Here is a 57,671-nt window from a genome sequence, read left to right as displayed (position 1 = left end):
TCATAGTTCTATTTTGTAATGTTAAAGGAAGTTCTAAATTATCTTTAACGGTACCATTAATCATTGTTGCTTCTTGTGAGACAAGTTGCACTTTTCTTCTTAGTTTAATAGCTTCATATTCATTAATTAAATGCCCATCAATAAAAATATCTCCCTCTGTTGGAGAGTTTAAAGCATTAATAAATGATAATAAAGTAGACTTTCCAGCGCCTGATGGCCCTATAATTGTAGTAATCTTACCTTGATATATTTTACCGTTCACTTTATTTAAAATTTTACTACCTTCTATTTCATAGCCTATATTTTTAAATTCTACATCTACTTGTTCAGACAATCTAATACCCCCTTATATAAAGCTGCATATATGACAATTTTGATTTTAAACTTTTATTTAAATATATCAATAAAAATTTTTACTTTTAACAATATTACACTTAAAAATTAAAAAACTCTTCATTAGATTTTTTATCACTAATGAAGAGTTTTTTATATCGTACTCAAAATTATTTAGTTAATTTTAATATAAATCTGTTCGTAAACTATTAAAAATAGGAATAGATTCTCTAATTTGGCTTTGGGCATTTAAATCTAAATTAACAACTAATGTGCCTTCACCTTCATACAAACAGTCGATAAGTGCACCGTCTGGGCTATATGCTAAACTATGCCCTCCAAATTCGTTATCATCACATTTACCTACAGTATTACATGCTACTACGTAAATCTGGTTTTCAATTGCTCTTGCTTGTAATAATGCTTTCCAATGATCAATACGTGATTTTGGCCATTCAGCAGGTACAAAAATGACTTTAGCATCTTCTAATGTTAATGAACGTGATAATTCAGGAAATCTTAAGTCATAACAGATAATAGAACCCATCTCAATTTCATCTATATGAAATACAGTTGGCTTTTTTTCTCCAGAAGTTAAAAAATGATGCTCGTTTAACATTGGAACGAGATGTGCTTTATCGTAAGTATTAATGAGTTTCCCTTCTTTATTTACAATAAGCGCTCTATTATAAATGTCTTCACCTTTTTTATAAGCAATAGAACCTGCAATAATATGTTTCTTAACCTCTTTTGCTTTGTTTTTTAAAAAAGGTATTATCACTTCCCCATCAACATCAGCAATGTTCTCTAATTCATTTAATCGATATGATGTGTTCCACATTTCAGGTAACACAGCTATATCTATATCTGTAGCTAAACTATCTAACCATTGACTAACTTTTTCTATATTTTCATCAGGTTTACCTGGTATTACATGCATTTGATATAAAGCTATTTTCATTCTATTCACCTTCAATCAGATAAATTGAACACATACACCTTCAGCGGCTTTTTGTTCATTTTCTATTTCTGTTAATTTACCAGTTTCTTTATTTCTACTGAATAACACTAAATTATAAGAATGTTCATGTGCTACAACTAAGAATGAATCACTTGGAGTAATATTAAAGTCTCTTGGCCAAGTACCTCCACTTGAAACAATTTCAACTAATTCAAGATTCGCACCATCACCTAGTATTTTAAATACAGCAATACTATTATGACCACGATTTGACGCATATACGAATCTACCATCATGACTTAATCTAACTGCAGCTATTTGTGAATTTAATTCAAAATCATCAGGAATAGTCATTTGTGGTTCAGTAACCGGGCTAAACACACCATTTTCATATGATAATACAATTATAGTATTGCTTAATTCTGTAACTAAATAAGCATATTTGCCACTAGGATGGAATGCTAAATGTCTCGGTCCACTTCCAGCTTGGAATTTCGTCGTTTCATATAGTTCTAATCCGCCTAAAGAGTATTTAAACGTTCTTATTACATCTGCCCCTAAATCAACTGTAACAATATAGTCTAAATCTGGTGTTTGCATTGCATAATGAATATGGCTACCATCTTGTCTTTCTTTATTAGGTCCATTACCATCACCATGATATGAATCGATTAATCTAAGGACTTCCCCATTTTCAGGATTAAGTTCATATAATCTTACTATGCCTGCACCGTATACTGCTTCAAATAAAAATTTACCATCTTCAGATATTGAAATATGACAACCTGTACCTTCTGTTGAAGCTAAGCAATCATTTATAAATGTTAAACTTTTATCTTCATTAATTAGAAAACTTGCGACACCACAATCATCGCCTTGTTTTTTAACTGCGTATAAATATTTACCATGTTGCATAATATATGTAGAAGCTTCTACTTCATAGCCTACTTCTACTTTTTCTATAGTTTGATCATTTTCATCAACATCAAATCTATAAATACCCTTTCCATCCTTTTTTGTATAACTACCAATATAACCTTGTGTTTTCATAAAATATAATTCCTCCCTAAATTATCTCTTTGTCTTCATTCTACATGAAATTACTGAATAACTATAATAAAAAACGTATACCAAAAGGCATACGCTCTAATAACTTATATAATCATAACATTTTAACAAATGAAAATTAACCAAATAAATCACTAAAAAACGCCACAAACCACTTAAAAATACTACTGATAGCGTTCACTATGTCACCTGCCATAAAGGAACCCCCTTTATTCACCTTATTACTTAGTCATTATCATTTTATAATATTATAATTAATATAATTAAAGTTTTCCCTAAGTCGTAATATTTCGTGCTTAACTGCAATAAAAATATGTTAATATATAAATATAAATAAAAACTCAAACAGTTGGGCATTGAAATAATACAGTTAGGCAAAAGAAGTAAAATGTAAACCATTATGATTTATAATTAAGTGTGAGGAGGGGCGCTATGTATCAACCAGTACAAACCCAAATTGATAAAATTGCTACAAGTCTTCAAAATTCAAATAATTTAGACCATGTAAGCTATTTAAAGGTAAAGTATGGACTAGAAGTATTTGTAGGGAATATTATGAAGACTGTTGTTATATATGGTGCTGCCCTTCTAAGCCATATATTCTTCTATACACTTATTGTTCACCTTAGTTATTTTGCTATAAGATATTTTGCATTTGGTGCGCATGCAAAATCTACTTTTTTATGTACCATTCAAAGCCTAATAATGTTTGTGATTACACCGCTAATTGTCATCAATATAAACGTACCGTATTGGATATTTTTGACATTAGCGCTCATAGGGTACATAATCATTATGAAATATGCACCTATGGAAACTAAAAAACATCCACTATTAGGTAAGTGGAAAAAGGGTTTAAAACTTAGGTCAATCATTGCAGCTACAATTTTGATAATCATTTCTTTATTCGTTAAAGAACCCTATCAACAATTAATCTGTTTGGGATTGATCTTCGAATCTGTATCACTATTACCTATATTTTATAAAAAGGAGGAAACAATATCATGAATTTATTAGCAGGATTATTTTCAAAAACAATTTCTAACGTTTTATCAGCAATCGGTGAGAAAGCAGTAATCAGAGGGTGTACAGCATTTTTAGATGAAACTGAAGTACCAGCTGAATTATTAAAAGAAAAACAATAAGTTGTCAATAAGGAAGTGTAATATATGGACTCGCTTTCTAATATAGAATCTTTACCTTTTGGTTTATTACAGGTCGTACTATTTACAATTTTATTAGCTATCACACAGAATTATCGATATAACAAAAGGGATTATGTAATCTTATTTATAGGGTTCATAATCCCTTCACTTTCTTTTTATTATCTGTTTGGCATGGGGGCTATAATATACGTATGCCTTTTTAATTTTGTATTTTTTTATAATAAATTTAAATTATTCGGCATTATAAATACTTTAATCGTTATTATTATTTCAGTAGTTTCTGACTATTTATCAATTTTAACTACTAGATATATTATAGATATTGTTGATAGTATGACTTATTATTTCATTTGTTATACTATTATCCATTCATTTATAACTATCTCTATTGCAGTTTTAATTAGGATGTTAATGAACAAACTTAAATTAAGTTATTTATATAATAACCGTATTTATTTACTGTTGTTAGCTGCGTTCCTTGCTCTATCATTTTTTGTGTTCTATATTTATATGCCTGAGAACTATGATACTGAAAAAGAGTTTGAGTTCCAAACTTTATTTTATGTTATTTATGTTTGTGTGGCGGCAATTTTTGTCATTTTAATTTCTTTTACGGTCATCAGAGAAATGGCTTTACAGCGTACTAAAAAGGAGATTAATCATTATTATAAATATACCTTACAAATTGAACAAATTAATAATGAAATGAGAAAGTTTCGTCATGATTATATCAATATTCTTGCTACTTTGTCTGAGTATATTAGACAAGAAGATATGGATGGTTTAAGCAAATATTTTGATGAAAATATTGCGCATTTACATGATGATATGAAGTTAAATACGATTAAAATAAATGGCTTACAGAACTTGCATGTAAGAGAGATTAAAGGTTTGCTAACAACTAAAATTATTCAATCCCAAGAGCAAAATATTAATATTAGTGTTGAAGTTACTGAACAAATTGATCATATCAATATGAATATTGTTGAGTTGAGTAGATGTATAGGTATCATAATGGATAATGCTATTGAAGCATCTGAGTTTGTTGATGCACCTACTATTCAAATTGCTTTTATTAAAAATGAAGAATCTGTGCTACTCGTATTTATGAATAAATGTTCTAAAGATACACCAAAAGTACATAAGTTATTTGAAGACCAATTTTCTACAAAAGGTCGTAAACGAGGTATTGGTTTAACAACATTAAAAGAAGTAACTGAAAAGACTGAGAATGTTTTTTTAGATACGTATATTAATGATCAATTCTTTATTCAAAAGCTCGAGATTTTAAATGATCATAATGAGGAAGTGATACGATGAAAATTATCATTTGCGAAGATGACCCAAAACAATTAGAACGAATGCAAACAATCATTAATAATTATATTATGATTGAAGAAAAAGAAATGTCTATTGAGCTTGCGACTAATGATCCTTATGAGTTACTAGAACATGTAAAGACTTCTAATGATATCGGTTGTTATTTCTTAGATATCCAACTAGATGCTGATATAAATGGAATTACTTTAGCGAGCGAGATTAGAAAACATGACCCTATTGGTAATATAATCTTTGTTACAAGTCATAGTGAATTAACTTATTTAACGTTTGTTTATAAAGTTGCTGCTATGGATTTTATATTTAAAGATGACCCTGATCAGCTCAAGACACGAGTTATTGATTGTTTAGACACTGCTTATATCCGTTTAGGCATGTTATCTAAAAATACTAATGTTGAAAAATTAGAATTAACGCGTGGTAGTAATTCAGTATATGTCCAATATGATGATGTCATGTTTTTTGAATCATCAACTAAATCTCATCGATTAATAGCTCATCTTGATAATAGACAAATCGAATTTTACGGCAGTCTAAAAGAACTAACAAATCTAGACGACAGATTTTTTAGATGTCATAACAGCTTTGTTATAAACCGTCGAAATGTTGATAGAATTGATACAAAAGATCGCACTGTTTACTTTAATAATGGTGAACATTGTTATGCGTCTGTAAGAAATATAAAAAAGATTTAACTTTCATTTTATACATAAAGGGGTAAGCCATTATATTTATGGTTTACCCCTTTAATTATTACTATTCATTTTTTAATGATTCTTTAAATGATTCGATGTCTTCTATGTAGTATTTTACTTCACCGCACGATAAACAAACAGCAGCTTTAGGTACAGCAATCGCTTTTTTCAAGACGTCATCCGTTTCTTCTTCTTTAACTAACCTTACATCAACTAGAGTACCTGGTACGTTAATACGAAGTTCGTCAACCATTTCTTGATTACAGCTTTTACATATCATACAAGAACATCTCCCCTTTATTTATCTAAATCTTTTTGTTTATTTTACTCCTATATGCTCTTTGATGCAAAACTGAAGCATCTTACTTTTAGTGAATATTATAATTTATTATAACTCAATATTTCTTGATTTTATATAAGTTAAAAATTCTATGTAAATTTTATAAAATAATCCTAGCATATCCAGATTGTTTATGGCATAATAAAAATATCACCGGTGATATTAATTATAAAGGAGGTTGTGTATGAAGATATTTCTTCTCTTCATAAGTTTTACAACTACTTTCTTAATTTGTATAACATTAAATTCATCCAATATAACCTATGCAGAAACAAGTGAAACACCCATTGCTTTTCAATTTCTCACTTCCACTAATCAACCCATTCCTAATGAAACATTTCAACTTCAATTAGATAATGAAACGAAGTCTTTAACAACTAAATCTGATGGACTCGCTATTATACAAATCCCCAATGCATCTTTAAAGAAAAGCTACGTACTTACTACTTCTAATCAACAAACATTTACGGTTGAACCTAATAAACTCTATAGATTAACATCATCTCATAATACTATTTCTACTCCTTCTAATATAAATAGCCAAAACATTAGCATTAATGTTATATCAAATACTTACCAACAATTAAATAATATAGAAGTTAAATTGATAGGTAACAATCAAGAATTTACAGGTAAAACTAATCAAAATGGTCAAGTAGTAATTGAAATACCTGCGAACATCCAAAGAGACACTCTATTTAATGTACAAATTCAAGGTGTAGACACTAAGTCCACAATCAAAATTGGTGAAGATAAATATTACACATATAGTAGTAATAACAAGCAAGCTTCACTCCATATTACAAATAATACTAGCCCTCAAGCCATAGTTACTAATAACAATCCAAATGATACTAATCATTTCCCTAACCAAACTGATTCATTAAACAATTCGCAATCAAACACTCAGAACACAAATCATAATTATCAAATTTCTATAGTTAAAGACAATTTAACTTCAAATAATTCTAAAACCACTGAGACAGAACAAAAAGATACAAATAAAAAAGCCTTGTCCGAAAAGAAAACACTTCCTGATACAGGACAAAACAATCATATAATTAAATATATTTTTAGCACACTTTTTATAGCTATAGCTACTACTATATTCTTTATATTAAAGCGTAAAAGAACTCAAAAACAAAATTAGATCATATTAAAATTACACCCCCTCCTAAATATTCAATTATAATTTTAAATATTCTTTAAATCACTTTATTCATATACCTTTACCCCTATTATTTTTAAAAGTGTAATTTTAATTAATATTCTTTAACGCATTAAAATAAAATTTGGTAGTTAAATAAAAAAGAGCAATCACTTATACTAAGTGATTGCTCTCCTCATTTTTAATTATTAGATTCAATTTCTGAAACTATCTCTTTAGTTTTTTGTTCTAGATCTTCAAAATCCTTTTTAAATACAAATGCTAAGACAGCTACACCTGCACCAACAGCTACTGTTGTAATTGCAATTAAGATGAAAAAGAATTTGAAAATTCCTTTAATACAGTTCATTGAAGTCACCTCTATCATCATTTTCTACCATTTACATCATAACATAATAAGCATTATACATAAAAGATATACTCTCATTATACATCTAATTCATAGAATACGATTTAATTCTTGTATAAAATGTAACATTTATTGTATCGATTTTCATTTGATTTTTATTTTTAAATATTTCTTCTAATATACCATTGAAATAACTTCTGATTATTGGTAATATTCAGATTATTATTATAATTTGGAAGGTGTTCATTATGAGTAATTTAAAGAAATTTAGTCAGTTTATTAATAAAACTTTTGTCGTTTGGATGTTAATAGCTGCTATTTTAGGTTTTAGTTTTCCAGGTACCATCGCTCAAATAGCACCTTATATCCCTTATTTATTGGGTATAGTGATGTTTGGCATGGGTATGACCATTTCAACGAATGATTTTAAAGAAGTATTTAAATCACCTAAGAGTGTAATTATCGGCGTTATATTACAGTATACTGTAATGCCTGTCACTGCTTATTTAATTGCTAAAGGTTTAAATCTTAGTCCAGATATAGCTTTAGGTGTGATATTAGTAGGTTGTTGTCCTGGTGGCACAGCATCTAATGTAATTAGTTATTTAGCTAAAGCAAATACCGCTTTATCAGTTTCAATTACTACATTATCAACATTACTTGCACCAATTGTAACACCTTCTCTCATTTTCTTATTTGCTAGAGAATGGTTGCAAGTATCATTTATGGAAATGTTCATTTCAGTAGTTCAAGTAGTGTTAATCCCTATTATTTTAGGTGTAATTGTACAGAAATTCTTTAGACCGGTAGCAGAGAAATCTGTCGATATTTTACCTATTATTTCAGTTATTGCAATTTCATTGATCTTATCAAGTGTGGTTGCAGGTAATAAGACACAAATTATCGCAACTGGTTTATTATTGTTTGGTGTCGTTTTATTACATAATGTTTGTGGCCTCACTATTGGCTATCTTTTAGCCAAAGCATTAGGTTTAGGACGACCTGATAAACGAGCAATTTCTATTGAAGTTGGTATGCAAAATTCTGGCTTAGCTGTTTCATTAGCTACAGCTCACTTTAATCCACTATCAGCAGTACCAGGCGCAATATTTAGTTTCATACACTTATTAACAGGGCCTAGTATTGCAATATTTTGGTCAAACCAAACAAAGCGTGATCAAAAACAGGTTGAATCTGCACCTGTTACAGATAACTTGTAATAATTTAATATTATTAACTCAAAAACACACATTCGTTTTATTAGTTAAACGAATGTGTGTTTTTCTGATAATAGATATTTTCAATTTTTCTTTTTATGTTTAAAATACTTATCTTGTTGTATTTTAGTTGAATTAAATTGTTAACCTCTGTACCATTCTTTCCATTTCTTTTTTGTATAGATATATATTTGATTCCACATCATACATACCTCCTAAATAACTTAATGATATGTGATAAATTAAATATAACATGGTAAAAAATTACATAGGTTAAGACATTATTACAATCTCTTTAATTAATTATGACCAATATTAAGGTTTATAACTTATTTGCGTGACAAATGAAATATTTTCTAGCAAAATGAATAAGAATAGGAGTGATGATTTTGCAACAAGTAAGTATGCAAACATTTGAATTTAGAGGAAACCACTACGATTATGGAGTTGCGCAAGCTAAGTGGTTACAATCTACTAAAATGCTCGAAAACAGAGAAAAAGAATGGCGAGTTAGAAGACCTAGATTTGATATAAATATAAATGAAACGAAAAAAATATATCAGCAATTCGCCCCGCAAATATGGGAGGAACTGATGGGCATACAAGATACTCTAAAAATGCCTTTAGAGCAAGTCCTTCTTAATTACGGTCATTATAGAGTTTATGCTAAAGATAGTGGTTGTTCTGTATTTTTAGGTAAAAACTTTATGGTTCGAAACTATGATTACAATCCTGCTACTTATGATGGACGTTTCAGCTTATTCCAACCTACTGATGGTGGTTACGCACAAATTGGCCCAACATCTCGAGTAACTGGAAGAATGGACGGAATGAATGAACATGGTTTATCGATGGGTTATAATTTTATGCATCGTAAAAAGCCAGGTGATGGATTTGTATGTTATATGATCGGTCGTCTTATTTTAGAATGTTGTAAAAATATTGATGACGCTGTTTCGTTGTTGAAAGAAATCCCACATAGAAGTTCATTTAGTTACATTTTGATGGATGCATCTAACAACAGCATTATTGTAGAAGCTACACCAAGATCAGTAGTAACTAAAGAGAACATTCTTTGTACGAATCATTTTGAAGTATTAACACATGAAAATAGAAATTATATAAAAGAATCAGTAGAGCGATATAATAGAATTGAAAATATAACTAACGAAAATTTATCTTTAGAAACTGCTTTTGAATACTTTAATAACCCTGATTATGAAATTTATAGCAAACTTTTTAGAAGTTGGTCAGGTACGATACACACATCTGCTTATATTCCTGAACAACTAGAAGTTAAATTTGCATTAGGTGAAAATGGTTATATACACACTTTTAAATTTAATGATTGGTTACAAGGCAAACCTTTAGAATCACTAAATGTTTCAGGAGAACTAGATTCAGATATAATATTTGCAAGTGAATAAATGCATCAATTAAATAACCTCTAATCCATAAATTAAATTTAACGGATTAGAGGTTATATTTTATATAGCCTATTATTTAATTTTAATATCACCGTTATCAGTATAACTTTCAATAACATTTTTACCATTACCAACCTTTTCCCCGTGAAAAGCACTGTTTTCTATTTTTGTGCTACCTGAATCAGCATGTAATTGAAGTAATGTATCTTGTGGTTTATGTTTATAATCTATAAGTATATTTCCGTCTTCAGTAGATGCTTTAATATCACATTCATTTTTCAAATCTATTATTTTGATATTACCTATTGAAGTTATCATTTCATTATTTTTTAACACTGAGTTATCTACTGTGATATTACCTGTATCCAATTCTCCATTAAATTCATATAATTTGGAGTTTTTAATACCAATACTCCCAACATCGGCCATAGCTTTAACATGTTGAAAATCTACTTGATCAAACGTTATATTACCTGTCCCAGTAATAATATTACTATTTTTACTCTTAACATTTTCTATATTGATATTACCTGTATTAGTAGTGATATTAAATGCATTATAATTTTTTTCAGGAAGCGTTATCGTAAGATGATTATTAACTTTTCTAAAAGGAATAAAGTTAGCGTTAAATGTAAGCTTTTTATCTTGCTCAGAAAAATGTAGTAAATTGTTTTCTATATTTGCGTTAACTTTATGTTTTCCATCATAATTAATTTCTAAATAACGCCCCTTTTTTACATCTACATCTGTATTTTGAGCATTAATTATAATTTGATTCGTTTCATTGTTTTTAAATACTTTTTTGTATGTTTCTTGTTTTTCATACTGTTTGTTTACTGAAAACCATAGAAAAGTACCAAGTAATCCAAAAACTACAAAAATACTTAAACCTACAAAAAATAGTTTTTTCATTACTCCGCACTCCTCTTAATGATTTTTATACACCATCTTAAATATTTTAATATGCCTTTGTAACTTACTTCAATAAGTTTTAATCCAGTAATTAAGAGCATCAATCCGAGTCCTAAGAATGAAATAGCAAACATAATGTTCGTTACATCTATCCAATGGAATCCATTAATAAAGATGTTCACAACACTTACAATAGGTCCTAACATCATAACTGCTCCTATTAAGACTACTATTAATAGAATAAATGTTATAAAAAGAAATGGTGTAATGATAATTAAAATGTTGAAGAAACTTAGTCCTAGAGTTGCCATAATAGCATGAAAAACATTTTTAAAATTCGGAGCCATTTCTGCATCAGTTATAGCAGTATTGGCATATACTTTTTTTGCAATTGCTTTAGGGTTGCCAAGTTCATGGATAAGTTCTTCTTCATTTTGAGCCTCAAAAAACTTAGTCTCATATTCATACATAATTTTGTCTCTTTCCGCCTTCGGTAAACGAGACAATTCATCCTCTAAATAATTGAGGAACGTGATTTTATCCATATTCTGTTTCCCCTTTATTATTATCTCAAGTTTTCAATTTAATTTTAACACTTTTCCTACAAACAACATCATATTATCATCTGAAAAATTTGATTTCAAGTTATATCAGTGTGATATACTATGCACAACAAATAAATAAGGGGGTTTTGATATGAGTAAACTTATCAAGCCAAATAAGCTTTCTAAAGGTGACACAGTAGCGATTGTTTCTTTGTCTTCTGGTTTAGCTGGTGAAGAAGATATGATGTGGAGAACTAATGTTGGTATTGAAAGATTAAAAGATGTATTCGGATTGAAAGTAAAGGTAATGCCAAATGCGCTTAAAGGTTCAGATTTTACATACAACCATCCTGAAAAAAGAGCAGAAGATTTACATCAAGCACTCAGAGATCCTGAAGTTAAAGCAATTATCTGTTCTCTAGGTGGAGATGACTCTGTTCGTTTATGGCCTTATATAGATTTAGAGTTAATAAAAAATAATCCTAAAATATTTAGTGGGTATTCTGATACAACTGCGTTACATTTTATGTTTTATCAAGCTGGCGTTTCCAGTTTTTACGGTCCTTTGCTACTCACTGACTTCGCTGAAAATGTTGCAATGGATGATTATACTGTTCATTCAATTAAACAAACTTGGTTCCAAAACGAGCCAGTTGGTGATGTACCTACATCACCCCAAATTAGAAAATACGGTTTAAAATGGGATGAAAGCAACAAAGATATCAATAGAGAATCTTTCGATAATAACGGGTATGAAATTTTAAATGGAAAAGGAAAAGCAACTGGACGTTTAATTGGAGGTTGCATGGAATTATTCCATTCTTTAAAAGCAACAGATGTATTTCCAAATAAAGATGCTTTTGATGATGCTATATTGTTCATTGAGACAGCAGAAGTCCACGCTCCACCTTGGTTAATGGAAGATTACGTGCGTGCATTTGGTTCAATGGGAATTTTCGAAAGAATAAATGGCGTAATTATTGGTCGTCCTCAAGATGATGTTTATTATGAAGAATATAAAGAAGTTTGGACTAAAATGTTAAAAGAATGGAATCAAGAAGATATGCCAGTATTCTACAATGCAAGTTTTGGTCATAATGAACCGAAATGCATTATCCCATACGGGGCATTGGCTGAACTAAATGTAGATAAAGGTACTTTCTCAATTCTTGAAAATGCTGTAGAGTAATTAATCTTCAGTTATTCTGCTTTGCGATTTATTTCAGAATTGTTATAATATTTAGTATATAAAAAGGGGGATAATTAAAATGACAAAACTAGTTACATATTATGAACAATCACAACCTATTAAAGAATATTTAAACGATATGACTACCAATAAAGAAGAACTCATTGAAATTTATAAATCTTTTCAATTACCTAAAAATGATGAACGTTTAGATAAAATAAAAGATAAAAATTATAAAGTTCTCGTCATCACTGAAGATTGGTGTGGGGATGCTATGATGAATATCCCAGTACTATTGAACATTGCAGACTACACTAATATGGAAGTTAAAGTATTTCATAGAGATGAAGATACAAATTTAATTGATCAATACTTAACAAATGGTACTGCAAGATCTATACCAATTTTTGTATTTTTAAATGAAAAACATGAACAAGAACATGTATGGGGTCCTAGAGCCATTACAGTTCAAAAATTCGTTGAAGAAACAAGAAAAGACTTACCATCGAAAGAAGATTCTTCTTTCCCTGAAAAAGAAAAAGAAGTACATCATAAAATCCATGATGAATATAAAAAGAATACACAATTCTGGGATGATGTATACGAATCAATCGTAAGCATCTTAAGATAAATCGGATTGGAACAGAAATCCCGCCCGGCAAGAGTGACTATGAGTGAAAATCTTGATATAAGTGTATTTTCATTCCAGTCAACTACTGCCAATATCACGATAGAGGCTGAGACAAATAATTGTCTCAGCCTCGTTTTATGTAAATTACCCCTATATGTATCTCTCCATCCCCATGGTTCGATATAAACAGTTTACTTTATCTACAAAATAAATAAAAATATATGTCAGTAAAGTTAACATTTGAAATTTCGCAAGTGAAAAGCGCTCGTCCGGGAATTAACGAGCGCTTTTCGGGGAAGGGTTATTAATTAAGGAAACATTTATTTTTATAAAGCCGGGAAACTTTATAAAAATAAGTTGAATCATTTTATGATCCATTTCAACGTTACAATTACAGATAACTATCTAAACACGTTCTACACAAAGTCATTCACTATCATGAAAAAACATATACGAAATATTTTTAAGGAATTGAATGTATTGTGGTTCGTGTTGTGTTATCTATGACTAAAGTATATCAAGTCTTTTTCTAAATTTGTTGAATCGTTCTTAACTCTAAATTTTTGTTTCTTAAGTGTTCTAAAAGTTTAGTACTTTAACAGTTAGGAATGCCTAACTGTTAAAGTAACTGATAAATCAGGCTTGAATAATTCTTATTAAAATACTAAGTTTATACAATTTTAGTCTTTTTATACGAATAAACTTATAAATAGTATAAATATAATACCAGATACAGAAATGACGGTTTCTAATAATGTCCATGTTAAAAATGTCTCTTTCATTGTTAATCCGAAATATTCTTTAAACATCCAAAATCCTGCGTCATTCACGTGTGAAGCAATAACACTACCTGCACCAGTTGCTAATACGACTAGAGCAAGATTCGCATCAGAAGCTTCTAATAACGGCGCTACGATACCTACTGTAGATATTGCTGCGACTGTAGCTGATCCTAAAGCGATTCTAAGAACAGAAGCTACTATCCATGCAAGTAAAATTGGACTCATTGCTGTGCCAGTAAATAATTCTTCAACAGTTTTTCCGACGCCACCATCAATCAATACTTGTTTAAAAGCACCGCCACCACCAATAATTAATAACATCATTCCAATTGGATATATAGCGTTTGTTAATGTATCCATAACTTCTGTAATTTTTTTACCTCTTTTTAGTCCCATAGTGAATATAGCAAACAATACTGAAATCAGCATAGCTGTTGCCGCTTCACCTATAAAACTGATAAACCCTAGTACACCTTGAGGATTCTCAGGTGAACCAGTAAGTAAATCAACAATTGTTGAAATTAACATAATAAATACTGGTAATAGTGCTGTTAAAGCTGAAATACCAAATCCTGGCGTTTCTTCAATTTTAAATGTTTTTTGCTTACCTAGTGAATTTAAATCACCAGACTTAGTGAATCCTTCTGGAACTACTTTTTTGGCAAACATCGTAAATAATGGTCCAGCAATAATTGTAACTGGAATCGCAACAATTAAACCAAATACAAGCACTTCACCTATTTCTGCACCAAATTCTTTTGCAATCATGACTGGTCCTGGATGAGGAGGTAAAAAGCCATGTGTAACAGATAATGCTGCTGTCATTGGTATACCTAAATAAAGTGTTGAAACTTTAGATTCTTTTGCAATCATAAATACAATTGGGATTAATAATACGAGCCCTACTTCAAAGAATAAAGCGATACCGATTATAAATGATGCTACCACTACTGCCCATTGGATGCGATTTTGACCAAATTTATTAATTAGCGTATGTGCAATTCTCGTTGCACCGCCTCCATCAGCTAATAACTTACCAAGCATTGCACCTAATCCGAATATCAATGCGATGTGGCCTAGTGTAGACCCCATACCAGATTCGACCGTTGAAATGATTTTATTTAATGGCATGCCAAGCATTACACCTGTAATCATTGCTGTAATTATTAATGAAACGAATGTGTTAAGCTTTAACCACATAATTAATGCTAATAGTAAACCAACTGCTACAATAACGACTAGTAGTGGTGTAATTTCTGAAATCATATTAATCTCTCCTTATGAATGCATTTCTTGGAATTCTGCTATTGAGTTATATTCTTCTGTTAACTTACGACTTAAATTAATGAAAATTGGTATTAAAGATTGATAAATATCAACATTTTCTTCTATTGGCTGGTGTTGGTATGTTTTGCCTACCATATTATTCAACACTTCAAAATCATCTATTTCACCTAATGCTTTTAACCCTAAAACACATGCCCCTAGACAAGAACTTTCATAACTTTCAGGAACTTCAACAGATGTATCAAAAATATCTGCCATCATTTGACGCCAAACTTCACTTTTTGCAAATCCACCTGTTGCTTTAATTTGATTAGGGGATTTATCCATTACTTCAATTAACGCTAAATAAACTGTGTATAAATTAAGTAATACACCTTCTAAAGCTGCTCTGATCATATGCTCTTTCTTGTGCGTTAAAGTCAAACCAAAGTAACTTCCTCTTGCGTTAGCATTCCATAATGGTGCACGTTCACCTGCAAGATAAGGATGGAATATTAAACCGTTCGCCCCTGGTTGAACTCTGCTAGCTATTTTAGTTAATACATCGTAAGAGTCCACACCTAAGCGTTTAGCTGTTTCTACTTCACTTGCTAATAACTCGTCTCTTAGCCATTTGAGTACTACACCACCATTATTAACTGGACCACCAATACAATAATGATCTTCTGTTAAGACATAACAAAAGATTCTACCTTTTTCGTCAGTTTTTGGTTCATCAATTATCGTTCTAATTGCCCCACTTGTACCGATAGTTACTGCTACTTCTCCTTTTCTAAAACTGTTTACACCTAGATTAGATAGAACGCCATCAGAAGCGCCTACAACCACAGGAATATCTACATTAATCCCCATTAAATCAGCATATTTTTTAGACATATTTTTCATAATATGTGTTGTTGAAACGAGTTCAGGTAATTGAGAAGTTTCTATTTCTAATAAATCTAATACTTCTTTATCCCAATCTAATGATTTTAAGTTCATCATACCTGTAGCGGAACCTATAGAATGATCCATTGTGTATTGACCAAATAATTGATAAATGACATAAGTTTTAATATCTATCCATTTGTTTGTATTGTTATATATTTCAGGTTTTTCATGTTTTAACCAAAATATTTTAGATAACGGTGACATAGGGTGTATTGGTGTACCCGTTCTTTTATAAATTTCTAAACCGTTATGTTCTTTATTGATTTTTTCTGCATAATCACTCGCTCTATTGTCAGCCCATGTTATACATTCTGTTAATGGTTGATTATTTTTATCCATCGCAATTAAGCTATGCATCGCACTACTAAAGCTAATTAATTTAATATCTTCAGGTTTTGCGTCTATTTCTCTTATAACTTTTTTGACTGTGAAAAGCACTGCATCAAATATTTCTTCAGGGCTTTCTTCAGCTACTCCTATTTCATCTGTTGTCATAGGATATTCAATGCTATGTTTTTTCAAAAACTTCCCTTCGTTATTATAAATAACAGCTTTTGTACTTGTTGTTCCTATATCTACACCTATCATGTATTTCATTGTATAACCCTACTTTCTATCTATATTGGTTTGTGAATTCCATAAAACTTCGATTTGTTCATCTACGTCGTCAAAGTTTAAATGAAATGCTTCTTTCATTTTATTTCGATCTTTGTTTTCTATTGCTTCAATATATACTTTATGATTATGAATAACTCTTTTAAAATCTTCAGGTTCATTTTCCATACGCTGTCTCATTGATACTAAAATTAAACATTCCATAACTGGTGTTAAATTACGCCATATCATTTCAATATATTGATGATTAATTGCAGTAATCATAGATTCATGAAACAGTAGATCTAACCTTGTAAACTCATCAGCATCTTCAAATTCCACAGCAACAGTCATCATTTTTAGAATTTTATTTAATTCTTTAATAACGACTGAATTATCGTCTAACTGTAGTCTTTCAAAAACAAATGACTCTAACATGAGCCTGATGTCGTATATTTCTTTCTGATTAACATTTGATAATCCCGTTACAATTGCGCCCATTCTTTCAAGCGATATTAAACCATCTTGTTGCAAAAGTTTAAGCGCGTCTCTTACAGGTGAACGACTGACCTCAAATTGTTGAGCTATTTTATTCTCACTTAACTTATCGCCTTGATTAATGGCTTTACTAATAATACCCAATCGAAGTTCACTAGCTACTTGTTCACCAGTAGAACGATATTTTAACCATTCGCTCGGATAATGATAATGATGTTTCATCTATCTTTCCTCACCTTCCGTATACTTGTATACAAGTTATACATATAATTGTAACCGTTTACTATATTTTTGTAAACGGTTACTTGAAAATTTATATTATTTTATTATTCGTGACATCTATTTAAGTATCTTTAAGATAATATCTTTCTTATTCTTCTATGTACAGCCTGTTTAATACTATTTCACCTAATGCCTTGCTTGCAGTCAACATTGCATCTTCATTAACCACGAATTTAGGACTATGATTAAAGAAAGCTTCTTCTACATCATAAGGTTTACATCCTACAAAAAAGAAAGTTCCTGGTATTTTTTCTAAGTAACTAGCAAAATCTTCAGAGCTTGTTAGTTGTTCATGTTCTTTCAATAATTTAAAATATTCACCTTGACTAGTAGCTAAAATGTCAACTAAATAATCTGTCTGTTTATAATGATTGATTAAAGGTATGCAGTCTAAGTCATATTGGAATTGACATTCAACATTAAAAGTTTCTTCAAGACCTTCTATCATTTGCAAGATTTCATCATGAATTTGATGGCCAATACGATTTTCCATATATCTAACATCACCCGCAAGTTCAACATTCTCTTGAATTACATTAAGTGATCCCGTGCCGTTAAATGAACTTATCGTGACTACACCCATATCAAATGGATTTAATCTACGCGATATTACTGTTTGTATATTCGTCACAAACGTACTAGCTGCCATTATGGCATCATTTGCTAAATGTGGACTGGAACCATGTCCTCCTTTACCTTTAACCTTCAAATGAAATAGAGATCTACCGCCCATTGTAGGACCTTTTCTATATGAAATAACTTCAGGCGTAAAGTCTGGAAATAGATGAATACCATAGATTTCATCTACGGTATCTAATAGACCTGATTCCAACATATCTATTGCACCACCTGGAGCTAACTCCTCAGCGTGTTGATGAATAATAACAACATTTCCAGGTAAACTATCCTTTAATTCTATTAAAGATTCTGCTAATACCATTAAATAAGCTGTATGAGCATCATGCCCACAAGCATGCATCCATCCTTTATGTTTAGATGAAAATGCCAAACCTGTTTCTTCATCAATGTTTAAAGCATCAAAATCTGCTCTTAAAGCAATTGTTCTACCAGGTTTCCCGCCATTTATTTCTACAATCAAACCATAGTTTCCGCCAATACGATTATGTATTTTAACTTCCTTATCTTTATAAAACATTTCTATATATTGAGCTGTTTTTTCTTCGAAAAACGAAGGTTCAGGATATTGATGTAAATAGCGATAGTGCTTAATCATGTCGTGTTCTTTTTGTTCTAGTTTTTTAAATAATAGACTTCTTAACATTAAACCACCTCATTTTCCTTCTAGTTAACTGCCGCCAATATAATGAAAAAGCCTGAGACAATTTATTTATGTCCCAGACTCCGGCTAATTTATCCCGACTTTTTACTTTTTGTCTCGATTTTGTTTTGCTTTATCCGGATGTTCATCAACTTTATCTTCTTTTTCAAATTTCGCAATTAGCGCTGTTAAAAAGAAACCTAAACCGGCACCAATCATTAACGAACTTGGTGTACCATTAAAGAAAAAGCTCGCAACGATACATATAATACCTATAATAATATAGTGTTTAATAAATTTTTTACCCAAGAATATCCCTCATTCATTTATCTAATAAATTAAATTTAACACACAAATGAAGGATAAACCATTATATATTCTTATTTATAATGACGAAATGGTTAATAACTGTAAATACTATAATACAAACAACCGTTATCCCAATTTGGTAACCTTCCATACCTAAGTAACCACTATTTAAAATATCTGGAAGAAAGTCTAGTGGATTATATTTCATCACTTTAACTATTTTTTCTCCTATTTGAGGAACGATTGAAAGTATATTGAATATAGTTGGTAAGAGTATAATACATACGATAGCTGTAGTATAAACCATCACGGCTTTTCCAGTTAATAAATTAATAATATTCAATAAAGTTACATAGAATAAAATGATAATGAGCAGTTCACCAAACATTTTAAAGAAATCTGTAAACTCTAAATCACCTGTTGTCATCATAAATGTAGATAGCAACGTAACTACAGTGCCTAATATAGTAAACAAAATAATGATTCCTATTACTGAAATTAATTTACCATATAAGTACATCGTTCTGTTTTTCTTAGAATTTAAAAATAACTGAATTGTTCCATATGACATGTCTCTAACAATTGTTCTTAATGTAAACATTAATAATACTAATCCACCAAAAGCAAAGAAACCAGTTAATACATCAGGAGAAGTAAATACATTATCCATATTTAAAGAAATAATGATAACAGCAATGCTAGGAATAATTGCTAGAAATAAGCCTAATAAGCCTAATGGACTTTTAAATATTCTCGTTATATCATATTTAACGTGTTGTAAGATGTTCATTATGCTTCAACTCCTTTATTAATATTAAAGTACTGATCTCTTAATGTAGTTTTATTATTTTCGATAAATTTAGGATAAATATCTTTTTTGCTAAGTAATCTGAGTACATTTTGATAATCTTGCAATGCTTCAATCGCGATTAACCCTTCATGTTTATTACTAGATATCACTTTAAAATTCATCGTTAAAACATCAAGCGCTTCGTTGTATTGATTACTTTCAACTAAGAATTTCGTAATTCTTTTTGATTCATCTTTCATATTATAATCTTCAACAATACGACCATTTTTCATAAATACAGTTCTGTCACATATGAGTTCAATATCTTCTAATTTATGACTTGAAATAAGAACTTTGATATTCAGTTCTTTACTTACACGTTCAATTGTTTTTAACACATCAATTGAACCGTCTGGATCCATGCCATTCGTTGGTTCATCTAATATTAAATAGTGTGGTTTATTCATTAAAGCTACTGCTATTGATAATTTTTGTTTCATACCCATTGAATATTTTTGAACTTTTTTGTTTATATAAGATTTGATTCCAAATGACTCTATCAATTGATTAACATATGCGTCATCAACCTCTTTACCTAAAACTTCTCTAAAAAAGTTTAAATTATAATAACCAGTTTTATTCAAATACAGTTTAGGATTTTCAATTAAATAACCTACTCGTACGTCACTTTCTTGTTCAAATTTCCCACTATATTTAACGATGTTTTCGTTCATAATTTTCATCAATGTAGTCTTACCTACACCGTTTTTACCAATTAAACCTACTATTTGACTATCTCCAAATTCAAAGTCGATGTCGTTTAAAACTTGCTGTTTGCCGTAATACTTATTTATGTTTGTTAATTTCAAAATGGGTCACCTCTTCTATATTGTTATCTCGCCTTTTCTTGCTTTAGAAATTGCTATTACGTAAGTAATGATAAATAATATGATTGATATAGAAACAAAAATTTCATCTCCATAATTTGTAAAAATATTTGTTTGAATAGATAATTTATTCAATAGTTTATCTGTGTACGGTACTATACTTGGTAATATAAAACCAATCAAAATAATCCATATTACTAATGGTATTTTTAAAAACCTCTTAAAATCACAAAGCGGTAATATTAAACTGATCGTAAATAAATTAGCAGCAACATTCGTTAGTATCCCTGACATATTTATAACAACACTCATATCACTTACCGCATACATTAATGCCACTAAATTATATAAACCAATCGTTACTGCGTTGATTAGTATTAAAATAATAGCAGTTAAATAATGCATATTAACCGTCGTTATTTGTGTTACAGGATAACTTAAAAAATTCATTTCTGATTTATTCTTGTTAATTCTTAAATATATATAATAGGGAAACGCCAAAGTGACAACATGTAAAAGAAACATAAGCATCCCTAACAGAAATATTTTGATGTAATTATTAAATGGTAAAATCATTGTAACTGGTAATGCAAGAATCATTACCAATATATAAATTAAGTAAGGTTTTAATAATATTAAATTACGGTATAATATCGGCTTCATTTTACACCTCCGTAAATGGTAATTTTATCTTTCTTAGCACTATGAATAGCTCTACTAAATTGAATTATCCATATAATAATGGCAACTATTAACAACATTGAAGGTGTATAGTATAAAAATATTTTCCAACCTAGTATTTCTGAAAATGCATATGAACGATTTGAATATGTTCCGAAATACAACATTGCAAATATAGCGTACATAGCTCCCAATATCCAAGCTCCTAGTTGATTAATATTAACATGTGCATACGTTGGATAAACTATACTTAATGTTAATAAATTTGTTGCTACAATAAATATAGCTGCTTGAAGAAATATCGTGTCATTCTTATATAAAGCTATTATGATAATCAATACAAAAGAAATAATTGTCAGTAATAAGTTATATAAGTAATGTGCTTTTACGATATCTATTTTAGAAATAGGCAAACTATTATAAAAAATTTGGCTACTTTGCTTATTCAATAATATGGCATTATTAATACAATGAATTGAAACTGTAGCAATAAAATATATCGGAACAAAATTTATTATTTCAATATTTTCAAATCCAAAAGTGAATTGAGCAAAGAAAGTTAAAACAAAACAGATAAAATATGCTAACAAGTAACCTCTTTCATACATAAAGTTTCGGTAAAAAATTGCTTTCATTTAAACCACAACCTTATTTTTTTGGTCTTTTTCAATTCTTACCATCACTTCTTCTATTGTTGGTGTTTCAATCACTACCTCTTTTCCAAATAACTCAAGAAATACATGACTATTTTCTGTCATTCCTGAAAATCCAGTTTTTGTTTCTTTAATATTAATCAATAGCGATTTTAATTCATCATCCAGCATATTTGAGTCGCCTTTAACAATTTTATATTTCTCGGTTAAATCATTCACACTTTCATTTAATAAAATTGATCCGTCTTTCAAATAAACAATATAATCAGCAATTTTTTCTAAATCTGAAATAATATGTGTAGAGAAAAATACTGTTTTTTCTTCATCAATTAATTCTTTTTGTAATATTTCAAGCACTTCATTTCTAACTACTGGATCTAAACCTGCAGTTGGCTCATCTAATATATATAGTTCAGCGTGGTGACTCAAAGCGATTGCTAAAGATAATTTCATTTTCATACCTGTTGAGAAATGTTTTACTTTTTGTTTGTAAGTTAAACCAAATTGTTCAACATATTTCGAGAAAATATCATGATCCCAATTTTTATAATATTTACTTACTACTGATTCAATTGTTTTAATATTCCATTTTTCGTACATATATAATTCTGAATAAACAAAGCCAATTTTATTTTTAATTTCTACAGGATGCTCTCTCAAATATTCTCCTAATATTTTCAAATCTCCACTTTGTTCTTTTAAAAGACCCATTAAAATTCTTATAATCGTCGTTTTACCTGAACCGTTAGCACCAATAAAACCTGTTACATAACCTTTTTTTACATCAAACTGTATATCGTTAAGGCTAAAATCTTTAACATGATAGTTTAGATTATTTACTTCAATCGCTTTTGTCATATTACTCACCTTCCTCATATATTAACGATATAATTTCATTTATTTCTTTCAGATCCATACCTATTAATTTCGCTTGTTTTGTTAGTTCTTTAGCCAAGTCTTCAATCACAATAAATTGTTTTTCTTTCATTATCGAGGCATCTTGTTCTTTTACAAATGTGCCTTTACCTCGAATTGAAGTTACAAACTGTTCTTGTTCTAAATCGACGTAGGCGCGCTTAGTTGTAATTAAACTAACTCCTAAATCACTTGCTAGCTCTCGCATTGAAGGTAATGGTGTACCAGGTTCAACTTTACCTTGTAAAATATTCGCCTTTATTTGTTCTTTTATTTGTTCATAAATAGGTTGATTACTATTATTCTGCAGAAGTATCTTCATGTCCTACCTCCTCCAACTAACTGTGTATAAACAGTATATACACTATACATTGTTTAGTCAAATATTTTTCTATAATTTACACCAATTTCTTGTAATAACGATATTTACAAACAACAAAAAAATAGAGTGTGTATATCAATTGATATACACACTCTATATACACTTATATTATTTCAATTCATGAATCGCTTTAGCTATTGATTCAAATACATATTCAATATCATTCTTTTCAATACAGCTAAATGCTACACGTACATCTGTTTTATTCAATGCAATAACACCGATGCTATAATTTTTAATTAAATGCAATCTTAGTTTTTCAGCTTCTACATCTGCTAATTTGATTGCCATAAAGTAACCAGAATTAAATGCATAAGGCGTCCATAAATCTTTATATTCTTCACGATATGCTACATCTTTCGTTACTTCATATCTTTCTTTTAAAATATTGATATTGTGATCAACTTGTTCTTGGAATGAAGGGTCTTCCATAGCATGTACAATTGCTGTTTGACTCGGCAATGCACAGCTTGATAAATTACTTCTAATTAAACCTTTTAATTTAGAAACTAATACTTCTTTTACAGTTTCATTTTGGGAACCAAAAGTTAAGAATCCAACACGGAATCCCCATGAGAAGTATTCTTTCGTTGCACCATCAATTTTAACAGGCATAATATTGTCATGGTTTAATTGAGATAATGCAGTGAATACTGACTGTTTATAAATATCTTCAAAGAACAGTCCATAATAAGCATCATCAACTAAAGCAATTACTTGTGTTCCTTTGTCAGCTAATTGGTTAATTGCTGAAATCATTTCTTCCACTTCATTTACTGTTGGCGTGTAGCCAGTCGGGTTATTAGGGAAGTTTAAGACTAATACAACTTTATCTTTATTGTAATTTTCTAAAGCGCGTTTAAAATATTCTAAAGTATAACTACCATCTTCTTCAAAAGATTGATAAGTTTCAATTTGAGCATTATGTCTTACACCAAATGTTAATTTATAGTTACCCCAATTATGTTCAGGTAATAAAATAGTGTCATCATGATTAACAAATAAATCACCAGCAAGTGATAAACCGTGAGTTAACGCGTTTGTTACAACAGGTTTTGAAATAGCATTTTCACTTAAATCTGGATTATCTTTTAAAATTTTATTTTTCCATAATTCTCTAAGTTTTTCATAACCTTGAGGTGGAGCATATGGGAATATATCGCTAGGTTCTCTATCGCTAAATTGACTATATAATGCATCTGTATACATAATACCTTCGTCAGTAGTAGCCATGCCAATTGTTGCATTGTATTTAGTACCTTTAGCATCGGCAGATTGAGATAATATACCTTTAGGGAAGTACATTGATTTACCTAAATCAGAAAGCATATCCAATACGATTGGAGATTCATTTTTTAATTGTTCATTCAATTCTAAAGCTAGTGGGTTCATAGAAAGTCATCCTCTTTCGTTAATATGATACCTCTATAGTAGACGAGATTTATTAAAATGAAAAGGATGTATATGCAATTTAATGATTTTATTTTTGTTTAAATTATACTTTTGATAAGAAAATAAAAATTGTTATAATATAATCATTAAGAAAAGGAGTTTATAAAATGTCTACCATTACTAAAGTACTCGCTGGATTAGCTGTAGTCGCATTTATAATAGGCGTTGTTATGGAAATTAGCGGGGATTCAGGTATTAAATTTACCATTGCATCTATATTATTTCTAATTGCTGCATTTATTAATCGAAATAGCGATCGTAACAAACAGAGTCATAAAAAATAATTATGAAATAAAAGTACAAAACAGCACTTCGTTAAGGTTAGGAAACGAAGCGCTGTTTTTTTGTGAAGAATATTATGGTGGATGGAATGTTGCACGTGGGACTTGTCTTGCAACATTCCGACCTTCTATGTTGCACGTGGGACTTGTCTTGCAACATTCTAGCCTTCTATGTTGCACGTGGTGCTTGTCTTGCAACATTCCGACCTGATTTTAACCTTTTACTTCAATTCATCTGGTACTTTCCAATAGTCGTCTTTATTTTCTTTATTGAATACTTTTTTAAATCCTTTTGAGCTATATGCTTCTTTTATATCTTTTACCCATTGTTTATCTTTATTTTTTCCATCTACTACAACTTGTAAGTATAAATCGTTAACTAAATCTTCTTTTAATAGTCCTTTTGAAGGGTCTACATCTGATGCATAAACAATTGATCCAGGTATAACTGCGTAATCTACTTCTCCTAATATTCTAGGTATATTGGCTGAATCCATTTCTTTAATTTTTATATTTTTTGGATTGTCAGAAATATCTTTTTTAGAAATTGTAATATCATCTTTATCTGCATCTAATTTAATCCAACCTGCTTTTTCTAATAATCGGTATGCTCTGGCAGCATTTGAAGGATCTTGCGGAATAGCCACAGTGTCTCCATTTTCTATGCTTTTAATATCTTTATTATCTTCTGAAAAAATTTGAGCTGGTACAGTTGGTATTTTGTTAATATTTGTTAATTTGGCATCTCTTTCTTTATTAAATGTATCCATATAAGCTTTATGTTGATCAACATTTACATCTACACTACCTTCTTGTAATGCAACATCTGCTTGTAATAATTCAGTAAAATCTTTTTGTTTCACGGTATATCCTTTATTTTCTAGTTCTGGTTTAATACCTTTTAAAAATAGCTCACTGTATGGACCTGGTGATGTTGCTATTGTAATTTCCTTTTTCTCTTTTTCCCCGCTTCCGCAAGCTACTAATATAACGGATACTATAAGAATCATTGATAAAAATATATTTCTTTTCATTATAAATCCTCCCTTTCATTCCCGATTAAACTCATATGTTTTATAGTAATAATATCACTTACATTTTTAAAGTCAATAACATGAGCATGTGTTAAAATTTACGAAAGGAGGGCTTTATATGAGTCTATATCAAAAAGAATTTGATACAAAAGCGGGTAAAATGGTTGGTATTTGTGACGAGACGCACTTATTATTACTACATTTTAATGATAAGTATAGTTTGGAAAAGGAAACAGAAAAAATTAAGCAAACGCTAAATGAAGATATTTCAAGTGGAAATCATGAAATATTGGATAAGTTAGAACAAGAGCTTTCTTTATATTTTGATGGTAAATTAAGTGAGTTTTCAGTTCCGATAAACTTTAATATTGGTACACCTTTCCAACAAAAAGTATGGAACGCTCTATGCGATATTCCTTATGGAGAGACAATTTCTTATAAACAATTAGCTGAAAATATTAATCAGCCCACAGCCTTTAGAGCAGTAGCCAATGCAAATGGTAAAAATCAACTTAGTATTATTGTTCCGTGTCATAGAGTAATAGCAGCTGACGGGTCATTAGGAGGTTATTCAAGCGGAGTTGATAGAAAAGAAAAACTCTTAGCTATCGAAAGTGGTTTAAATGTTTAACTATAAACAATTTCTCGAACTTACGTTATATTGGCAAAGTGGGACTACGAAACCTTTTTATGAAAATAAGATTCCTGTCCCACTCCAATTAAATCTGCTTTCTTTTAAATACTTTTAACCATATATTTATAATCATGTCCACTTAACACTCTGTCATGAAGTGGTTCAAATCCTAGATTTCTATATAATTTCATAGCACCTTCATTATCTACTTCGCAATTAAGTGTCACTGTTTCATAATCTTGATTTCTACCATAATCAAATATGTAATCAATCAATTTAGTTGCGATACCTCGACCTCTATAGTCTGAAAATACAGCTATAGATTCTATATATAAATCGCCTTCGTTCGCTTCTTTTTCAGGTAATGGCGTTCCTTCCAACTTAAATTCTTCTTTGAAATCAATATTATGCCAGTTATCTTCGAGTTGCTTTTCTTCATCTCCAGAATAACAATTAATAAAGCCAGCAATATTTCCCTCTACTTCATATACATGCATGTTTTTATAATGGTTTCTATAATTGCCCTCTTCAATACTTTGTTGAATGATTTTTAATACTTTTTCCTTTGGATTATTCTCAACTAACGGAATTTGCATATCATGCCAAATAATATACATAAGTTCACTTAATTTAGCTGCATCTGCCTTTTTAGCTTGTCGTATCATATTATTTACCTCTCTTAACCAAATTAATTTTATTTTAACATAAAAAATTCCTCTCACCACAATGGCGAGAGGAATTGTAATGGTATTATTTTATTACATCATACCTGGCATTCCGCCCATGCCGCCCATATCTGGAGCAGCTGGTTCGTCTTCAGGTATATCTGCTACTACCGCTTCTGTTGTTAAGAACATAGCCGCAACAGATGCTGCATTTTGTAATGCTGAACGCGTAACTTTCGTAGGGTCTACAATACCTGCATCTAACATGTTAACCCATTCTTCAGTTGCTGCATTGTAACCAATACCTTCGTCTGCATTTTTAAGTTTTTCTACGATGATTGATCCTTCTAAACCAGCATTTTCTACAATTTGGCGTAATGGTGCTTCTAATGCTTTCAATACAATGTTCACACCAGTTTTTACATCACCTTTAGCTTCAACTTCAGATACTTTGTTATAAATTGAAACTAGTGCTGTACCACCACCTGCTACGATACCTTCTTCTACAGCAGCACGTGTTGAGTTTAATGCGTCTTCGATTCTTAACTTACGTTCTTTCAATTCTGTTTCTGTTGCTGCACCTACTTTGATTACAGCTACACCGCCAGCTAATTTAGCTAAGCGTTCTTGTAATTTAGTACGATCAAAGTCAGAAGTTGTTTCTTCAATTTGAGCTTTGATTTGACCAACGCGAGCATCGATATTAACAGAATCGCCTTGACCTTCAACGATTGTAGTATCATCTTTTGTTACTTGTACTTTACCTGCTTCACCAAGCATATCTAATGTTGTTTCTTTTAAATCTAAACCTAAATCATCAGTTATAACTTGACCACCAGTTAAAATAGCTAAATCATCTAACATTGCTTTACGACGATCACCGAATCCTGGTGCTTTAACTGCAACTGCAGTAAATGTTCCACGTAATCTGTTAAGTACTAAGTTTGTTAAAGCATCGCCTTCTACATCGTCAGCTACAATTAATATTGGTCTGTTTGTTTGTAATATTTTTTCTAATACAGGTAAAATATCTTGGAATGATGAGATTTTTTTATCTGTAATTAAGATGTATGGATTTTCTAATTCTGCAGTCATTTTATCAGAATCAGTAACCATGTATGGTGAAGTGTAACCTCTATCGAATTGCATACCTTCAACTACTTCTAATTCTGTGTTGAAGCCTTTTGATTCTTCAATTGTGATAACTCCATCGTTACCTACTTTTTCCATAGCTTCTGAAATAAATTTACCAATTTCCTCGTCAGCTGCAGAGATAGAACCTACTTGTGCAATTTCTTCTTTCTTCTCTACAGGTTGTGAAATCTCGTGTAATTCTTCTAAAGCAACTTTAACTGCCTTATCGATACCTTCACGAATACCTACTGGATTCGCACCACTAGTAACGTTTTTCAAGCCTTCTTGAATCATTGCTTGAGCTAATACAGTAGCAGTTGTTGTTCCGTCACCAGCAACTTCATTAGTTTGGTTAGCAACTTCAGCAACTAATTTCGCTCCCATATTCTCATAAGCATCTTCTAATTCAATTTCTTTAGCGATTGTTACACCATCATTTGTAATAAGTGGTGAAGTGAATTTTTTATCTAAAACAACATTACGTCCTTTAGGTCCTAATGTTACTTTAACTGCATTAGCTAATTTGTCCACGCCTGCTAACATTGAACGACGTGCATCTTCTGAAAATTTAAGTTCTTTAGCCATCTATAATACCTCCATTAATTATATATCAATGTTTCATTTCAATTTTTAACCAATTACTGTTCAACTATTGCTAAAATATCATCTTCTGAAAGGATAATATATGTTTCTTTATCACGTTTAACTTCTGTTCCTGCGTATTGTTGATAAACAACTTGATCACCAACAGATACATCAACAGTCAGTCTTGTACCGTCTTCTAAACGTTTACCTGGTCCAACAGCTACAACTTTACCTTCGTTAGACTGTTCTTTAGCTGAATCTGTTAATACAATTCCACTCGCTGTAGTTTGTTCTTTTTCTGTTTTTTCGATAATAATTCTATCTCCCAATGGTTTTAACATTTATAAAATCCTCCTTGGCGCTTTTAATATTAGCACTCTTAATAGTTAAGTGCTAACTATATTTTTATAATAATCAAACTTGGTCAAAATTACAAGTAAAATAACTTAAACTTTTCTCTTTTTTACAAAAATACGATACAATATTAACATGTTTATTTTTGGAGGAAATTATAGAAATGCAATTTAAAAGATTAACAGTCAATGTAACTACACTTTTACTATTTGTAATTGTACAAACAATCACAATCGTGCCAAATACTATATACGCAAATGCTAATCTATCCAATACAACACGATTGGAGATTTCATTAACATGGATGGCAATTACAGCTATCATTACGGTATTAATATTATGGTATATGAATTCAAATATTAAAAATCCAACTCGACTCGAACAACAAACTAAAGAACCTTGGTTATACGTTATCTTTTGGTGTATCGCCGGTATATTTCTTGCTATGTTCGGACAAGGGATAGCTGCTTATATAAATATTTACGTATTTAATCAACCTATTGAAAGTGGCAATACCCAGAACTTAATGAAAATAGCACAGGAATCTCATATTTTAATTTTATATATCGTTTTAGCTGGACCTATTTTAGAAGAATTAATTTTCCGTAAATTAATATTTGGTGAAATTTTTAATATGATTAAAAAACCTACTTGGCTAAGTTTTATCATTGCTGTTCTTGTTAGTTCGTTTGTGTTTTCATTAGCGCATTCTGATCCAGAGCACACTTTAATTTACGTTGTAATGGGCACAGTTTTCAGTGGTCTTTATGTATTAACAAAACGGATCATTGTTCCAATTATTGCACATATGGGAATGAATGGTGTCGTAGTAATTGGACAAATCTTTTTAAAAGATGATCTTCAAGACCAATTAGAAAAACAGTCTCAAATGGCACATTTAATTTACAACACTATTATTCATATGCTTTAAATTTAGAATATGTTTTAGTCATCCCTATTCCGTTGGTTAATTTCAAGGGTTTAGGGATTTTTATTGATAATAATCAAAATTTTAATTATATTAAAAGTAATAAGTTATAATTTGTAAAATAAGTTATAATATAAGAAATGAGGGGGTATTTATATGGTCTTAACATTTAACGAATTTCAGTATGAACATATTAATATTGAAGAAAAGGAACAAAACATAAAGTCATTATTAAAAGACTTTGAATCTGCAAATACTTTAGAGGAAGCAATAAGTTTTGTAGATGATATTAATAAAATCCGTAACCACACTGATACGCATTTTAACATTGCGCTTATCCGTGCTTCCATCAATACAAACGATGAATTTTACAATAAAGAACGTGACTTTTTCGATGAAAACATGCCAAGAATTCAAAACTTAGACAATCTATTTTATAAAGCACTTTTGAATTCTAAACATACAGACGGATTAGTATCACATTTTGGTGAACAGTTATTTGAGTTGGCTAAAGTTGAACTCAATACTTATCATCCTTCTATTAATGATTTATTAGTAAAAGAAAATAAACTCATAAGTGAGTATGATAAATTAATTGCGTCTGCTGACATATTATATAAAGATGAACACCTGAACCTATCTCAATTTAACAAATATTTTATTAATCCAGACAGAGATATTAGAAAGGAAGCATACATAACAAAAGAACAATTCTTTGAAGAACACTTAGAAAAGATAGACCGCATTTACGATGACCTTGTTCAGGTAAGACATGAAATTGCACTTAAACTCGGCTATAACAATTTTATTCAACTTGGTTATGATCGTATGCAAAGAATTGGTTATAATGCAGAAGATGTAGAAGTATTTAGAAATCAAATAAAGGACCATGTTGTACCAATTACCGAACAAATTAATAAACAACATGCCGAGCGTATTAATGTCGATCAATTAAAAGTTTATGACCAAAACTTTACTTTTAAATCTGGTTCTCCTAAACCTCAGATTGGCACACAAGAAATCATTAAAAATGCTCAAAAAATGTACCATGAACGTTCTAATGAAACAGGCAAGTTTATTGATTATATGATAGATAAATCATTATTTGATTTAGAAGCTAAAAAAGGAAAAGAGAGCGGTGGATATTGTACGATAATAAATGACTTTAATTCACCATTCATTTTTGCTAACTTCAACGGCACACAAGGTGATATAGAAGTTATGACACATGAAGCGGGACACGCTTTTCAAGTATTTGAAAGTTTAAAATACTCAGTCCCAGAATATTATTTCCCAACTTCAGAAGCATGTGAAATACATTCTATGAGTATGGAGTATTTAACATATCCTTGGATGTCATTATTCTTTGGTGAAGATACTGAAAAATTCAATCTATCTCATTTAGAAGACAATATTAAATTTTTACCTTATGGCGTTGCGATTGATGAATTTCAACATAAAGTGTATGAGAATCCTAACCTTACACCAGGAGAAAGACGTAAAATTTGGTCAGATTTAGAACGAAAATATTTACCGAATAAAGATTATGACGGTATTATTCATTTAATAAACGGTAGTTTTTGGCATAGACAAGGTCACGTATTCGCTTCGCCTTTTTATTATATCGATTATACTTTAGCAACTATTTGTGCCATGCAATTTTATATTAGACATGAAGAAAACCCAGACAAAGCTTGGAATGATTACTTAAAAATATGTCAAATCGGCGGTTCAAAATCATTTATAGATATAATGAATTCTGTACAATTAAACTCACCATTTAAAGAAGGTACAGTTAAAGAAATTGTAAGCCACTTATATGACGCTACGCTTAATATAGATCAATCAGAGTTTTAAAAATTATAGAATAAAAAACAAGACTGAGATATAAATAAATGTCTCAGTCTTGTTTTTTATTTCATGTTCTTCTTAATCTTCTAATAATAAAGACGATGATTGCACCTAATACAATGACGATAGCAATTGAAATGCCTAGTATAGTTTGTTTCGTTATATCTTTTTTATCACTTGCATTTTCAAAATCATGTGTCGTTTTTTTAGTTGTCTGGTCATTATCTACAGTAGTTGTTTCTGTCGTTTTCTCATGATTTTTAAATTTCGGTTCTGCTAAATCTGGTCTTGTCCCAACTTTACTCGTAACTAAATCTAGTACATCTTTATCCATTTTATTATAATATTCTTCAGCATTACCTGGAATGAATTTTGGAGAATGTTCTGATGATTGTATACCGTCTTGTTGATAGTTTCCTATTTCATCTGTGTTTGGATAAGAAGGCATAGTTGGTATAGAATTTTCTATATCGTTTCCCTTTGAATTGTCTGATTTAGATTGGTTAGATGATTCATTTGATTTTGGTGGTTCTGAAGATGAATCATTTTTATTTGATTGATTTGGTGGTGGAGTTTGATTGTTATTTCCTCCGTTATTTTGAGGTTCTTCGGTACTTGGCTCTTCCGTACTTGTATCACCTTTATTTGGTTCTTCGGTACTTGGCTCTTCTGTACTTGTATCACCTTTATTTGGTTCTTCCGTACTTGGCTCTTCCGTACTTGTATCGCCTTTATCTGGTTCTTCGGTACTTGGCTCTTCCGTACTCGTATCGCCTTTATCTGGTTCCTCTGTACTTGGTTCTTCCGTACTTGTATCGCCTTTATCCGGTTCCTCTGTACTTGGTTCTTCCGTACTCGTATCGCCTTTATCCGGCTCCTCGGTACTTGGTTCTTCCGTACTCGTATCGCCTTTATCCGGTTCTTCGGTACTTGGTTCTTCCGTACTCGTATCGCCTTTATCCGGTTCCTCTGTACTTGGTTCTTCTGTTGAATTTTCAGTATTTTTCTCTTCTGATTTATCTTCTTCTGTCGATTTATCTTGTTCTGATGTTTTTTGCTTCTCTATCTTTTCATTACTTACATCGTTGTTTGTATTAGGAGAAGTATCTTTCGTATTATCTTCAATTGTTTCCTTGGCATCAACATTATTTACTGTATAACCTGAAAATGCTATTGAAGATAATATCACGGATGATAAAAATACATTTCTAAATATCTTCATTAAGATCTCCCCTCCTTGTTATTTTTTACAATTTCAGTATAAATGATAATTAAAACCTTTTCTATGCTTATATATAATATGTTACACAGAATTAATATTTTGTAATAACTTATTCATAAACCTCTAACTTATTACACATAATAAAACACCTGTTTTTTTAAAAACAACAGGTGTAGAGTTTTAATACTATTTATTAAATTCAATATCATACTTTGTAAATTTCAAATAAACTTGTCCTGATTCTGTAGATGTTCTAAAGTTAACTGCATCATTATCAGGAAATATTCTTGATGTGAATACACATTCTCCATCATTCACAAAAATTTCTAAACTAGAAGTATCACTGTATATTCTAAGTTGGTTTAGCTCATTGTCTAAAACAGTGGATCTTGTAGCCTTTTCTACCGCTTCACTCACTACTCCACTCTCAAAGCGATCTAAAGTAAGTTTTTTAGTTTTTGTGTTATATATTATTTGCGTTGAACACTTTTTAGAAACACGCACTTCAAAATAGATTTCAGTTGCATCATTATCAAGTATGTCTATAATGAGCTCATACTGTTTCCCTTCATACGGGTGTAATTTCACGGAATGCTTATTTGCATATCCTTCTGCAGTTTCTTCATTACTTCTCAATTTTTCTAATGCTTTAATTGGTCTTTGTTTAAGTTTGTTATTTTCTATCGTTAATTCTCTAGGAAGTGTTAAACAGTGTGCCCAACCTTCATCATCAGTCGCATAATCAATTTCAGGCAACCCCATCCAACCTATTAATATACGCTTTCCATCTTTATCTAAAAATGTTTGAGGTGCATAAAAATCAAAGCCTTGGTCCAATTCTTTAAACTGGCCATGTTCCATCGTTAGTTCTTCTAAGTTAACATTCCCAATTATGTATCCTGATTGGTAAATATTTTCGAATCGATCGTCCACTGCTTCAATTCCTTGAGGTGAGAAAACGAGTACATCTTGTCCATCTAATTCAAATAAATCTGGGCACTCCCACATAAATCCAAATTCATTTAATTCTGTTTTCAGTTCACCTTTAAAATTCCAATTTTTAATATCTTCTGATTCATAGACAATAACTGTACCTGTTTCATCTTCTCTTTGAACACCAAATATAGCATAATACTTGCCGTTTTGTTCCCATACTTTTGGATCTCTAAAATGTTCAGTATATCCTTCTGGGCTACTTTCTATAACAGGTTTTTCTAATTTTTTAAAAGAACCGTCTTCTTGTTCTACTGCTATCATTTGATTAGATGTACGTTCCCATTCAGAATCTCTTACATTACCTGTATACATTAAATATAATTTACCATTGTAATCAAAACCACTACCAGAATAAACGCCATGACTATCATACGATGTGTCTGGAGCTAAGGCTATTCCTTTGTCTTCAAAATGAATTAAATCATCACTTATGTAATGGTACCAATATTTAATACCGTGTACTGCACCCAATGGATACCATTGATGAAATATGTGATATTTACCATTATGATAAATTAAACCATTAGGGTCGTTTAATAACCCTGTTTTAGGCTGTATATGAAAAATTTGACGCCATTCAGACTGATTTACTTTTTTTTGTAGCTCTAAATATTCTTCTTCTGTTATATCTGATAATTTTGTATATCGTTCTTCACGTGTCCAATTAACCATTACCATTCTCCTTACTTTAATTTTGAACCGGTTCCATTTTATATTACTCAGTTATTTTATCATAACTTATTCTTTACTGCTCTTCAAAGTGAGTATCTATTACGTTAAGCTTTTTAACTTCTTCACCATTTAAAATATTTTGTAATACTTCAACTGATGTTTCACCCGCTTCTCTATAATTAAACGAAACTGTTTGTATAATAGGTGCGATAATTTTTGTGATTTTATTACCACCAAAGCCAATAATTTTAGGCATATCGTAATCAGCGTTTAACACTGAGTGATAAATTCCTAACGCGATGTTGTCCGTAGCTGCCACAATAACTTCATTATCTCGAACCTCAATATGTTTTCCGACTTCTTGTGCATCAGACATACTAAACGTACTTTCAATAAATCTAGGTACAATGCCGTTGTTTTTTAATGATACAAATAATCCATCTTTCCTTGTCTTACCTACTGCGACATCGTATTCAGAAACACCTATATAAGTGACATGCTTATAATTGTTTTTTATAATCCACTTCGCTACTTGTTCACCGGCATGATAATCATCGTGTACGATTGAATATAATAGCTCATGAGATTGTCCTACTATAATGACTGGGCATTCTATTGAATTTATTGCATTGAGATGATCATCTGAAATATGTGTAGCTAATAATATAATTCCATCTACTTTTCTTTTGGCCAATGTATAAATAGACTCTATTTCTCTTTCTTTTGATAAATCAGTATTTACAATCATTGTTTGTACATCTTGTAATAATAATGAAGATTCTATGCCTTTTAATGTTTCAGTTGTCGCATAAGAATCTAATCTAGGCACGATTGCTCCTATTAAACCTGTTCTTTTAGCTTTCAAACTTTGCGCAAACTGATTAGGTTTATAACCTGTCTCTTCTACAACTCTATGTATTTTTTCTCTTGTTACTTTACTAATTGATCCGCCATTTAAGTATCTAGAGACAGTACTTTTAGATACACCTGCCATTTTAGCAATATCTTTTATAGTCTTCATGAATACACCTCTCAAAGAAACATTCTATCATAAAACCGTTTCCATTACTCTAAAAATAAATAACCAAAATATAAGATATACATAACTTTCATTTCATTATATAAAACTATTTTTTTAATAAATAAAAAGCTGAAACATCAAAAATGTCTCAGCCAAACACAATTTATAAAATTATTGTTTTTCTACTGTTATTGTCCAAGAAGCATCGCCGACTTGTTCATAATTAGTTACGGGATAACCGTTGTCCGCTGCCCAATTTGGTAATGCTTCAGTTGCTTGTGTACAATCAAAGTCTATTTTTAATTGTTCACCTGCTTGTAATTCGTCCATTTTATTTTGCGCTTCAATTAATGGGAATGGGCAAACCATCCCTACTGTACCTAATTCATGTACCATTTATAAACACTCCTTAATTATATACTTTGAGTTGAAACTTGTGTTTTTGTTTGTTTTGCTTTTCTAGGCTTAACAAAGATAAAGTAACTCATAAACCATGCTCCAACAATCATTGAAGGTAATGCAACCCAACCTTGCCAGCTCATTGCTGCAGTTGATACCAATCCGTTACCTATAGAACAACCACCTGCTAATGATGCGCCTACACCCATGCAAGCTCCACCAATAACACTGTTGCGAATCGTTTTAGTATCCGGCATTCTCCATTTGAATTCTCTTGAACCTTTAGCTGCAATGTAAGAACCAACAAAGATTCCTAATACTAGAAATAAACCCCAATTAATTAATGACATGTCGCCAGTAACTAAAAATTGAACGATATTTGCTGATGGTGTTGTAATGCCTAAACCACCAATTCTACCTGTTGATGCACTCATTGGCCATGCAATCAGTGCAATTAATCCTACTACTACAGCAGCAGCAAATGGATGATATCTCTTTTCAAATAATATATGTCTAATACCCGTATGCTTTTGTTTCAATTGAGGTATAGCTATTTTTGGTTTTTTTAATGTCTTTGTAACAAAGTAAGCTGTAATACCAACTAATAATACTATTAAAATCCATACTGGAATATTTAATGTTTCTGCCATATTTGAATTCACAACTGTATATGAATTTATATTTTCTTGTAATGGATTTAAAGGACCCGATTTCATAATTGCAGCAGTTACACCATATAGAACTAAAGCAACCCAACTACCAATAAGCCCTTCAGCAGCTCTATACCAAGTACCAGTTGCACATCCTCCAGCAAGTATAATACCTATACCAAATACAAATGATCCTATTATTGTACCAACTAGAGGAAATGTTGCAGCTTCTAGTTTAAATACGCCTAAACCTACTAAAGTAAATAACCCGATACTTTGAACTGAAATAGCAATTAACAAAGCATAAAACATTTTATTATTTTTCTGTACGTACATATCTCTAAATCCGCCAGTTAAACAAAATCTTGTTCTTTGCATAACGAAGCCAAGTAATATACCAACAATTAAACCACTAATTATCATCCAGATCATTTCATTTAACAACTCCTATTCTGATTATAACGATAGGAATAATATTATATCATATTTCTGGATTTTTCAAGTTACTATTTGATTACAAAATTTGTACAGCACAAGATAAAACCAAGTCTAGGACATAATTGTGTCTCAGACTTGGTTTTATAGTTCTTATATCTTCCATTTTTCTTAAGTTTATTGCTATTATGGCGACTCTTAAATCATATATTACTTTAGATTTTCCTCGTGAAAATATTCGAAAGTGTATTACTTTTAGGTTTGAACCAGAAAAAAAGTTAATTCTTAAGTTTACGTGTTACTTAATCCAATAAAAGAATGATTACTTGGATTATTGTTGTAGTAAATCCAATAAGAGTATGGTTAATTGGATTATTGTCTTCGTTAATCCAATAAAGGTACGGTTAATTGGATTATTGTCTTCGTTAATCCAATAAAGGTATGTGTACTTGGATTATTGTCTTCGTTAATCCAATAAGAGTATGGTTAATTGGATTATTGCTATAGTAAATCCAATAAAAGTATGGTTAATTGAATTATTGTTGGAGTAAATCCAATAAGAGTGTGGTTAATTGGATTATTGTTGTAGTTAATCCAATAAGAGTATGGTTAATTGGATTATTGTCTTAGTAAATCCAATAAAGGTATGTGTACTTGGATTATTGAAATAGAAAATCCAATAAGAGTATGGTTAGTTGGATTATTGTCCTAGTAAATCCAATAAAAGTATGGTTAGTTGGATTATTGTCATCGTTAATCCAATAAGAGTGTAGTTAGTTGGATTATTATCATCGTTAATCCAATAAGAGTATGGTTAATTGGATTGTTGTCTTAGTAAATCCAATAAAGGTATGTGTACTTGGATTATTGAGATACTAAATCTAATAAGGAGCCACTACTTGGATTTATATAATACTTAATCAAACAACAATATCAACTCTTGCTTTTTGATTAATTCTATCCAAAAAAGAGCTAAGGATTTACATCCCTAGCTCTTTTCAGTTTCATCTTCATCCATGCCTAATTCTTCTTCCATAAGCTTTTGTTCTGCTTTTAAATATTTCTTATATCCAACCTTAGATATCATAATACTTATTTCATATAGTACAATCATAGGAATCGTGAATAGCATATGCGTCATAAAGTCTGGCGGTGCTATTAAAGCAGCTAAGACTAACAATATGAAGTATGCATACTTTCTATTTTTCTTTAAAAACATCGGTGTCACAATACCTAATCGTGTTAAAAACAATAGCAGTATAGGCAGTTGAAATACAAATCCGAAAGGTATAGTAAATTTAAACAACTCACTAAAATATTCTTTAATGCCTATCGTTTGTTTAATGCCCATATCGTCTGCCAATCCCATTGTAAACGAAATTAAGTAAGGGAAAATAACAAAATAAGAAAACAATAATCCAATGATAAATAATCCTAAACTAAAAGGTATATAACTTAAAGTGACTTTTTGTTCTTTTGGATGTAATCCTGGTGATATGAAAGCCCATAACTGGTATAAGATAACTGGTGAGACAATTATAAAAGCTATTACGACAATCATTGCTATGTATATTGTAAGAGGGTCCGTTATTCTGAAAGCATTTAGTTCTAATGATTGAGTAAAATCATCATTCGTAATGTAATGAATGACTGGTTTTGCAAAGAAAAAACCTATTACTAATCCCCCGATTAGAAAGTAAGCAACTACCATTATACGTTTACGCAATTCTTCTAAATGTTCGACAAATGTTAAGTTGTCTTTATTCACCGCTTTACCTCCAATCTAAAAAAAGATGTGGCAGGATTCCCGCCACATTTATATGAACATTATGTCCGTGCTTTATTTAACTTCTTTGTCCTGACTTTGTTCGTCGCTATTTTTCTTATCGTCGAAGTTTGTCATGCCATCTGTAGCGTCTTTAAATTCTTTCAAAGTTGAACCCATTGCTCTTCCAAATTGTGGTAACTTCTTCGGTCCGAAAATAATCAGTGCAACTACCCCTATAAATAATAAACTAACTGGTCCTGAAATGCCGACAGTATTGATAAACGCTAATGCTTCCATCTTGATACCCTCCTATTGATTCTTCATAAAGAAGATTAAAGATTGTAGTTCTATTCCTAAATCTATATGATGTACTTGAACTTTCTCAGGTACGTTTACTCTTTGAGGTGTAAAATTCAGTATTCCAGTAATACCTGCTTTTGTTATTCTATCTGCAACTTTCTGTGCAGCTTGTTGTGGTACTGTCAATATTACAACTTCAATACCAAGTTCTTCAAGTACTTTCTCGAAATCGTCCATGCTATCAATCGTTAATTTACCTACCATATTACCTACTACATCTTCAGATTGATCAAAAGCTGCTACAATTTGCATTCTATCATTAACCGTAAAGTTATAGTTAACGAGTGCAGTACCTAAGTTACCTACACCAACAATAGCTACTTTTGTCATATCATCTTGCTCTAAAGTTGTTCTGAAAAACTTTAATAAATAACTGATGTTATAGCCGTATCCTTTTTTGCCTAGTTCTCCAAAATATGAAAAATCACGACGAATTGTCGCTGAATCAATTTTGAGACCTTCACTAAGTTCTTTTGAAGACACACGGTCCACACCTGAATTATGCAAAGTGCTTACAAATCGATAGTACAGTGGCAATCGTTTCAAAGTTGCTTTTGGGATCTTCACATCATTCTTCGCCAAAATCCTCACCTTTTCTACTATAAAATAATGTGATTGCGTTCACATCTATTGGGTTAATTATATCAAACTTTTCTTGAAATAACTATACAAATATTGTATGCAAATAAGATACATTTCTTTAGTGTTTTCATGTAGAATAATAAGTAATAGAGAGGTGTAGATATGATACTTTTACAAATAAATAAATTAGAAAAGTCTTTTGACGGCGACATAATATTTTCAGATGTCGATTTTGAAGTCAAAACAGGCGAAAGAATAGCTATCGTCGGCAGAAATGGTGCAGGAAAAACCACATTGATGAAAATTATTGCTGGCACTGAATCATATGACTCTGGAAACTTTTCTAAAGGTAAAAATGTTTCAATGGGTTATTTAACTCAACAAATGACATTAGATTCTTCCGATACTGTTATGAATGAAATGAGAAAACCTTTCGAACATATCATAAAGCTTGAACAGAAAATGAATAACTTAACAAAATGGTTAAGCGAACATGCTGAACAGTATGATAGCGAAGAATATAAAGAACAGTTATCGCAATATGAATATTTATCTAATCAATATGAACTATTAGATGGGTATCAATATGAAAGTAAAATAAAAACAGTGTTAACAGGTTTGAATTTTACTGAAGAAGATTTTGATAGAGAAATACATTCATTTAGCGGTGGTCAAAAAACAAGGTTATCAATGGCTCAAATGTTATTACGCGAACCTGATTTATTACTGCTTGATGAACCTACAAACCATTTAGATATGGAAACTACAGAATGGTTGGAAAATTATTTAATACACTTTAAGGGTGCTATTGTCATCATCAGTCATGATAGATATTTCTTAGATAAAATTGTTAATCAAGTATATGATGTGGCACTTGGTTCTGTTAAGCGTTATATCGGCAATTATAGTAAATTTCTAAAAGAAAGAGATGCCCATTATGAAAAAGTAATGGCTGAATATGAAAGACAGCAAAGTGAAATTAAAAAATTAGAAACATTTGTTGAGAAAAATATAACGAGAGCATCAACAAGTGGTATGGCAAAAAGTCGTAGAAAAGTTCTTGAAAGAATGGAAAAAATCGAAAAACCAAGGTTAGATGCTAAAAGCGCTCAAATAGCTTTTGAAATTAACCGTTCAACGGGTGAAGATGTTTTATCTGTTAAAAACTTAGAAATTGGCTACTCTGATCGCATTACACCCCCTATAAATTTAGAGGTAAAAAGACACGACCGAATTGCTATAATCGGTCCAAATGGTATTGGGAAATCCACATTAATAAAAACGATTGCCCAAAAACTAGAATCATTATCTGGTGATATACGTTATGGTTCCAATGTCCAAATCGGTTATTACGATCAAAAACAAGCTGAATTTAAATCTAATTTAACGATTTTAGATTATGTTTGGAATCAATATTCTCATATGCCAGAAAAAGATATTAGAACGATTCTTGGGCGTTTTTTATTTACACAAGAAGAAGTTAAAAAAATAATCAATGATTTATCCGGTGGAGAAAAAGCTAGATTACAGCTTGCATTACTCATGTTAGAAAAAAATAACTTACTCATTTTAGATGAGCCTACAAACCATTTAGATATTGATTCAAAAGAAATGTTAGAACAAGCTCTACAAAATTATGAAGGTACACTCTTATTTGTAACTCATGATCGTTACTTTATTAATGAACTTGCTAACAAAATATTTAATATTACTGCTGATGGTAACGAATTATTCCAGGGAGATTATCAATATTACTTAGAAAAATTAGAGCAACGAGAAGCAATCGAAAACTATGAACAAAGTAACAAAAAGCAAACCGCTTCTACTAATGATGATGACTTCTATATTAATCAGAAACAACAAAAGAAAGAAAAAAGAAAATTAGAAAGACAACTTGAAGAAATAGAAAGTAATATATCTGAATATGAATCACTTATAGAAGATTATGAATATCAACTTACTTTGCCTGAAGTATTTAATGATATTGAAAAGAGTAATCAAATTAATAAACAAAGAATAGATACAGAACATCTGCTCGAAGAAAGTATGAATAATTGGGAAGAAATACAAAATCAATTAGATTAATTTAAAAGTATTAGAGTTATTTTTACACTCTAATACTTTTATTTTTTATATTTAGCCACATTTTTATTCACATTAAAAAGTCTTGTTTTACTAGTAGTCCACAGAGTTATCCTACTTATCCACAGGTAAATTGTACAACCATTCTTTTTAATAATAAGTTATCCACAAATATTTAAAAAGATATACCTAGTTTATCCACAAAATGTGCTTAACTTGTGCACAAGTACAAATGTTCCGTATTGACTTTATTAATTAAGCATGTACTTCATACTAAGAAGGTAAAGATTATTAATTAAAAATATATTTAAACATAATTTTTTAATAATATAGAAAATATTAGTAGATTTAAAATCTAAAAAGCCTTATAATTCAGTTAACCAATTTCTTTTTAATTTTCAAAATTTATATATTTTATTAAATTGGCTAATTTCACTAATCGTTGGTCTGACATGAAACAGAAGGGATGGTAGTTCATGAAAGAAAATAATGAAAATATAGAGCGCTATTCAACCCAGGCTAAAGAATTACTAAATCTTAAAATTATAACTAAAGATGAATATGAGGAAAGAATACAAGACTACACTGATTACACAAATAGTGAAGGTAAGTATTCACGAAAACAATAGCATTATCTTAATACTTATAGTATTTAATAGATTTATCATATACATGCCTATTTGAAACAAAAATAAGCATATCACTTAACTGATTATTTCAGTTTAAAAGTGATATGCCTATTTTTTATACTTTACGATTTATTTCGTGCAAGCTTGCCAATAGAAAATTTATTGTTTAAAAACAACTCTAATCCATCATTTCTATATCTAATGAACTTTTTCCATTAAGCTTCATGTCCGCTGTCTTACCGTTTACATAAAGGTAATGAGCTACTGAACCAATCATCGCAGCATTATCTGTACAGAGATTTAGAGGTGGTATTTTTAATTCTATTTGTTCTCTTTCACATTCTTGCGCCAATACTTTTCTAAGCCCTTTGTTTGCGGCAACTCCTCCTGCCACGACTAGCTGGTCTACTTTATATTCTTTAATGGCAGACATCGTTTTACCTACAAGAACTTCTACAACACTATTTTGAAAGCTTGTTGCTACGTCTTCGGGTATAATTTCTTCATTTTTTTGTCGTTTGTTATGAAGTGTATTTATAACAGCACTTTTCAAACCACTAAAACTAAAATCATAACTATCTTTTTCTAACCATACTCTTGGGAAATTTAAATTATCTTGCCCAATTTCTGCTAATCGATCTACTTCTGGTCCACCTGGATAAGGTAATCCTATTGTTCTAGCTACTTTATCATATGCTTCGCCTACAGCATCATCTCTTGTTTCACCTATTATTTCAAAGTTTAAATGATCTTCCATATAAATTAATTCTGTATGACCACCTGATACAATTAGCGCCATTAATGGGAATTGTAGAGGCTGAATTAGATTGTTAGCGTATATGTGACCAGCAATATGGTGTACTGGGATTAATGGCTTTTGGTAACTAAATGCTAAAGCTTTAGCACTCGCTACACCTACCAATAATGCCCCAATTAATCCTGGACCTTCTGTAACAGCAATGGCATCTATCTCTTCCATAGTCATCTCTGCATTTTTCAAAGCTTCATCGACTACTCGAGTAATCACTTCTACATGTTGTCTACTCGCTACTTCAGGTACTACTCCACCAAACTTCTTATGTGTCATCATCTGTGTTACGACTTCGTTACTTAATATTTCTTTACCATCTTTAATCACACTAGCTGCAGTTTCATCACAACTTGTTTCAATACTTAATATTATAGATTCACACATTTTTTAGACTCACCCACATTACTTTTGCATCCTCTCCGTCGCCATAATAATTTTTTCTGACGCCACCATACGTAAACCCTGCTTTTTCATATACATGTCTTGCTACATCATTTTCAATTCTTACTTCTAAACTCATTGTTGTGCATGTTGAACTCGCAAAATTCATTACGTATTCTAATAACAATTGACCGACTCCGCTATTTCTATAATTTCTACTTACTGAAATCGTCGTAATTTGTGCTTGATCTATCACGAGCCACAAACCACAATAAGCAATAATTTCTTCACCTAGCGATACTACAAAATAATGAGCAAATTCATTCTTCTCTAATTCATGATAAAAAGCTTCCATCGACCACGAACTATTAGTGAAACTCTGCTTTTCTATTTCATAAACTTGAGGGACATCTTCCATTGACATTTTTCTAATTTCTAACGTGTTGTCTGATTGTTTTTCCAATTTTGTTCCGCCTCTGATAATTTTAAATATCGTGGTTTTAGTTCGTGTACATTTTTAACAGGTTCTTCTTTAATATCATACATTCTAGAAGCATCTGGTAAATAAGATTTTATTTCACCTGCTAATTGATCTTGGAGCTTCTCAGCATCTTTCCCTACATATATATATGTTTTGTTTAATGACTCCAAGTATTCTTTAAGTGCTTCTATAGAGATGTAAGTATCTTCCATTACATTTGTTAATACATTATCTTCATACTTATATACACCAGTAAAGACATGATTACGTCTTGCATCAAATATAGGGACGATTAGCGTTTCTTTTATATCAGTTGTATGTGCCAAGGCTTTTAAAGAAGACACTTCATAAACTGGTATATTAAGTGCATATGATAAAGTTTTAGCTGTAGTGATACCAATCCTTAATCCCGTATAAGAACCTGGTCCATTTGCTACTACAATTTCAGTTAAATCTTTAGGTACAATATTGGCTTCTTTTAACAGATTCTCAATTACTGGCATCAATTGTAACGAGTGATTCTTTTTTTTATTTGATTGATGATTAAGTAATATTTGGTTTTCATTCGTAATTGCAACGGCTAATGGTTGATTGGAAGTATCAATCAGTAATGTCGTCATTATTTAACAACTCCTTCAATTGTTTATAGTGTTCACCTTTTGAAACAATTTCAAACGTTCTTGTATGCTCATCTAATCTCTTAATATTAATTTCTAATCTCTCTTCAGGTAGATAATCTTCAATGAATGTACTCCATTCGATTAATGTAACACCATCACCATTAAAATACTCATCAAAACCTAAATCTTCATCGCTATCTTCTAATCTATAACAATCCATATGATGAAAAGGCAATTTTCCTTTGTATGATTTAATTATATTAAAGGTAGGTGAATTAATATTTCGCTTAACGCCTAAAGCTTTACCAAAAAATTGACTAAATGTCGTTTTACCTGCCCCTAAATCACCATTAAGCAAAATGACATCATTTTTCGATACATGCTTTGCTAATTTTTCTGCAATATTTTTAGTTTGATCTAATGTTTGAACTTCAATATACAAATGTAACACCTACCTTTAATTTTACTAAGTTAAACTAACTGAATTATTATAACAAATAATTAAAAAATTGGGTAATGAATGGTTTTTTATCACTAAAGCGCTTACATTGTCTAAATATTTAGAAAAATCCAAATCTTCTGTTGACATGTCCCGAAATATGGGTTAAATTTAGTACATAAATTTTTTAATTATTCAAAATATATCGAAAAATAAAGATTCTCATTTAAGAAGAAAGGACGAGTTGTAATGAAATTCTATATGACGGCACATAAACCGACAACTGAATATAGCTTAATAGTAATTTTATTACGCTCAGTAGGACTCGAACAACAGTAACTTGCAATTTACTGTATGGTTTAAGTCCTATTTCTACTTGAATGGGACTCGTAAACAGCGTCCCATTATATTGGGAGGCTGTTTTTTTATTTTCTAGAGGAGTGTAAATATGAGAAGTGACATGATCAAAAAAGGTGACCAACAAGCACCTGCAAGAAGCTTATTACATGCAACAGGACAAATTAAAGACCCAACAGATATGAACAAACCGTTTATTGCTATCTGTAACTCTTACATCGACATTGTCCCAGGACATGTTCATCTAAGAGAGTTAGCTGATGTTGCTAAAGAAGCAATCAGAGAAGCAGGTGGTATTCCATTCGAATTTAATACGATTGGTGTAGACGATGGCATTGCAATGGGACATATTGGCATGCGCTACTCATTACCAAGTAGAGAAGTTATCGCAGATGCAGCAGAAACAGTTATTAACGCTCACTGGTTTGACGGCGTATTCTACATGCCAAACTGTGACAAAATCACACCAGGAATGTTACTAGCATCAGTTAGAACAAACGTACCAGCTATTTTCTGTTCAGGTGGACCGATGAAAGCAGGTTTATCTTCAACAGGAAAAGCATTAAACCTATCTTCAATGTTCGAAGCAGTTGGTGCATTTAAAGATGGATCAATGAGTAAAGAAGAATTCTTGGATATGGAACAAAACGCGTGTCCTACTTGTGGTTCTTGTGCAGGTATGTTTACTGCTAACTCAATGAACTGTTTAATGGAAGTGCTAGGTTTAGCTCTACCTTATAACGGAACAGCAATTGCAGTTGGTGAACAAAGAAAAGAATTAATTCGAGATGCTGCATTCAAGTTAATGGATTTAGTTAAAAATGATATTAAACCAAAAGATATCGTAACAAAAGATGCTATCGATGACGCATTTGCTTTAGATATGGCAATGGGTGGTTCTACTAACACAGTTCTACACACATTAGCTTTAGCAAATGAAGCAGGAATTGATTACGATTTAAACAGAGTAAACGAAATTGCTAAACGTACACCGTACTTATCTAAGATTGCCCCAAGCTCATCTTACTCAATGCATGATGTACATGAAGCTGGTGGTGTTCCAGCAATCATCGGTGAATTACTGACTATGGATAATGTATTACATCCAGATAGAATTACCGTAACTAGTAAAACATTAAGAGAAAACAACGAGAATAGAGAAATTAAAAACCTCGATGTTATCCATAAAAAAGAAAACGCATTTTCAAAAACTGGAGGTTTATCAATATTATTTGGAAATATCGCTCCAGATGGTGCAGCTATTAAAGTCGGCGGAGTTGATCCATCTATTAGTAAATTCGTCGGTAAAGCGATTTGCTTCGACTCACATGATGAAGCGGTTGAAGCAATTGATAATCATACAGTACGTGAAGGTCACGTAGTTGTTATTAGATATGAAGGTCCTAAAGGTGGACCAGGAATGCCAGAAATGTTAGCCCCTACTTCATCCATCGTAGGTAGAGGTTTAGGTAAAGATGTTGCACTTATTACTGACGGAAGATTCTCTGGTGCAACAAGAGGTGTTGCTGTCGGACACATTTCACCTGAAGCTGCTGCTGGTGGCCCTATTGGATTAATTAACGATGGAGACGAAATCGTAATTGATTTAGTTAATCGTAAATTAGATGTTAATGTTTCTGACGCTGAATTACACGAAAGAAAACAAAATATCAAACCATTTAAAGCAAAAGTAAAAACTGGCTATTTAGCTAGATATACTGCCCTTGTTACAAGTGCAAATACAGGTGGCATTATGAAAGTACCAGATGAATTAATTTAAGGAGTGATTATCATGGCACTAACTACTAAATCTTATAATGAACCCGATGAAGCAACTAAGGAAAAAACAATAACTTACACAGGAGCAGAATTACTCGTACAATCATTTATTGATCAAAAAGTTGATTATATCTTTGGTTATCCTGGAGGCGCTGTTCTTCCATTATATGATGCTTTTTATGATGGTAAAGTTCCTCACATTTTAACTAGGCATGAACAAGGTGCTGTTCATGCCGCGGAAGGATATGCAAGAGTTACTGGTAAACCAGGCGTGGTTGTTGTAACAAGTGGACCTGGTGCTACAAATACAATCACAGGTATTGCAGATGCAATGAGTGACTCTATCCCTTTGATCGTTATTACTGGACAAGTGCATAGACCAGGTATTGGTAAAGATGCTTTCCAAGAAGCGGATTTACTTTCTATGACAACACCAATTACAAAACATAACTATCAAGTAACAGATGTAAAAGATATTCCAAAGATTATAGACGAAGCTTTTCATATTGCTTCTACTGGTCGCAAGGGACCAGTTGTAATCGATTTTCCTAAAGATATCGGCGTATTAGAAACAGTTGAAGTTGAACCAAGAGATTTAGATTTACCAGGTTATCAGCTTAATTTAAATCCTGAAGATAAAGAAATTGAGCAAATCATTCAAATGATGAGTGTAGCTAAAAGACCAATTATTTTAGCTGGAGCTGGTGTGAATCATGCAGAAGCTTCTAAAGAACTCACTGAATTTGCTAACAAATTTAAAATTCCAGTAGTGAATACTTTATTAGGATTAGGGTCAATTCCCTACTCTGACCCATTATTCTTAGGTATGGGCGGCATGCATGGTTCTTACGCAAGTAATATGGCACTTACAGAATGTGATTTGTTGATTAACTTTGGCAGTAGATTTGACGATAGATTAGCAAGTAAACCTGATGAGTTTGCTCAAGACGCTAAAGTTATTCATGTCGATATCGATCCAAGTGAAATCAATAAAATTATACCTACTGATTTAGGTGTTATTGCCGATGCAAAGCTCACTCTAGAAGCATTGTTAGAATATGATGCTCATGAATTAATTCATAACGAATGGTACGAACATTGTCTATCAAATAAAGCGACTTACCCATTCAGATACGATACACCTACAGATGACTTTGTTAAACCACAACAAGCAATCGAGTATATTGGTAAAATCACTGACGGTGATGCATTAGTTTCTACAGATGTAGGTCAACACCAAATGTGGGTCGCTCAATATTATCCGTTTAAAACACATGGACAAATCATTACAAGTGGTGGTCTTGGAACAATGGGATTCGGAATTCCAGCTGCAATGGGTGCGAAATTTGCATATCCTGATAAGACAGTTGTTGCCTTTGTTGGTGACGGTGGATTCCAAATGACTAATCAAGAGATGGCTATTCTTAACGAATTTGATAACGATATTAAAATTGTTCTTATCAATAATGGAACACTAGGGATGGTAAAACAGTGGCAAGATAAATTTTACAGTCAACGTTTCTCACATTCAGTATTTTCTGGACAACCTGATTTCATGAAGCTTTCAGAAAGTTATGGCGTTAAAAGTTTCATGATTGATTCAAATGAGAAATTAGAATCAACACTTGATGAAGCATTTGCACATAAAGGCTCTGCTCTTATCGAAATTAGAATATCCCCTTCTGAACCAGTACTACCAATGGTTCCAAGTGGACAACCAAATTATAAGATGGAGGGCGTGGAATAATGAAAAGAACAATTAAGACATTAGTGCTCGATAGAGCGGGCACACTCAACCGGCTTACAAGTATTTTTGTAAGGAGACAGTACAACATTGTTACTCTTTCAGCAACGCCAACTGAAACTGAAGGCATTACTAACATTACATTTATCGTCGATGTTTCAGATGAAAGTAGTATCGAAACGATCATTAAACAATTAGAAAAACAAGTGAACGTAATTTCAGCTTTAGATATTACAGAAACAAATTTATTTAATCGTGAGTTGATTCTTATAAAGCTCGGTCATCCTAGCAATTATCAAGAATTCGAATCAGTGATCGAACCTTATAAAGAACAGCTCACAATTTTAAAAGATGTTGAAGAACACATCTATTTACAAGCTTTTGGAACCCATCAAACAATAGAAAATCTATTGGATGATTTAGATATATATCCAGTGACACAAGTGTCACGAACAGGTTCTGCAGGATTACTATAAAAACAAAACAAATTAACTATTGGAGGCATTTTATTATGACTAAAGTATTTTATGACAACTCGGTAACAGAAGACGCATTACAAGGTAAAAAAATTGCAGTAGTTGGGTATGGTTCTCAAGGACATGCACATGCACAAAACTTAAAAGATAACGGATATGATGTAGTTATCGGTATTCGTCCAGGTAAATCATTCGATCAAGCTAAAGAAGATGGCTTTGAAGTATATCCAGTTAACGAAGCAGTTAAACAATCTGACGTTGTAATGATTCTATTACCAGATGAAATCCAAGGACAAGTATATAAAGAAGAAATTGAACCTAATTTAGAAGCAAATAATGCATTAGTATTTGCCCATGGATTTAACATTCATTTCAAAGTCATTCAACCACCTGAAAATGTTGATGTGTTCCTAGTAGCACCTAAAGGACCAGGTCATCTTGTAAGACGTACATTTACAGAAGGCAGCGCAGTACCAGCTTTATATGCTGTGTACCAAGATGCTTCAGGTAAAGCAACTCAATTAGCGCTTAGCTATGCAAAAGGAATTGGAGCAACTCGTGCTGGTGTAATTGGTACTTCATTTGAAGAAGAAACTGAAACAGACCTGTTTGGTGAACAAGCTGTATTATGTGGCGGTGTTACTAAGTTAATCCAATCAGGATTTGAAACACTAGTAGAAGCTGGATATCAACCAGAAATTGCTTATTTCGAAGTATTACACGAAATGAAATTAATCGTTGATTTAATGTATGAAGGCGGAATGGAAAACATGCGTTACTCTATTTCAAATACTGCTGAGTACGGTGACTATGTTTCAGGAGAACGCGTTATTACACCAGATGTTAAAGACAACATGAAAGCAGTATTAAAAGATATTCAATCAGGAGCATTCAGTGATAGCTTCATTAAAGATAATGAAAATGGCTTTAAAGAGTTCTTAAGAATGCGTAAAGAACAACAAGGTCATCAAATTGAATCAGTTGGTAGAGATTTACGTGACATGATGCCATTTGTTAAAGCTAAAAGCATTCAGTCCAAATAAATCATAGTAACTTAAGGAGAGGATAATTATGCCAGATCATATTCAAATATTCGATACAACTTTAAGAGACGGAGAACAAACACCTGGAGTAAACTTTTCATTCGAAGAACGTCTCAAAATTGCTAAACAACTAGAAAAATGGGGAGTAGATGTTATCGAAGCAGGATTCCCCGCTTCTAGTGAAGGTAGTTTTAAATCAGTGGAAAGTATTTCACAAGCATTAACAACAACAGCTGTATGTGGTTTAGCTAGATGTAAAAAATCAGATATTGATGCTGTACATGAATCTACAAAGTTAGCTCAACATAGACAAGTTCATGTATTTTTAGCAACTAGCCCTATCCATTTAGAATTCAAATTAAAAATGACTGAAGATGAAGTATTAGCATCGATTAAAGAGAATATCACATATGCTAAAACATTATTCGAAAACGTACAGTTTTCACCTGAAGATGCTACAAGAACACCTTTACCATTTTTAATAAAAGCAATTCAAACTGCTGTTGATGCTGGTGCTAATATAATCAATATTCCAGATACTGTAGGTTATTCGTATCCTTTAGAATATGGTCAACTCTTTAAGACAATTATTGAATCAGTTGAAAGTGACCATGAAGTGATTTATAGCTCTCATTGTCACGATGACCTAGGCATGGCCGTAGCAAACGGCCTTGCTGCTTTTGAAAATGGCGCTCGTAGAGTTGAAGGTGCAATAAATGGTATCGGAGAGCGTGCTGGTAATACTGCACTCGAAGAAATTGCACTTGCATTGTATGTAAGAAAAGACCATTACAACCTTTCTACTAATATTAATTTAGAAGAAACAAAAAATACAAGTGACATGGTCAGTCGTTATTCAGGCTTTCAAGTTCCTAGAAATAAAGCCATTGTTGGACAAAATGCATTTAGCCATGAATCAGGTATTCATCAAGATGGCATTTTGAAAAATCCAGAGACATATGAAATTATGACACCACAACTCGTCGGTGTTGTAAAAAATTCATTACCTCTAGGTAAATTATCCGGTAAACATGCTTTCAGTGAAAAACTAATAGAACTAGGCTACGACTTAACACCAGACGAACAAGTCGAAGTATTTAAACAGTTTAAATCTATTGCAGATAAGAAAAAACAAGTAACTGATCGTGATATACACGCTATTTTACGCGGTAGTGAACATGAAGAAAATGCGTATTATAAAGTTAATGCTCTTCAACTGCAATTCGTATCTAACGGCCTGCAAAGCGCAGTCGTCGTTATTGAAGATAAAGAAGGTAAAACTTATCAAGATTCATCGATTGGATCTGGTTCTATCATTTCAATTTATAATGCCATAGATAGAATTTTTGATTATTCACCTACTCTTCAACAATATAGAATTGAATCAATTACTGAAGGAACGGACGCTCAAGCTGAAGTTCATGTACAAGTTGAATTTGAAGATGAAACATATACAGGTATCGGTATTGATTACGATATTTTATATGCTTCATGCAAAGCTTATGTTGAAGCACATGCGAAACATAGTGAAACTACATTGAAAGAAGGCGTGAAGTCATGACATACAAAATCACTGCCCTACCCGGTGATGGTATAGGCCCAGAGATTTTAACAGGTAGTTTAGAAATTTTAGAAATCCTGTCAAAGAAATTTAATTTTGAATATGAAGTAGTATCAAAAGATTTTGGAGGTATCGCCATAGATAAACATGGCGAACCTTTACCTCCTGATACATTAGAAGCATGTAAAAACAGTGATGCTATTTTGTTAGGTGCTGTTGGAGGACCTAAATGGACAGATCCTAAAAACAGACCTGAACATGGACTATTAGGTATCAGAAAAGCACTTAAACTTTTTGCTAATATTAGGCCTACAATTGTTACTGAATCAACTGCACACCTTTCTCCACTTAAAGAATCATTAGTAAAAAATACAGATTTTATCATCGTTAGAGAATTAACAGGCGGTTTATATTTTGGCGAACCAAAATATTTCGATGAAAATAAAGCTGTAGATACTCTAGCTTATTCAGTTGATGAAATAACACGAATAGCACATGTTGCTTTTAAACTAGCTCAACATAGAAATAAAGTTGTAACTTCAGTAGATAAAGAAAATGTATTAAGTTCTTCAAAATTATGGAGACAAACATTAGAAACAGTTTCAAAACAATATCCTGATGTAACTTTAAATCATTTACTCGTAGATGCTTGCAGCATGCATCTTATAACAAATCCAAGACAATTCGATGTAATTGTAACTGAAAACTTATTTGGTGATATTTTAAGCGATGAAACATCGGTTATCCCAGGTTCATTAGGATTATCACCTTCAGCTAGCTTTGGAGAAGACGGACCTAGTTTATATGAACCTATTCATGGTTCAGCTCCTGATATCGCTGGAAAAGATATAGCAAATCCAAGTGGCATGTTATTATCTTTAGCAATGTTAATACGTGAAAGTTTAAATCAACCAGAATGTGCACAACATTTAGAAGATATCGTATTTAAAACAATAAAAGAAGGTATTTCAACAAAAGATTTAGGTGGACAATCTAGCACATCTGAAGTCTTCGAAACTATTAAAAAATCAATTTAAAAGGAGGAAACGACATGAGTCAAACATTATTTGATAAAGTATGGAATCGACATATAATAGCCGGTAAAGAAGGTGAACCACAATTATTATATATCGACTTACACCTAATACATGAAGTCACTTCTCCTCAAGCTTTTGAAGGCTTAAGATTGCAAAATAGGAAAGTCCGACGACCTGATCGTACATTTGCTACGTTAGATCACAATGTACCGACAGTTGATATATTCAATATTAGAGATGAAATAGCTAATAAACAAATTCAAGCTTTGCAAAAAAACTGTGAGGCTTTCGGTGTAAAGTTATTTGATATGGGTTCAGATGAACAAGGTATTGTGCACATGGTTGGACCTGAAACAGGTTTAACACAACCAGGAAAAACAATTGTATGTGGCGATTCTCATACAGCTACACATGGCGCATTTGGTGCTATAGCTTTTGGTATTGGTACAAGTGAAGTAGAACATGTTTTTGCAACACAAACTCTATGGCAAACTAAACCTAAAAACTTAAAAATACAAGTAGATGGAAGTTTACCTAATGGTGTTTATGCCAAAGACCTTATTCTTTATTTAATCAATCAACATGGTGTAGATTTTGGAACTGGTTACGCATTAGAATTCGCTGGAGAAGCCATTGAAAATATGACGATGGATGAACGCATGACCATTTGTAATATGGCAATTGAAGCTGGCGCAAAATACGGTATGATGAAACCAGATGAAACAACTTTTGAATATGTTAAAGGTCGTGAATACCAACCTGAAAACTTTGAAGAAAAAGTAGAAGAATGGAAAGAACTCTATTCGGACGAAGACGCTACTTACGATAAAATTATCAATGTAGATGTGACCGATTTAGAACCACAAGTGACTTGGGGAACTAGTCCCGAGATGGGCGTAAGTTTTAGTACTCCTTTCCCTGAAATAAATGATTTAAATGATGAAAGAGCTTATAACTATATGGGACTTGAACCAGGTCAAACAGCAAGAGATATTCCTTTAGGATATGTATTTCTAGGTTCATGTACAAATGCTAGACTTTCAGACTTAATCGAAGCAAGTAAAATCGTAGATGGTCATACCGTCCACTCTAATATAACAGCTATTGTTGTCCCTGGTTCAAGAAGTGTTAAACTTCAAGCCGAGGCATTAGGTCTAGACAAAATATTTAAAGACGCTGGTTTTGATTGGAGAGAACCTGGATGTTCAATGTGTCTAGGTATGAATCCAGACCAAGTACCTGATGGAGTACACTGTGCATCTACAAGTAACCGTAACTTCGAAGGAAGACAAGGTAAAGGAGCTAGAACTCATCTAGTATCCCCTGCTATGGCTGCAGCTGCTGCAATTAATGGTAGATTTGTAGATACAAGAAAGGTGGTCATTTAAATGGAACCTATTAATATATTTAATGGTAAAACTGTACCTCTATTAAATAATAATATTGATACAGATCAAATTATTCCTAAAGCATTTTTAAAACGTATTTCTAAAACAGGATTCGGACCATTTTTATTCGATGAATGGCGCTACCTTTCAGATGGCTCAGAAAATCCAGAATTCAATTTAAATAAACCTGAATATAAAGGCGCATCTATTTTAATTTCTGGAGATAACTTCGGTTGTGGTTCATCAAGAGAACACGCTGCATGGGCTTTAAAAGACTTTGGTTTTCTTATTATAATAGCTGGTAGCTTTAGTGATATCTTTTACATGAACTGTACTAAAAACGGTATGCTTCCTATTGCTATTGAAAATAAAACAGATAGAGAATCAATTGCTCAACATAGTGAAATTACAATAGATTTACCAAATCAAGAAATTATAACACCAGAAGCTAAATATCACTTCGATATTGATGCAACATGGAAAAATAAACTCGTTAATGGACTAGATGATATCGCAATTACATTAACATATGAAGACCAAATTAATGAATATGAAAAAACGCACAACTAATATAGGAGTGATAGAATGACCTTAAAAACTCGATTAAGTACCGATGATATCGAAGATGCATTTTTAAAACTTAAAGATACCGTCAAACAAACACCACTTGAAAAAGACTTATACTTATCTCAAAAATTTGATTGTAATGTATATCTAAAACGTGAAGATATGCAATGGGTAAGATCTTTTAAATTACGAGGCGCGTATTACGCGATTAATCAACTAACTGATGAACAACGTGCTAATGGTGTAAGTTGCGCAAGTGCAGGTAATCACGCACAAGGTGTTGCATTTACAGCTAAGTATTTAGGTATTAAAGCTGTAATATTCATGCCTGTTACTACTCCGTCACAAAAAATAAATCAAGTTAAATTTCATGGTGGAGAATTCGTGCAAATTGAATTGATCGGTGATACATTCGATGATTGTCTAAAACACGCACTAGAGTACACTAATAAATTTAATTTATCATTTATTGATCCATTTAATAATTTAAATACGATTGCAGGACAAGGTACTATAGCAAAAGAAATCCTAGACTTTTCTTCTGAAGAAAATATAAATTTTGATTATTGTTTTGCAGCAGTTGGAGGCGGCGGCCTTATCTCTGGAGTTGGTACTTATTTAAAAGATAAGAGCCCTTCTACACAATTAATTGGTGTTGAGCCATTAGGTGCTAGCAGTATGGCACAATCTGTGAAAGCTAATAAAGTTGTAGCACTTACAGATATAGATAAATTCGTAGATGGTGCTTCAGTAGGTAAAGTTGGCGAATTAACATTTGATATCGCTAAAAACGTTGTAGATAATTTTGTCGCAATCGATGAAGGTGAAGTGTGTAGCACAATCTTAGATATGTATTCGAAATTAGCTATTATAGCTGAGCCTGCAGGTGCTTTAAGTGTATCGGCATTAAACCATTACAAAAATGAAATTAAAGGTAAAAATGTAGTATGTATCGTCAGTGGTGGCAACAATGATATTAATAGAATGAAGGAAATAGAAGAACGTTCATTGCTATTTGAAGATATGAAACATTACTTTATTGTTAATTTCCCTCAAAGACCTGGTGCTTTAAGAGAATTTGTTAATGATGTTTTAGGACCGAATGATGATATTACTAAATTCGAGTACTTAAAGAAATCGAGTCAAAATACAGGTACCGTTATTATCGGTATACAATTAAAAGACCACAATGATCTTGATCAGCTTTATAAAAATGTTAGTGAATTTGATCCTAAATACATTTATATTAATCAAAATAAGATGCTTTACTCATTACTCATATAATACAAATGAGTCTGGGACATAAATAATTGTCCCAGACTCTCTTTTTGTATTGGCAGTAGCTGACTGGTATGAAAATGCGCTTATATCAAGCTTTTTTCATACCTAGTCATCCTTGCCGGGGTGGGACTACGAAATCTTTTTAATAAAATGAGATTTCTGTCCTACTCCCATTTGTATGTATAGAAATAGAAAGATTACTCCTTTAAATTAAATCAAAAAAAAGAGACCTAACAGGTCTCGAGTGCGGCTCATCGCATCAATTTTATAATAATTTGCCCGGCAACGTCCTACTCTCGCGGAACGTAAGCCCAACTACCATCGGCGCTAAAGAGCTTAACTTCTGTGTTCGGCATGGGAACAG

General features: G+C 31.5%; 59 protein-coding genes and 1 rRNA gene (1 of these 60 running past the window's edge). 24 read left to right on the top strand and 36 right to left on the bottom strand.

Going from position 1 to position 57,671, the window contains the following annotated elements; all coding sequences use genetic code 11:
* From LQ688_RS09360 to pglS, 3 genes are all read right to left on the bottom strand, one after another.
* A protein-coding gene (locus LQ688_RS09360; protein WP_064204940.1) for an ABC transporter ATP-binding protein crosses the window boundary here: on the bottom strand, nt 1-334 show its start. 389 nt of this gene lie to the left of the window's left edge; 334 of the gene's 723 nt are visible here — the first part of the coding sequence; the start codon lies at nt 332-334; its stop codon lies off the left edge, out of view.
* A 183-nt stretch (nt 335-517) separates the two neighbouring features.
* Nucleotides 518-1,294 (bottom strand): carbon-nitrogen family hydrolase, encoded by a 777-nt coding sequence (locus LQ688_RS09355; RefSeq protein WP_016999089.1) that lies wholly within the window; start codon nt 1,292-1,294, stop codon nt 518-520.
* Between the two features lie 15 nt (nt 1,295-1,309).
* Nucleotides 1,310-2,344, bottom strand: coding sequence for a 6-phosphogluconolactonase (gene pglS / locus LQ688_RS09350; RefSeq protein WP_016999090.1), 1,035 nt, complete (start codon nt 2,342-2,344; stop codon nt 1,310-1,312).
* Nucleotides 2,345-2,794: 450 nt separating this feature from the next.
* Here pglS and LQ688_RS09345 point away from each other — a divergent pair, with 450 nt between their 5' ends.
* The 4 genes from LQ688_RS09345 to agrA are packed head-to-tail and all read left to right on the top strand — an operon-like array spanning nt 2,795 to nt 5,561.
* Nucleotides 2,795-3,370 carry an accessory gene regulator AgrB gene (locus tag LQ688_RS09345; RefSeq protein ID WP_016999091.1) on the top strand — a complete coding sequence of 192 codons (576 nt, stop codon included), beginning with the start codon at nt 2,795-2,797 and terminating at the stop codon, nt 3,368-3,370.
* Nucleotides 3,367-3,507 carry a cyclic lactone autoinducer peptide AgrD gene (gene agrD, locus LQ688_RS09340; protein ID WP_016999092.1) on the top strand — a complete coding sequence of 47 codons (141 nt, stop codon included), beginning with the start codon at nt 3,367-3,369 and terminating at the stop codon, nt 3,505-3,507. Before LQ688_RS09345 ends, agrD begins: the two co-directional genes overlap by 4 nt.
* Before the next feature lie 24 nt (nt 3,508-3,531).
* On the top strand, nt 3,532-4,848 hold the full coding sequence (gene agrC, locus LQ688_RS09335) for a quorum-sensing sensor histidine kinase AgrC (protein WP_016999093.1): 1,317 nt from the start codon (nt 3,532-3,534) through the stop codon (nt 4,846-4,848).
* Nucleotides 4,845-5,561, top strand: a complete 717-nt coding sequence (agrA, locus tag LQ688_RS09330) for a quorum-sensing response regulator AgrA (RefSeq protein ID WP_016999094.1) — start codon at nt 4,845-4,847, stop codon at nt 5,559-5,561. The genes agrC and agrA overlap by 4 nt, the downstream gene beginning before the upstream one ends.
* A gap of 61 nt (nt 5,562-5,622) precedes the next feature.
* Here agrA and LQ688_RS09325 read toward each other — a convergent pair whose 3' ends face one another.
* Nucleotides 5,623-5,841, bottom strand: coding sequence for a hypothetical protein (locus tag LQ688_RS09325; protein WP_016999095.1), 219 nt, complete (start codon nt 5,839-5,841; stop codon nt 5,623-5,625).
* Between the two features lie 244 nt (nt 5,842-6,085).
* Here LQ688_RS09325 and LQ688_RS09320 point away from each other — a divergent pair, with 244 nt between their 5' ends.
* Nucleotides 6,086-7,051, top strand: coding sequence for an LPXTG cell wall anchor domain-containing protein (locus LQ688_RS09320; protein WP_239752742.1), 966 nt, complete (start codon nt 6,086-6,088; stop codon nt 7,049-7,051).
* Between the two features lie 199 nt (nt 7,052-7,250).
* Here LQ688_RS09320 and LQ688_RS09315 read toward each other — a convergent pair whose 3' ends face one another.
* On the bottom strand, nt 7,251-7,418 hold the full coding sequence (locus tag LQ688_RS09315) for a hypothetical protein (RefSeq protein ID WP_016999097.1): 168 nt from the start codon (nt 7,416-7,418) through the stop codon (nt 7,251-7,253).
* Nucleotides 7,419-7,666: 248 nt separating this feature from the next.
* Here LQ688_RS09315 and LQ688_RS09310 point away from each other — a divergent pair, with 248 nt between their 5' ends.
* A complete protein-coding gene (locus LQ688_RS09310; protein ID WP_194200041.1) occupies nt 7,667-8,638 on the top strand; it encodes a bile acid:sodium symporter family protein in 972 nt (323 codons plus the stop codon).
* A gap of 386 nt (nt 8,639-9,024) precedes the next feature.
* Nucleotides 9,025-10,062 carry a C45 family autoproteolytic acyltransferase/hydrolase gene (locus LQ688_RS09305; RefSeq protein ID WP_016999099.1) on the top strand — a complete coding sequence of 346 codons (1,038 nt, stop codon included), beginning with the start codon at nt 9,025-9,027 and terminating at the stop codon, nt 10,060-10,062.
* A gap of 72 nt (nt 10,063-10,134) precedes the next feature.
* Here LQ688_RS09305 and LQ688_RS09300 read toward each other — a convergent pair whose 3' ends face one another.
* Complete coding sequence (locus tag LQ688_RS09300) at nt 10,135-10,974, bottom strand: DUF4097 family beta strand repeat-containing protein (RefSeq protein ID WP_016999100.1); 840 nt, start codon at nt 10,972-10,974, stop codon at nt 10,135-10,137.
* Complete coding sequence (locus LQ688_RS09295) at nt 10,974-11,519, bottom strand: HAAS signaling domain-containing protein (protein WP_239752741.1); 546 nt, start codon at nt 11,517-11,519, stop codon at nt 10,974-10,976. The genes LQ688_RS09300 and LQ688_RS09295 overlap by 1 nt, the downstream gene beginning before the upstream one ends.
* Nucleotides 11,520-11,670: 151 nt before the next feature.
* Between LQ688_RS09295 and LQ688_RS09290 the strand changes: the two genes are divergently transcribed.
* Nucleotides 11,671-12,708, top strand: coding sequence for a S66 family peptidase (locus LQ688_RS09290; RefSeq protein WP_216683571.1), 1,038 nt, complete (start codon nt 11,671-11,673; stop codon nt 12,706-12,708).
* Nucleotides 12,709-12,787: 79 nt separating this feature from the next.
* Nucleotides 12,788-13,339 (top strand): thioredoxin family protein, encoded by a 552-nt coding sequence (locus LQ688_RS09285; RefSeq protein WP_016999103.1) that lies wholly within the window; start codon nt 12,788-12,790, stop codon nt 13,337-13,339.
* 689 nt (nt 13,340-14,028) lie between these two features.
* Here the strand turns inward: LQ688_RS09285 and LQ688_RS09280 are convergent.
* The 12 genes from LQ688_RS09280 to LQ688_RS09225 form a co-directional block, all read right to left on the bottom strand.
* A complete protein-coding gene (locus LQ688_RS09280) occupies nt 14,029-15,387 on the bottom strand; it encodes a gluconate:H+ symporter (protein WP_216683570.1) in 1,359 nt (452 codons plus the stop codon).
* Nucleotides 15,388-15,399: 12 nt separating this feature from the next.
* Complete coding sequence (gene gntK, locus LQ688_RS09275) at nt 15,400-16,935, bottom strand: gluconokinase (RefSeq protein ID WP_070044727.1); 1,536 nt, start codon at nt 16,933-16,935, stop codon at nt 15,400-15,402.
* Nucleotides 16,936-16,944: 9 nt separating this feature from the next.
* Nucleotides 16,945-17,652 (bottom strand): GntR family transcriptional regulator, encoded by a 708-nt coding sequence (locus tag LQ688_RS09270; RefSeq protein ID WP_016999105.1) that lies wholly within the window; start codon nt 17,650-17,652, stop codon nt 16,945-16,947.
* Nucleotides 17,653-17,800: 148 nt separating this feature from the next.
* Nucleotides 17,801-18,994, bottom strand: coding sequence for an amidohydrolase (locus LQ688_RS09265; protein WP_216683569.1), 1,194 nt, complete (start codon nt 18,992-18,994; stop codon nt 17,801-17,803).
* Nucleotides 18,995-19,096: 102 nt separating this feature from the next.
* On the bottom strand, nt 19,097-19,300 hold the full coding sequence (locus LQ688_RS09260) for a hypothetical protein (RefSeq protein ID WP_239752740.1): 204 nt from the start codon (nt 19,298-19,300) through the stop codon (nt 19,097-19,099).
* 61 nt (nt 19,301-19,361) lie between these two features.
* Nucleotides 19,362-20,090 carry an ABC transporter permease gene (locus tag LQ688_RS09255; RefSeq protein WP_070044728.1) on the bottom strand — a complete coding sequence of 243 codons (729 nt, stop codon included), beginning with the start codon at nt 20,088-20,090 and terminating at the stop codon, nt 19,362-19,364.
* Nucleotides 20,090-20,959, bottom strand: coding sequence for a phenol-soluble modulin export ABC transporter ATP-binding protein PmtC (pmtC, locus tag LQ688_RS09250; protein WP_239752739.1), 870 nt, complete (start codon nt 20,957-20,959; stop codon nt 20,090-20,092). Before pmtC ends, LQ688_RS09255 begins: the two co-directional genes overlap by 1 nt.
* Nucleotides 20,960-20,974: 15 nt before the next feature.
* Complete coding sequence (gene pmtB, locus LQ688_RS09245; RefSeq protein ID WP_239752738.1) at nt 20,975-21,640, bottom strand: phenol-soluble modulin export ABC transporter permease subunit PmtB; 666 nt, start codon at nt 21,638-21,640, stop codon at nt 20,975-20,977.
* The gene (locus tag LQ688_RS09240) at nt 21,637-22,293 is read right to left on the bottom strand and encodes an ABC-2 transporter permease (RefSeq protein WP_182094028.1); all 657 of its coding nucleotides are present in this window, start codon (nt 22,291-22,293) and stop codon (nt 21,637-21,639) included. The genes pmtB and LQ688_RS09240 overlap by 4 nt, the downstream gene beginning before the upstream one ends.
* Nucleotides 22,294-23,169 carry a phenol-soluble modulin export ABC transporter ATP-binding protein PmtA gene (gene pmtA / locus LQ688_RS09235; RefSeq protein ID WP_135021554.1) on the bottom strand — a complete coding sequence of 292 codons (876 nt, stop codon included), beginning with the start codon at nt 23,167-23,169 and terminating at the stop codon, nt 22,294-22,296. It lies immediately after the preceding gene.
* A gap of 1 nt (nt 23,170) precedes the next feature.
* Entirely contained in the window at nt 23,171-23,548 is a 378-nt protein-coding gene (pmtR, locus tag LQ688_RS09230) for a PSM export ABC transporter transcriptional regulator PmtR (RefSeq protein ID WP_016999120.1), read from the bottom strand.
* Between the two features lie 168 nt (nt 23,549-23,716).
* Nucleotides 23,717-25,000 (bottom strand): aminotransferase class I/II-fold pyridoxal phosphate-dependent enzyme, encoded by a 1,284-nt coding sequence (locus LQ688_RS09225; RefSeq protein ID WP_239752737.1) that lies wholly within the window; start codon nt 24,998-25,000, stop codon nt 23,717-23,719.
* 167 nt (nt 25,001-25,167) lie between these two features.
* Here LQ688_RS09225 and LQ688_RS09220 point away from each other — a divergent pair, with 167 nt between their 5' ends.
* Nucleotides 25,168-25,344 (top strand): hypothetical protein, encoded by a 177-nt coding sequence (locus LQ688_RS09220; protein ID WP_167543685.1) that lies wholly within the window; start codon nt 25,168-25,170, stop codon nt 25,342-25,344.
* 218 nt (nt 25,345-25,562) lie between these two features.
* Here the strand turns inward: LQ688_RS09220 and LQ688_RS09215 are convergent, their stop codons facing one another.
* A complete protein-coding gene (locus LQ688_RS09215) occupies nt 25,563-26,375 on the bottom strand; it encodes a MetQ/NlpA family ABC transporter substrate-binding protein (protein ID WP_103269053.1) in 813 nt (270 codons plus the stop codon).
* 118 nt (nt 26,376-26,493) lie between these two features.
* On the opposite strand from LQ688_RS09215, the gene LQ688_RS09210 reads away from it, so the two are divergent.
* Nucleotides 26,494-27,006: a methylated-DNA--[protein]-cysteine S-methyltransferase gene (locus LQ688_RS09210; protein ID WP_194200051.1), complete on the top strand. Its 513-nt coding sequence runs from the start codon at nt 26,494-26,496 to the stop codon at nt 27,004-27,006.
* 104 nt (nt 27,007-27,110) lie between these two features.
* Here LQ688_RS09210 and LQ688_RS09205 read toward each other — a convergent pair whose 3' ends face one another.
* The 3 genes from LQ688_RS09205 to groES all read right to left on the bottom strand — a co-directional run bounded on the left by LQ688_RS09205 (nt 27,111) and on the right by groES (nt 29,734).
* On the bottom strand, nt 27,111-27,674 hold the full coding sequence (locus tag LQ688_RS09205) for a GNAT family N-acetyltransferase (RefSeq protein ID WP_239752736.1): 564 nt from the start codon (nt 27,672-27,674) through the stop codon (nt 27,111-27,113).
* 93 nt (nt 27,675-27,767) lie between these two features.
* Nucleotides 27,768-29,393 carry a chaperonin GroEL gene (gene groL, locus LQ688_RS09200; protein ID WP_064204924.1) on the bottom strand — a complete coding sequence of 542 codons (1,626 nt, stop codon included), beginning with the start codon at nt 29,391-29,393 and terminating at the stop codon, nt 27,768-27,770.
* Between the two features lie 53 nt (nt 29,394-29,446).
* Entirely contained in the window at nt 29,447-29,734 is a 288-nt protein-coding gene (groES, locus tag LQ688_RS09195; protein ID WP_016999250.1) for a co-chaperone GroES, read from the bottom strand.
* A gap of 176 nt (nt 29,735-29,910) precedes the next feature.
* Between groES and mroQ the strand changes: the two genes are divergently transcribed.
* Nucleotides 29,911-30,678, top strand: a complete 768-nt coding sequence (gene mroQ / locus LQ688_RS09190) for an intramembrane glutamic endopeptidase MroQ (protein ID WP_239752735.1) — start codon at nt 29,911-29,913, stop codon at nt 30,676-30,678.
* Between the two features lie 153 nt (nt 30,679-30,831).
* Entirely contained in the window at nt 30,832-32,532 is a 1,701-nt protein-coding gene (locus LQ688_RS09185) for a M3 family oligoendopeptidase (RefSeq protein ID WP_239752734.1), read from the top strand.
* Between the two features lie 61 nt (nt 32,533-32,593).
* On the opposite strand, the gene LQ688_RS14035 is transcribed toward LQ688_RS09185, so the two are convergent.
* The 8 genes from LQ688_RS14035 to LQ688_RS09140 all read right to left on the bottom strand — a co-directional run bounded on the left by LQ688_RS14035 (nt 32,594) and on the right by LQ688_RS09140 (nt 40,631).
* Nucleotides 32,594-33,748, bottom strand: coding sequence for an SdrH family protein (locus LQ688_RS14035; RefSeq protein WP_070044730.1), 1,155 nt, complete (start codon nt 33,746-33,748; stop codon nt 32,594-32,596).
* 186 nt (nt 33,749-33,934) lie between these two features.
* On the bottom strand, nt 33,935-35,416 hold the full coding sequence (locus LQ688_RS09170) for a sucrose-6-phosphate hydrolase (RefSeq protein ID WP_135021562.1): 1,482 nt from the start codon (nt 35,414-35,416) through the stop codon (nt 33,935-33,937).
* Nucleotides 35,417-35,489: 73 nt separating this feature from the next.
* Nucleotides 35,490-36,437, bottom strand: a complete 948-nt coding sequence (locus LQ688_RS09165; RefSeq protein WP_017001230.1) for a LacI family DNA-binding transcriptional regulator — start codon at nt 36,435-36,437, stop codon at nt 35,490-35,492.
* A 171-nt stretch (nt 36,438-36,608) separates the two neighbouring features.
* A complete protein-coding gene (locus LQ688_RS09160) occupies nt 36,609-36,833 on the bottom strand; it encodes a sulfurtransferase TusA family protein (RefSeq protein WP_017001229.1) in 225 nt (74 codons plus the stop codon).
* A gap of 17 nt (nt 36,834-36,850) precedes the next feature.
* Nucleotides 36,851-37,918 carry a YeeE/YedE family protein gene (locus tag LQ688_RS09155; RefSeq protein WP_239752733.1) on the bottom strand — a complete coding sequence of 356 codons (1,068 nt, stop codon included), beginning with the start codon at nt 37,916-37,918 and terminating at the stop codon, nt 36,851-36,853.
* A gap of 991 nt (nt 37,919-38,909) precedes the next feature.
* Entirely contained in the window at nt 38,910-39,689 is a 780-nt protein-coding gene (gene tatC, locus LQ688_RS09150) for a twin-arginine translocase subunit TatC (RefSeq protein ID WP_070044732.1), read from the bottom strand.
* Between the two features lie 72 nt (nt 39,690-39,761).
* Complete coding sequence (locus tag LQ688_RS09145; RefSeq protein ID WP_239724895.1) at nt 39,762-39,986, bottom strand: twin-arginine translocase TatA/TatE family subunit; 225 nt, start codon at nt 39,984-39,986, stop codon at nt 39,762-39,764.
* 12 nt (nt 39,987-39,998) lie between these two features.
* Nucleotides 39,999-40,631: a redox-sensing transcriptional repressor Rex gene (locus tag LQ688_RS09140; protein WP_026023746.1), complete on the bottom strand. Its 633-nt coding sequence runs from the start codon at nt 40,629-40,631 to the stop codon at nt 39,999-40,001.
* Nucleotides 40,632-40,793: 162 nt separating this feature from the next.
* On the opposite strand from LQ688_RS09140, the gene LQ688_RS09135 reads away from it, so the two are divergent.
* Together LQ688_RS09135 and LQ688_RS09130 are read left to right on the top strand one after the other, a co-directional pair.
* Entirely contained in the window at nt 40,794-42,716 is a 1,923-nt protein-coding gene (locus tag LQ688_RS09135) for an ABC-F family ATP-binding cassette domain-containing protein (RefSeq protein ID WP_210620372.1), read from the top strand.
* Nucleotides 42,717-43,189: 473 nt separating this feature from the next.
* A complete protein-coding gene (locus tag LQ688_RS09130; protein ID WP_017001154.1) occupies nt 43,190-43,342 on the top strand; it encodes a hypothetical protein in 153 nt (50 codons plus the stop codon).
* A 178-nt stretch (nt 43,343-43,520) separates the two neighbouring features.
* Here LQ688_RS09130 and tsaD read toward each other — a convergent pair whose 3' ends face one another.
* The 4 genes from tsaD to tsaE are packed head-to-tail and all read right to left on the bottom strand — an operon-like array spanning nt 43,521 to nt 46,077.
* Nucleotides 43,521-44,537, bottom strand: coding sequence for a tRNA (adenosine(37)-N6)-threonylcarbamoyltransferase complex transferase subunit TsaD (gene tsaD / locus LQ688_RS09125; protein ID WP_135021571.1), 1,017 nt, complete (start codon nt 44,535-44,537; stop codon nt 43,521-43,523).
* Nucleotides 44,530-44,958 carry a ribosomal protein S18-alanine N-acetyltransferase gene (gene rimI / locus LQ688_RS09120; RefSeq protein WP_369917454.1) on the bottom strand — a complete coding sequence of 143 codons (429 nt, stop codon included), beginning with the start codon at nt 44,956-44,958 and terminating at the stop codon, nt 44,530-44,532. The genes tsaD and rimI overlap by 8 nt, the downstream gene beginning before the upstream one ends.
* 11 nt (nt 44,959-44,969) lie before the next feature.
* Nucleotides 44,970-45,635 carry a tRNA (adenosine(37)-N6)-threonylcarbamoyltransferase complex dimerization subunit type 1 TsaB gene (gene tsaB, locus LQ688_RS09115; protein ID WP_239752732.1) on the bottom strand — a complete coding sequence of 222 codons (666 nt, stop codon included), beginning with the start codon at nt 45,633-45,635 and terminating at the stop codon, nt 44,970-44,972.
* A complete protein-coding gene (tsaE, locus tag LQ688_RS09110; RefSeq protein WP_017001157.1) occupies nt 45,616-46,077 on the bottom strand; it encodes a tRNA (adenosine(37)-N6)-threonylcarbamoyltransferase complex ATPase subunit type 1 TsaE in 462 nt (153 codons plus the stop codon). The genes tsaB and tsaE overlap by 20 nt, the downstream gene beginning before the upstream one ends.
* A gap of 445 nt (nt 46,078-46,522) precedes the next feature.
* On the opposite strand from tsaE, the gene ilvD reads away from it, so the two are divergent.
* Genes ilvD through ilvA form a run of 9 tightly spaced genes read left to right on the top strand, consistent with a single transcriptional unit; the run spans nt 46,523 to nt 57,310 of the window.
* Entirely contained in the window at nt 46,523-48,211 is a 1,689-nt protein-coding gene (gene ilvD / locus LQ688_RS09105) for a dihydroxy-acid dehydratase (RefSeq protein ID WP_017001158.1), read from the top strand.
* 12 nt (nt 48,212-48,223) lie between these two features.
* Entirely contained in the window at nt 48,224-49,957 is a 1,734-nt protein-coding gene (ilvB, locus tag LQ688_RS09100) for a biosynthetic-type acetolactate synthase large subunit (RefSeq protein WP_239752731.1), read from the top strand.
* On the top strand, nt 49,957-50,430 hold the full coding sequence (gene ilvN, locus LQ688_RS09095; protein ID WP_017001159.1) for an acetolactate synthase small subunit: 474 nt from the start codon (nt 49,957-49,959) through the stop codon (nt 50,428-50,430). The genes ilvB and ilvN overlap by 1 nt, the downstream gene beginning before the upstream one ends.
* 11 nt (nt 50,431-50,441) lie before the next feature.
* Entirely contained in the window at nt 50,442-51,473 is a 1,032-nt protein-coding gene (gene ilvC, locus LQ688_RS09090; protein WP_257504811.1) for a ketol-acid reductoisomerase, read from the top strand.
* 28 nt (nt 51,474-51,501) lie between these two features.
* A complete protein-coding gene (locus LQ688_RS09085) occupies nt 51,502-53,034 on the top strand; it encodes a 2-isopropylmalate synthase (RefSeq protein WP_017001161.1) in 1,533 nt (510 codons plus the stop codon).
* Nucleotides 53,031-54,071, top strand: a complete 1,041-nt coding sequence (gene leuB / locus LQ688_RS09080; RefSeq protein WP_216683971.1) for a 3-isopropylmalate dehydrogenase — start codon at nt 53,031-53,033, stop codon at nt 54,069-54,071. Before LQ688_RS09085 ends, leuB begins: the two co-directional genes overlap by 4 nt.
* A 14-nt stretch (nt 54,072-54,085) precedes the next feature.
* On the top strand, nt 54,086-55,459 hold the full coding sequence (gene leuC, locus LQ688_RS09075; RefSeq protein ID WP_064204915.1) for a 3-isopropylmalate dehydratase large subunit: 1,374 nt from the start codon (nt 54,086-54,088) through the stop codon (nt 55,457-55,459).
* On the top strand, nt 55,460-56,029 hold the full coding sequence (gene leuD / locus LQ688_RS09070) for a 3-isopropylmalate dehydratase small subunit (protein ID WP_017001164.1): 570 nt from the start codon (nt 55,460-55,462) through the stop codon (nt 56,027-56,029). It begins immediately after the preceding gene.
* Between the two features lie 15 nt (nt 56,030-56,044).
* A complete protein-coding gene (ilvA, locus tag LQ688_RS09065; RefSeq protein ID WP_017001165.1) occupies nt 56,045-57,310 on the top strand; it encodes a threonine ammonia-lyase IlvA in 1,266 nt (421 codons plus the stop codon).
* Between the two features lie 274 nt (nt 57,311-57,584).
* On the opposite strand, the gene rrf is transcribed toward ilvA, so the two are convergent.
* Nucleotides 57,585-57,671 (bottom strand): 5S ribosomal RNA (rrf, locus tag LQ688_RS09060); the annotation flags it as partial.

Origin of the sequence: Mammaliicoccus sp. J-M40 (assembly GCF_022386395.1) — a bacterium.
Taxonomy (GTDB): Bacteria; Bacillota; Bacilli; order Staphylococcales; family Staphylococcaceae; genus Mammaliicoccus; species Mammaliicoccus lentus.
Note: the sequence above shows the minus strand (reverse complement) of the source record. Positions and strands in the feature narration are given on the sequence as shown.

Excerpts from the sequence above, each read along its gene's own strand:
- LQ688_RS14035 (WP_070044730.1), bottom strand. The coding sequence starts at position 33,748 with ATGAAGATATTTAGAAATGTATTTTTATCATCCGTGATATTATCTTCA.
- leuC (WP_064204915.1), top strand. The coding sequence starts at position 54,086 with ATGAGTCAAACATTATTTGATAAAGTATGGAATCGACATATAATAGCC.
- LQ688_RS09165 (WP_017001230.1), bottom strand. The coding sequence starts at position 36,437 with ATGAAGACTATAAAAGATATTGCTAAAATGGCAGGTGTATCTAAAAGT.
- LQ688_RS09085 (WP_017001161.1), top strand. The coding sequence starts at position 51,502 with ATGCCAGATCATATTCAAATATTCGATACAACTTTAAGAGACGGAGAA.
- LQ688_RS09225 (WP_239752737.1), bottom strand. The coding sequence starts at position 25,000 with ATGAACCCACTAGCTTTAGAATTGAATGAACAATTAAAAAATGAATCT.
- LQ688_RS09265 (WP_216683569.1), bottom strand. The coding sequence starts at position 18,994 with ATGTTAAGAAGTCTATTATTTAAAAAACTAGAACAAAAAGAACACGAC.
- LQ688_RS09215 (WP_103269053.1), bottom strand. The coding sequence starts at position 26,375 with ATGAAAAGAAATATATTTTTATCAATGATTCTTATAGTATCCGTTATA.
- leuB (WP_216683971.1), top strand. The coding sequence starts at position 53,031 with ATGACATACAAAATCACTGCCCTACCCGGTGATGGTATAGGCCCAGAG.
- LQ688_RS09155 (WP_239752733.1), bottom strand. The coding sequence starts at position 37,918 with ATGATCTGGATGATAATTAGTGGTTTAATTGTTGGTATATTACTTGGC.
- LQ688_RS09320 (WP_239752742.1), top strand. The coding sequence starts at position 6,086 with ATGAAGATATTTCTTCTCTTCATAAGTTTTACAACTACTTTCTTAATT.
- LQ688_RS09290 (WP_216683571.1), top strand. The coding sequence starts at position 11,671 with ATGAGTAAACTTATCAAGCCAAATAAGCTTTCTAAAGGTGACACAGTA.
- pmtA (WP_135021554.1), bottom strand. The coding sequence starts at position 23,169 with ATGACAAAAGCGATTGAAGTAAATAATCTAAACTATCATGTTAAAGAT.
- gntK (WP_070044727.1), bottom strand. The coding sequence starts at position 16,935 with ATGAAATACATGATAGGTGTAGATATAGGAACAACAAGTACAAAAGCT.
- LQ688_RS09255 (WP_070044728.1), bottom strand. The coding sequence starts at position 20,090 with ATGAACATCTTACAACACGTTAAATATGATATAACGAGAATATTTAAA.
- ilvD (WP_017001158.1), top strand. The coding sequence starts at position 46,523 with ATGAGAAGTGACATGATCAAAAAAGGTGACCAACAAGCACCTGCAAGA.
- groL (WP_064204924.1), bottom strand. The coding sequence starts at position 29,393 with ATGGCTAAAGAACTTAAATTTTCAGAAGATGCACGTCGTTCAATGTTA.
- agrC (WP_016999093.1), top strand. The coding sequence starts at position 3,532 with ATGGACTCGCTTTCTAATATAGAATCTTTACCTTTTGGTTTATTACAG.
- LQ688_RS09285 (WP_016999103.1), top strand. The coding sequence starts at position 12,788 with ATGACAAAACTAGTTACATATTATGAACAATCACAACCTATTAAAGAA.
- LQ688_RS09345 (WP_016999091.1), top strand. The coding sequence starts at position 2,795 with ATGTATCAACCAGTACAAACCCAAATTGATAAAATTGCTACAAGTCTT.
- LQ688_RS09185 (WP_239752734.1), top strand. The coding sequence starts at position 30,832 with ATGGTCTTAACATTTAACGAATTTCAGTATGAACATATTAATATTGAA.
- pmtB (WP_239752738.1), bottom strand. The coding sequence starts at position 21,640 with ATGAAGCCGATATTATACCGTAATTTAATATTATTAAAACCTTACTTA.
- pmtR (WP_016999120.1), bottom strand. The coding sequence starts at position 23,548 with ATGAAGATACTTCTGCAGAATAATAGTAATCAACCTATTTATGAACAA.
- LQ688_RS09145 (WP_239724895.1), bottom strand. The coding sequence starts at position 39,986 with ATGGAAGCATTAGCGTTTATCAATACTGTCGGCATTTCAGGACCAGTT.
- LQ688_RS09355 (WP_016999089.1), bottom strand. The coding sequence starts at position 1,294 with ATGAAAATAGCTTTATATCAAATGCATGTAATACCAGGTAAACCTGAT.
- mroQ (WP_239752735.1), top strand. The coding sequence starts at position 29,911 with ATGCAATTTAAAAGATTAACAGTCAATGTAACTACACTTTTACTATTT.
- LQ688_RS09325 (WP_016999095.1), bottom strand. The coding sequence starts at position 5,841 with ATGATATGTAAAAGCTGTAATCAAGAAATGGTTGACGAACTTCGTATT.
- leuD (WP_017001164.1), top strand. The coding sequence starts at position 55,460 with ATGGAACCTATTAATATATTTAATGGTAAAACTGTACCTCTATTAAAT.
- pglS (WP_016999090.1), bottom strand. The coding sequence starts at position 2,344 with ATGAAAACACAAGGTTATATTGGTAGTTATACAAAAAAGGATGGAAAG.
- LQ688_RS09205 (WP_239752736.1), bottom strand. The coding sequence starts at position 27,674 with ATGATACGACAAGCTAAAAAGGCAGATGCAGCTAAATTAAGTGAACTT.
- LQ688_RS09270 (WP_016999105.1), bottom strand. The coding sequence starts at position 17,652 with ATGAAACATCATTATCATTATCCGAGCGAATGGTTAAAATATCGTTCT.
- LQ688_RS09295 (WP_239752741.1), bottom strand. The coding sequence starts at position 11,519 with ATGGATAAAATCACGTTCCTCAATTATTTAGAGGATGAATTGTCTCGT.
- agrD (WP_016999092.1), top strand. The coding sequence starts at position 3,367 with ATGAATTTATTAGCAGGATTATTTTCAAAAACAATTTCTAACGTTTTA.
- ilvA (WP_017001165.1), top strand. The coding sequence starts at position 56,045 with ATGACCTTAAAAACTCGATTAAGTACCGATGATATCGAAGATGCATTT.
- LQ688_RS09300 (WP_016999100.1), bottom strand. The coding sequence starts at position 10,974 with ATGAAAAAACTATTTTTTGTAGGTTTAAGTATTTTTGTAGTTTTTGGA.
- LQ688_RS09220 (WP_167543685.1), top strand. The coding sequence starts at position 25,168 with ATGTCTACCATTACTAAAGTACTCGCTGGATTAGCTGTAGTCGCATTT.
- LQ688_RS09160 (WP_017001229.1), bottom strand. The coding sequence starts at position 36,833 with ATGGTACATGAATTAGGTACAGTAGGGATGGTTTGCCCATTCCCATTA.
- LQ688_RS09310 (WP_194200041.1), top strand. The coding sequence starts at position 7,667 with ATGAGTAATTTAAAGAAATTTAGTCAGTTTATTAATAAAACTTTTGTC.
- LQ688_RS09240 (WP_182094028.1), bottom strand. The coding sequence starts at position 22,293 with ATGAAAGCAATTTTTTACCGAAACTTTATGTATGAAAGAGGTTACTTG.
- tsaB (WP_239752732.1), bottom strand. The coding sequence starts at position 45,635 with ATGACGACATTACTGATTGATACTTCCAATCAACCATTAGCCGTTGCA.
- LQ688_RS09170 (WP_135021562.1), bottom strand. The coding sequence starts at position 35,416 with ATGGTTAATTGGACACGTGAAGAACGATATACAAAATTATCAGATATA.
- ilvN (WP_017001159.1), top strand. The coding sequence starts at position 49,957 with ATGAAAAGAACAATTAAGACATTAGTGCTCGATAGAGCGGGCACACTC.
- agrA (WP_016999094.1), top strand. The coding sequence starts at position 4,845 with ATGAAAATTATCATTTGCGAAGATGACCCAAAACAATTAGAACGAATG.
- LQ688_RS09130 (WP_017001154.1), top strand. The coding sequence starts at position 43,190 with ATGAAAGAAAATAATGAAAATATAGAGCGCTATTCAACCCAGGCTAAA.
- groES (WP_016999250.1), bottom strand. The coding sequence starts at position 29,734 with ATGTTAAAACCATTGGGAGATAGAATTATTATCGAAAAAACAGAAAAA.
- LQ688_RS09210 (WP_194200051.1), top strand. The coding sequence starts at position 26,494 with ATGAGTCTATATCAAAAAGAATTTGATACAAAAGCGGGTAAAATGGTT.
- LQ688_RS09280 (WP_216683570.1), bottom strand. The coding sequence starts at position 15,387 with ATGATTTCAGAAATTACACCACTACTAGTCGTTATTGTAGCAGTTGGT.
- tsaD (WP_135021571.1), bottom strand. The coding sequence starts at position 44,537 with ATGTGTGAATCTATAATATTAAGTATTGAAACAAGTTGTGATGAAACT.
- rimI (WP_369917454.1), bottom strand. The coding sequence starts at position 44,958 with ATGTCAATGGAAGATGTCCCTCAAGTTTATGAAATAGAAAAGCAGAGT.
- LQ688_RS09135 (WP_210620372.1), top strand. The coding sequence starts at position 40,794 with ATGATACTTTTACAAATAAATAAATTAGAAAAGTCTTTTGACGGCGAC.
- ilvB (WP_239752731.1), top strand. The coding sequence starts at position 48,224 with ATGGCACTAACTACTAAATCTTATAATGAACCCGATGAAGCAACTAAG.
- LQ688_RS09315 (WP_016999097.1), bottom strand. The coding sequence starts at position 7,418 with ATGAACTGTATTAAAGGAATTTTCAAATTCTTTTTCATCTTAATTGCA.